At 63.6% G+C, this 55,853-nt stretch carries 54 protein-coding genes (2 of these 54 cut by a window edge); 20 read left to right on the top strand and 34 right to left on the bottom strand.

The features are described 5' to 3' along the window. The 7 genes from LDZ23_RS24785 to LDZ23_RS24755 all read right to left on the bottom strand — a co-directional run. On the bottom strand, positions 1-132 hold the 5' end (the start) of the coding sequence (locus tag LDZ23_RS24785; protein ID WP_144403594.1) for a hypothetical protein. 303 nt of this gene lie to the left of the window's left edge; only the first 132 of its 435 coding nucleotides appear in the window; it begins with the start codon at positions 130-132; its stop codon lies beyond the left edge, outside the window. A 391-nt stretch (positions 133-523) separates the two neighbouring features. Further along, entirely contained in the window at positions 524-1,516 is a 993-nt protein-coding gene (locus LDZ23_RS24780) for a glycosyltransferase family protein (RefSeq protein ID WP_244808249.1), read from the bottom strand. Positions 1,517-1,786: 270 nt separating this feature from the next. Next, a complete protein-coding gene (locus LDZ23_RS24775; RefSeq protein ID WP_244807831.1) occupies positions 1,787-2,818 on the bottom strand; it encodes an IS110 family RNA-guided transposase in 1,032 nt (343 codons plus the stop codon). Between the two features lie 107 nt (positions 2,819-2,925). Next, positions 2,926-3,504, bottom strand: a complete 579-nt coding sequence (locus LDZ23_RS24770; RefSeq protein WP_244808248.1) for a methyltransferase domain-containing protein — start codon at positions 3,502-3,504, stop codon at positions 2,926-2,928. Then, positions 3,455-4,675, bottom strand: coding sequence for a two-partner secretion domain-containing protein (locus tag LDZ23_RS24765; RefSeq protein ID WP_081987191.1), 1,221 nt, complete (start codon positions 4,673-4,675; stop codon positions 3,455-3,457). The genes LDZ23_RS24770 and LDZ23_RS24765 overlap by 50 nt, the downstream gene beginning before the upstream one ends. Before the next feature lie 457 nt (positions 4,676-5,132). Continuing rightward, positions 5,133-5,822 (bottom strand): response regulator, encoded by a 690-nt coding sequence (locus LDZ23_RS24760; RefSeq protein WP_008347377.1) that lies wholly within the window; start codon positions 5,820-5,822, stop codon positions 5,133-5,135. Between the two features lie 5 nt (positions 5,823-5,827). Beyond that, positions 5,828-6,514, bottom strand: a complete 687-nt coding sequence (locus LDZ23_RS24755; protein ID WP_008347376.1) for a response regulator transcription factor — start codon at positions 6,512-6,514, stop codon at positions 5,828-5,830. Positions 6,515-6,949: 435 nt separating this feature from the next. On the opposite strand from LDZ23_RS24755, the gene LDZ23_RS24750 reads away from it, so the two are divergent. Beyond that, positions 6,950-7,138: a hypothetical protein gene (locus LDZ23_RS24750; protein WP_008347374.1), complete on the top strand. Its 189-nt coding sequence runs from the start codon at positions 6,950-6,952 to the stop codon at positions 7,136-7,138. Here LDZ23_RS24750 and LDZ23_RS24745 read toward each other — a convergent pair. Genes LDZ23_RS24745 through LDZ23_RS24735 form a run of 3 tightly spaced genes read right to left on the bottom strand, consistent with a single transcriptional unit; the run spans position 7,135 to position 9,703 of the window. Continuing rightward, the gene (locus tag LDZ23_RS24745) at positions 7,135-7,788 is read right to left on the bottom strand and encodes a response regulator transcription factor (RefSeq protein WP_008347372.1); all 654 of its coding nucleotides are present in this window, start codon (positions 7,786-7,788) and stop codon (positions 7,135-7,137) included. The genes LDZ23_RS24750 and LDZ23_RS24745 overlap by 4 nt on opposite strands. Beyond that, a complete protein-coding gene (locus LDZ23_RS24740) occupies positions 7,778-9,286 on the bottom strand; it encodes a sensor histidine kinase (RefSeq protein WP_008347370.1) in 1,509 nt (502 codons plus the stop codon). Before LDZ23_RS24740 ends, LDZ23_RS24745 begins: the two co-directional genes overlap by 11 nt. 60 nt (positions 9,287-9,346) lie before the next feature. Then, on the bottom strand, positions 9,347-9,703 hold the full coding sequence (locus tag LDZ23_RS24735) for a response regulator transcription factor (RefSeq protein WP_008347369.1): 357 nt from the start codon (positions 9,701-9,703) through the stop codon (positions 9,347-9,349). Positions 9,704-9,929: 226 nt separating this feature from the next. Here LDZ23_RS24735 and LDZ23_RS24730 point away from each other — a divergent pair, with 226 nt between their 5' ends. Further along, positions 9,930-11,147 (top strand): MFS transporter, encoded by a 1,218-nt coding sequence (locus LDZ23_RS24730; RefSeq protein ID WP_034472203.1) that lies wholly within the window; start codon positions 9,930-9,932, stop codon positions 11,145-11,147. Positions 11,148-11,150: 3 nt separating this feature from the next. On the opposite strand, the gene pssA is transcribed toward LDZ23_RS24730, so the two are convergent. After that, positions 11,151-11,765: a CDP-diacylglycerol--serine O-phosphatidyltransferase gene (gene pssA, locus LDZ23_RS24725; RefSeq protein ID WP_033535860.1), complete on the bottom strand. Its 615-nt coding sequence runs from the start codon at positions 11,763-11,765 to the stop codon at positions 11,151-11,153. Positions 11,766-11,926: 161 nt separating this feature from the next. Here pssA and LDZ23_RS24720 point away from each other — a divergent pair, with 161 nt between their 5' ends. Further along, on the top strand, positions 11,927-12,742 hold the full coding sequence (locus LDZ23_RS24720) for a cytochrome c (protein ID WP_008347363.1): 816 nt from the start codon (positions 11,927-11,929) through the stop codon (positions 12,740-12,742). Between the two features lie 9 nt (positions 12,743-12,751). Here LDZ23_RS24720 and LDZ23_RS24715 read toward each other — a convergent pair whose 3' ends face one another. Beyond that, positions 12,752-13,576, bottom strand: a complete 825-nt coding sequence (locus LDZ23_RS24715; protein WP_008347361.1) for an isocitrate lyase/PEP mutase family protein — start codon at positions 13,574-13,576, stop codon at positions 12,752-12,754. 128 nt (positions 13,577-13,704) lie between these two features. On the opposite strand from LDZ23_RS24715, the gene LDZ23_RS24710 reads away from it, so the two are divergent. Beyond that, the gene (locus LDZ23_RS24710) at positions 13,705-14,460 is read left to right on the top strand and encodes a COG4705 family protein (protein ID WP_008347359.1); all 756 of its coding nucleotides are present in this window, start codon (positions 13,705-13,707) and stop codon (positions 14,458-14,460) included. Between the two features lie 72 nt (positions 14,461-14,532). Here the strand turns inward: LDZ23_RS24710 and katG are convergent, their stop codons facing one another. Further along, positions 14,533-16,797, bottom strand: coding sequence for a catalase/peroxidase HPI (gene katG / locus LDZ23_RS24705; protein WP_008347357.1), 2,265 nt, complete (start codon positions 16,795-16,797; stop codon positions 14,533-14,535). Between the two features lie 535 nt (positions 16,798-17,332). Here katG and LDZ23_RS24700 point away from each other — a divergent pair. Further along, on the top strand, positions 17,333-17,551 hold the full coding sequence (locus LDZ23_RS24700; protein ID WP_235366163.1) for a toxin-antitoxin system TumE family protein: 219 nt from the start codon (positions 17,333-17,335) through the stop codon (positions 17,549-17,551). Then, the gene (locus tag LDZ23_RS24695; RefSeq protein WP_342346279.1) at positions 17,551-18,027 is read left to right on the top strand and encodes an HVO_A0114 family putative DNA-binding protein; all 477 of its coding nucleotides are present in this window, start codon (positions 17,551-17,553) and stop codon (positions 18,025-18,027) included. Before LDZ23_RS24700 ends, LDZ23_RS24695 begins: the two co-directional genes overlap by 1 nt. 10 nt (positions 18,028-18,037) lie before the next feature. On the opposite strand, the gene fae is transcribed toward LDZ23_RS24695, so the two are convergent. Next, positions 18,038-18,571: a formaldehyde-activating enzyme gene (fae, locus tag LDZ23_RS24690; RefSeq protein ID WP_008347352.1), complete on the bottom strand. Its 534-nt coding sequence runs from the start codon at positions 18,569-18,571 to the stop codon at positions 18,038-18,040. Between the two features lie 316 nt (positions 18,572-18,887). On the opposite strand from fae, the gene LDZ23_RS24685 reads away from it, so the two are divergent. Next, positions 18,888-20,180, top strand: a complete 1,293-nt coding sequence (locus LDZ23_RS24685) for an MFS transporter (protein ID WP_008347351.1) — start codon at positions 18,888-18,890, stop codon at positions 20,178-20,180. Between the two features lie 6 nt (positions 20,181-20,186). Here LDZ23_RS24685 and LDZ23_RS24680 read toward each other — a convergent pair whose 3' ends face one another. Further along, positions 20,187-20,897 (bottom strand): GntR family transcriptional regulator, encoded by a 711-nt coding sequence (locus tag LDZ23_RS24680; protein ID WP_008347350.1) that lies wholly within the window; start codon positions 20,895-20,897, stop codon positions 20,187-20,189. Positions 20,898-21,068: 171 nt separating this feature from the next. Between LDZ23_RS24680 and LDZ23_RS24675 the strand changes: the two genes are divergently transcribed. Both LDZ23_RS24675 and LDZ23_RS24670 read left to right on the top strand, forming a co-directional pair. Then, a complete protein-coding gene (locus tag LDZ23_RS24675) occupies positions 21,069-21,977 on the top strand; it encodes a TauD/TfdA dioxygenase family protein (RefSeq protein WP_051079008.1) in 909 nt (302 codons plus the stop codon). A gap of 26 nt (positions 21,978-22,003) precedes the next feature. Continuing rightward, positions 22,004-23,431, top strand: a complete 1,428-nt coding sequence (locus LDZ23_RS24670; protein ID WP_008347346.1) for an aldehyde dehydrogenase family protein — start codon at positions 22,004-22,006, stop codon at positions 23,429-23,431. 60 nt (positions 23,432-23,491) lie between these two features. On the opposite strand, the gene LDZ23_RS24665 is transcribed toward LDZ23_RS24670, so the two are convergent. Continuing rightward, on the bottom strand, positions 23,492-23,860 hold the full coding sequence (locus tag LDZ23_RS24665; RefSeq protein WP_063828775.1) for a BON domain-containing protein: 369 nt from the start codon (positions 23,858-23,860) through the stop codon (positions 23,492-23,494). A gap of 106 nt (positions 23,861-23,966) precedes the next feature. Continuing rightward, positions 23,967-25,079, bottom strand: a complete 1,113-nt coding sequence (locus tag LDZ23_RS24660) for a porin (RefSeq protein ID WP_008347342.1) — start codon at positions 25,077-25,079, stop codon at positions 23,967-23,969. Between the two features lie 296 nt (positions 25,080-25,375). Here LDZ23_RS24660 and LDZ23_RS24655 point away from each other — a divergent pair, with 296 nt between their 5' ends. Continuing rightward, a complete protein-coding gene (locus LDZ23_RS24655) occupies positions 25,376-28,183 on the top strand; it encodes a winged helix-turn-helix domain-containing protein (protein ID WP_008347339.1) in 2,808 nt (935 codons plus the stop codon). A gap of 17 nt (positions 28,184-28,200) precedes the next feature. Here LDZ23_RS24655 and LDZ23_RS24650 read toward each other — a convergent pair whose 3' ends face one another. From LDZ23_RS24650 to LDZ23_RS24625, 6 genes are read right to left on the bottom strand one after another with little or no spacing between them, the layout of a single operon-like run. Continuing rightward, a complete protein-coding gene (locus LDZ23_RS24650; protein ID WP_008347336.1) occupies positions 28,201-29,340 on the bottom strand; it encodes an acyl-CoA dehydrogenase family protein in 1,140 nt (379 codons plus the stop codon). An 8-nt stretch (positions 29,341-29,348) separates the two neighbouring features. Beyond that, complete coding sequence (locus LDZ23_RS24645; RefSeq protein ID WP_034472208.1) at positions 29,349-30,542, bottom strand: acyl-CoA dehydrogenase family protein; 1,194 nt, start codon at positions 30,540-30,542, stop codon at positions 29,349-29,351. Between the two features lie 59 nt (positions 30,543-30,601). Continuing rightward, positions 30,602-31,390, bottom strand: a complete 789-nt coding sequence (locus LDZ23_RS24640; protein ID WP_008347332.1) for a citryl-CoA lyase — start codon at positions 31,388-31,390, stop codon at positions 30,602-30,604. Positions 31,391-31,399: 9 nt separating this feature from the next. Next, positions 31,400-31,903, bottom strand: a complete 504-nt coding sequence (locus tag LDZ23_RS24635; protein WP_008347330.1) for a MaoC family dehydratase — start codon at positions 31,901-31,903, stop codon at positions 31,400-31,402. 7 nt (positions 31,904-31,910) lie between these two features. Beyond that, positions 31,911-33,059, bottom strand: a complete 1,149-nt coding sequence (locus LDZ23_RS24630) for an acyl-CoA dehydrogenase family protein (protein WP_008347329.1) — start codon at positions 33,057-33,059, stop codon at positions 31,911-31,913. A 42-nt stretch (positions 33,060-33,101) separates the two neighbouring features. Then, entirely contained in the window at positions 33,102-33,854 is a 753-nt protein-coding gene (locus tag LDZ23_RS24625; protein ID WP_033535894.1) for an SDR family NAD(P)-dependent oxidoreductase, read from the bottom strand. Positions 33,855-34,081: 227 nt separating this feature from the next. Here LDZ23_RS24625 and LDZ23_RS24620 point away from each other — a divergent pair, with 227 nt between their 5' ends. The 7 genes from LDZ23_RS24620 to LDZ23_RS24590 all read left to right on the top strand — a co-directional run bounded on the left by LDZ23_RS24620 (position 34,082) and on the right by LDZ23_RS24590 (position 41,378). Then, the gene (locus LDZ23_RS24620; RefSeq protein WP_008347323.1) at positions 34,082-35,965 is read left to right on the top strand and encodes a feruloyl-CoA synthase; all 1,884 of its coding nucleotides are present in this window, start codon (positions 34,082-34,084) and stop codon (positions 35,963-35,965) included. Positions 35,966-35,985: 20 nt separating this feature from the next. Next, positions 35,986-37,125: an acyl-CoA dehydrogenase family protein gene (locus LDZ23_RS24615; protein ID WP_008347322.1), complete on the top strand. Its 1,140-nt coding sequence runs from the start codon at positions 35,986-35,988 to the stop codon at positions 37,123-37,125. A 35-nt stretch (positions 37,126-37,160) separates the two neighbouring features. After that, entirely contained in the window at positions 37,161-38,348 is a 1,188-nt protein-coding gene (locus tag LDZ23_RS24610; protein WP_008347320.1) for a lipid-transfer protein, read from the top strand. Beyond that, positions 38,348-38,785 carry a MaoC family dehydratase N-terminal domain-containing protein gene (locus tag LDZ23_RS24605; RefSeq protein WP_008347319.1) on the top strand — a complete coding sequence of 146 codons (438 nt, stop codon included), beginning with the start codon at positions 38,348-38,350 and terminating at the stop codon, positions 38,783-38,785. The genes LDZ23_RS24610 and LDZ23_RS24605 overlap by 1 nt, the downstream gene beginning before the upstream one ends. 14 nt (positions 38,786-38,799) lie before the next feature. After that, on the top strand, positions 38,800-39,216 hold the full coding sequence (locus LDZ23_RS24600) for a MaoC family dehydratase (RefSeq protein ID WP_008347317.1): 417 nt from the start codon (positions 38,800-38,802) through the stop codon (positions 39,214-39,216). Between the two features lie 22 nt (positions 39,217-39,238). Beyond that, entirely contained in the window at positions 39,239-40,060 is an 822-nt protein-coding gene (locus tag LDZ23_RS24595; protein WP_008347316.1) for an SDR family NAD(P)-dependent oxidoreductase, read from the top strand. A 334-nt stretch (positions 40,061-40,394) separates the two neighbouring features. Further along, on the top strand, positions 40,395-41,378 hold the full coding sequence (locus LDZ23_RS24590; RefSeq protein ID WP_033535861.1) for a glycosyltransferase family 2 protein: 984 nt from the start codon (positions 40,395-40,397) through the stop codon (positions 41,376-41,378). Between the two features lie 45 nt (positions 41,379-41,423). Here LDZ23_RS24590 and LDZ23_RS24585 read toward each other — a convergent pair whose 3' ends face one another. Continuing rightward, positions 41,424-42,584, bottom strand: coding sequence for a CaiB/BaiF CoA transferase family protein (locus tag LDZ23_RS24585; RefSeq protein WP_008347314.1), 1,161 nt, complete (start codon positions 42,582-42,584; stop codon positions 41,424-41,426). A 124-nt stretch (positions 42,585-42,708) separates the two neighbouring features. Here LDZ23_RS24585 and LDZ23_RS24580 point away from each other — a divergent pair, with 124 nt between their 5' ends. Next, on the top strand, positions 42,709-43,962 hold the full coding sequence (locus LDZ23_RS24580; RefSeq protein WP_008347313.1) for an aconitase X: 1,254 nt from the start codon (positions 42,709-42,711) through the stop codon (positions 43,960-43,962). Further along, the gene (locus LDZ23_RS24575; protein ID WP_008347312.1) at positions 43,949-44,389 is read left to right on the top strand and encodes an aconitase X swivel domain-containing protein; all 441 of its coding nucleotides are present in this window, start codon (positions 43,949-43,951) and stop codon (positions 44,387-44,389) included. The genes LDZ23_RS24580 and LDZ23_RS24575 overlap by 14 nt, the downstream gene beginning before the upstream one ends. Here LDZ23_RS24575 and LDZ23_RS24570 read toward each other — a convergent pair. From LDZ23_RS24570 to LDZ23_RS24525, 10 genes are all read right to left on the bottom strand, one after another. Continuing rightward, a complete protein-coding gene (locus LDZ23_RS24570) occupies positions 44,370-45,071 on the bottom strand; it encodes a GntR family transcriptional regulator (RefSeq protein ID WP_051078979.1) in 702 nt (233 codons plus the stop codon). The genes LDZ23_RS24575 and LDZ23_RS24570 overlap by 20 nt on opposite strands. Before the next feature lie 46 nt (positions 45,072-45,117). Next, on the bottom strand, positions 45,118-46,353 hold the full coding sequence (locus tag LDZ23_RS24565) for a metal-dependent hydrolase family protein (protein ID WP_008347310.1): 1,236 nt from the start codon (positions 46,351-46,353) through the stop codon (positions 45,118-45,120). A gap of 12 nt (positions 46,354-46,365) precedes the next feature. After that, entirely contained in the window at positions 46,366-47,364 is a 999-nt protein-coding gene (locus LDZ23_RS24560; protein WP_008347309.1) for a 4-hydroxyproline epimerase, read from the bottom strand. Beyond that, positions 47,361-48,263: a dihydrodipicolinate synthase family protein gene (locus LDZ23_RS24555; RefSeq protein WP_008347307.1), complete on the bottom strand. Its 903-nt coding sequence runs from the start codon at positions 48,261-48,263 to the stop codon at positions 47,361-47,363. The genes LDZ23_RS24560 and LDZ23_RS24555 overlap by 4 nt, the downstream gene beginning before the upstream one ends. A gap of 15 nt (positions 48,264-48,278) precedes the next feature. Then, entirely contained in the window at positions 48,279-49,505 is a 1,227-nt protein-coding gene (locus LDZ23_RS24550; RefSeq protein WP_244808247.1) for an NAD(P)/FAD-dependent oxidoreductase, read from the bottom strand. Between the two features lie 4 nt (positions 49,506-49,509). Beyond that, positions 49,510-50,589, bottom strand: coding sequence for a proline racemase family protein (locus LDZ23_RS24545; protein WP_008347303.1), 1,080 nt, complete (start codon positions 50,587-50,589; stop codon positions 49,510-49,512). 2 nt (positions 50,590-50,591) lie between these two features. Continuing rightward, positions 50,592-51,902 carry an MFS transporter gene (locus LDZ23_RS24540; RefSeq protein WP_008347300.1) on the bottom strand — a complete coding sequence of 437 codons (1,311 nt, stop codon included), beginning with the start codon at positions 51,900-51,902 and terminating at the stop codon, positions 50,592-50,594. Between the two features lie 129 nt (positions 51,903-52,031). After that, positions 52,032-52,667 (bottom strand): M12 family metallopeptidase, encoded by a 636-nt coding sequence (locus tag LDZ23_RS24535; protein ID WP_235366164.1) that lies wholly within the window; start codon positions 52,665-52,667, stop codon positions 52,032-52,034. A 201-nt stretch (positions 52,668-52,868) separates the two neighbouring features. Next, positions 52,869-54,245, bottom strand: coding sequence for a sensor histidine kinase (locus tag LDZ23_RS24530; RefSeq protein ID WP_008347296.1), 1,377 nt, complete (start codon positions 54,243-54,245; stop codon positions 52,869-52,871). After that, positions 54,235-54,912, bottom strand: coding sequence for a response regulator transcription factor (locus tag LDZ23_RS24525; RefSeq protein WP_008347294.1), 678 nt, complete (start codon positions 54,910-54,912; stop codon positions 54,235-54,237). Before LDZ23_RS24525 ends, LDZ23_RS24530 begins: the two co-directional genes overlap by 11 nt. Before the next feature lie 168 nt (positions 54,913-55,080). Between LDZ23_RS24525 and LDZ23_RS24520 the strand changes: the two genes are divergently transcribed. Next, positions 55,081-55,853: the 5' portion of an ABC transporter substrate-binding protein gene (locus LDZ23_RS24520; protein WP_008347292.1), read on the top strand. Its footprint extends 244 nt past the window's final position; the window shows 773 of its 1,017 coding nt (coding positions 1-773); its start codon is at positions 55,081-55,083; its stop codon lies off the right edge, out of view.

The following is a 55,853-nucleotide window of genomic DNA, read 5'->3' as shown; positions in this document are numbered from 1 at the left end:
ACTCGATACCCCTAGCGCTGCTAGAAGCAGAAACGACAAGCCGAAATAAACCGACGTGAGAATCGACGACGCGCGCCCGGCCATTGCGCAGTAATGCCGAAATTTTCGGCTCAGAAATTCGAGAATTGACATGGCGATATTCAGTGCAAAGGGCACGACGGTCGACCCCGGCTCATACAGGATCCGAAGGAAGACAGTGCTTACTCAGGCCAGCACGCAGGCAGAGCGAGTGCCCATCGCTCGTGACTTGCGCCCTGCCACAACGATGGTCGAATTTAGCCGACGGGCTCTCCGCTCGATATAGAAAAATATCGAAAGCCCGATATGGTCAAAATATCCGCACGATTCATGCGGGAATGGTCTTGCTTCGATCTGCGAACTTATGTAGGGAGATCGTTCTTTTCGTCATCTCCGAAGACGAAAACACGAAGCGCGAGAGGGTCTATCGCGGAGTCTTCGGTGATTGGGCACAGGATGCAAGACATCCCGCAGACTCGCGTCTTGAGGATGTCTTATGAATTTCTCAGACGCACGTGGTATCGGCCCTTAGCATCTTCAGATGCCCGGCGATGCGTGCGACCACTTCCGACCAGTCGCAACCGTGACGCTTGCGGAAGAGACGCATCGTCGGATACCAGGGACTGTCCTCGCGGGTGTAGTGCCAGCGCCAGTCGCCGTAGAACGGCAGCATCATCCACACGCGCTTGCCCATCGCACCGGCGACGTGCGCCACCGACGTATCCACCGTGAGCACGACGTCGAGTGACTCGATGGCTTTCGCCGTCTCCGCCATCGTCGTGATTTGCGCGCCTACATCGTGGAAGTTCGCGTGCTTCTGCGCGTAGTCGGCGGCTTCGTCGGCTCCGGCGCCCTTCTGCAGGCTGAAGAACTCGATGTCCGGAATCCTGAGCAGATCGTCGAGCACGGCAAGCGAGGGCAAGGAGCGCGCGCGATCGTTCTCATGCGTGGGATTGCCCTTGAACACCAATCCCACTTTCAGCTTGTTCGGCGCGACGATCGGCAGCTTCGAAGGCACAGCGGACGGCGCACGAAGATACGGCACTGCTTTTGGCAACGCTTCGAGATCGAGCGTCAAATGAGCCGGAATCGCGTGCGGATACACCCAGTAATCGATGTCCGGAAGATTCGCGGCCGATTCGGTGCTCACGACTTCGTCCGCCTCGCCCGACGCCTCGTAAAGCTCGACGAGCGGCGGCTGACACATGACGATGACGCGTTTTGCCCCGCACTGCTCGCGGAAGAATCTCGCGAAACGCAGGAAGAAGATTTCGTCACCGAGGCCGAACTCGCTCCAGATCGCAATCGCTTTCCCCTCAAGCGACTGGCCGCTCCACTCCGTTACATGACGCGGCGGCTCGACGGTCGTGCGGCGCTTCCAGCCGAAGCGTGCCATCAATTCCTCGCGCATGCGAAAGCCCTTCTGCAGCCGTCCGCGTGCGATCTCGTGCAGCACGTGATAAAGGCGCGGGTGATGTTCCCCAGGCAGGCGCTTCACGCATTCCTCTATATGAGCGCCTCCCTTTGCACAAGCATCGATATGCTCACTCCGTGACAGGATGGGTTGCTGCTCTATATCCGGGCTTGTGGCAGCGATTCAACCTGCTGCGGCCCCCTATGAAATCCGCTGACTCGCACCTCACTCCCACATCGAGCTCGAAGCTCCATGGAATTTTCAGGTTTAGCGAATCCCGGTCCGACCTGTCATGTCATCACATACGCTGCCCGCGCAACCTTTGTTCTAAACCATTCCTTCTTCGTTCCTGCGCTATACGACCTTCACGATCGGCTTCTCGCTCACATATCCCTTCTCATACGGATGGCCGTGTGCGAGAACCGCCCAGATAGTTCTGGCCAACTTGTTTGCCAGTGCAACGACAACGACATTCGTTGGCCGCCGCTTTTTCAGTTGTTCGACCCAAAGACCGGGGTCTTTTGCGTTGTTCAGTACACTACGTGCACCATGCACGAGCAGCATTCGGAGATATCCGTTTCCGCGTTTACTGATACCGTGAAGTTGCACCCTCCCGCCTGAACCCGTTTGTTTCGGGACAAGCCCGATCCAAGCAGCAAACTCGCGGCCGGACTTAAATGCCTTGACATCACCCATCATCGCGACCGCCGCCGTTCCTGTGAGCAGGCCAACGCCCGGAATCTCGCATATCGCTTTGACCGCAGGATCATCCTTCCGCCAGTCCCGCATGCGTCGTTCGATTCGGGCGATTTGCTCATCGAGTTCGGCAATCCGGCTCCATTGTTCGCGTAAGGTATCGATCAGAACTGCTGGCAATCGCGCTGCAACGCGGGCGAGAACTTGCGGTATAGCTTCAATCAGAGCAGCACGGCCTTTGTTCATCACTTCGCCGTATTCGGTCAACATCCCACGAAGACCGTTTATCTGCATCGTGCGGAAAGCTACCAGTTGTTCTCGCGCACGATGAAGCGCAAGCATCGCCTGTTGACTTTCAGTCTTGACTGCAACTGGTTTGCTCGGCTGCTGTACCGCAAGCCAAATTGCGCGCGCATCCGCACTGTCGTTTTTGTTCCTGATGTTGAAAGCCTTCACGAACTCCGCCGGCATCAGTTTGACCTGGTGTCCCATCTTGGTGAGTTGCCGGGCCCAATGATGCGCGCCACCGCACGCTTCCATTCCGATTAAACACGGCGCACGGTTTGCGAAGTGTTCTAAGAACTTCGCGCGCTTCACGGACCGATTTACGATCTCACCTGTATTCGCATCAACGTAATGCACTTGCATAATGTTCTTTGCAATGTCGATTCCGACGGGCGTGAGCTTCATGGGTGTTCTCCGAACCGGTTTGGGAAGACCCATGATCCTCCCAAACGAAATCGAGAATCCGCCGCTGTTGTAGTTATAGCGTCGGCGCAGGGCGGGAGGCGCTCATTTCATTCCCACATCGAGTCGACTTCTTCCAATGCGTCCCAGCGCAGCAGTTCCAGCAACACGTATCGATAAAGATCGAAGTGATACGGATACGTACGCAGCGCTTCCCTGCATGCAGCGACACCTTCCTGCACGCTGCGCGCACGCGACGCGGCTTGCGCCAGTTCACGCGGCGACGCCACAGCGCGCTTGCGCAACACGATCTCGATCGCGCATTCCGCAAGACCCTTCGCGGTCTGGTCCTCATTCGCGTCGCGCTCGTCGTAGCCGTTGCGCACGAGCGTGACTCGCTCACAGTGCGCGACCGGCGACATCGTCTGAATCAGTTCCAGCACGTTGACGGAACGCGGCAAGCGCTTGTCTGATTTGTGGACCGTGAAGCTCCACTTATGGCGGCGATTGAAGCGGCTCGGCCATGTGCCCTTACCGTAGAGATCCTCGTCCGGCACGGTCACGACCGCATGGCCGCCCGGCTTCAGCAGCTCGAGCCAGCGCGACAACGCCTTATGAGGATTATCGAGCTCGGCGAGACTATGGCTGGAATGTAGGAAGTCCAGTGTCGACTCTTTCACGCCCTCCATCTTCGTGAGATCGCCCTGCGACGAAGGATAAGACGCGGCGTTGCGCATCTTCGGGAACATGGCGACGTGAGCGGAAACCGTTGTTCGCATGCCCGTCGATGTTCGCGTGGCCATTGTCCGACACGTCCACATCGCCGTTCACGACAACGCCATTGCCGTTCTTCGACGAATTCCCGTCGATGTTCAGCGAACCGTTCTCGATCACGCTCGTGTTGCCGTCGATGGCTTCGCCGTTGATGTCCGTCGAGCTGTGGCCGTCGGTATTCACATCGCCGTTGATGACCACGCCGTCACCATTCGTCGACGAATTGCCGTCGATGTTCAGCGAGCCGTTGTTTGTCGTGTTCGTGTCACCATTGATGACCACGCCGTCGCCGTTCGCAGCATTGCCCGAAATGTCGGTCGAGCCGCTGTCCGTGTTCACATCACCGTTGATTACGACAACCGTCGCGCTGTCGCCCGCGGCGAGCGCGACCTGACCGTTCTTGCCCGCATCGATGGAACCGGTGTTGCGCACCTGATCGCCCATCAGCGTGACATAGCCTTGCGCGTTGATCGTGCCGTCGTTGACCACGCTCGCGTTCTTGCCCGTGCCCGACAGCTTCAGCGGACCGCCCGACATGAACTGGTTCGCGTCGATCGACTTGGTCGTCGCCAGCAGCGAACCGACGTTCACCACCGCGCCCTTGCCGAACAGCACGCCGTTGGCGTTCTGGATCAGCACCTGACCGTTGGCCAAGAGCGAACCTTGAATGTTGGAAGCGCCCGCGCCCGTCACGCGGTTCAGCGCCTGCGCTTGTGCGTTCGGCTGATTGAACTGGACCGTGTTGCCCTGGCCGACGTTGAACGAGTTCCAGTCGATCACGGCACGTTGCGTGCCCTGATTGATGGTCATCGTGTTGGAATTCTGCGAGATCGAAGCCTGACCTGCGGTGACTTGACCGCCGGTCGGCAGTGCCTGCGCGAAGCTCGTCGCAGGGGTCGATGCGAACATCGCGAGCGCAAAGGCCGTCATCGTTGCAATGACGCCCATTTTCGCGCTTTGAGGAGAAGAGGAGGAGGAAGCGTTGCCTTCGCCGGGCGCCTTGCCCTGGCTTGTTACGTCTTCCGCAACGGCGACCAGCATGCCATGACGCTTACTGAAAACACGACGAAACCGATTCTTGTTCATCCGAAAATAAACCTAGTAAATGAGATTTAGCCGTCCCGGATATCGAGTACGGCGCAACGTGTGACAGGAATTCGCTCAGCTCGACGCACGCGCGGTCGCGCACCTTTTACACACTCAGGAACCGGTGCCAGAAAGCAGACCAACTCCACGGATCGAATGCTATTGATCGACGCCGCGTCGCCATATAGAAGAAATTCGAATGCCCTCACGGCTGCCCGAGCGGGTACCGTGGATCAAAGGCCCGGCGGGCCAAGCGTCGATGGAATTCAGAATGTTCCCCAATCGACAAAGCGTGAACTTCGAGACAGCCGGCAGTTAGCGGCGCGCGCACCTCGATGCGCGCCATCCAGCCCGGTACACCGATAAGGGATCGTGGGAGAAACGCGCCGTTTCTGTACGCGACGCCGAAACGCGTGCGCCCGGTCTGGATAGACCGGGCATCGGCACGCCGCCCGAATCAGGCTGCGTGAGAAAGGTCGCCCGGACCGAACCGGTCCAGCTTCAATCCAAGGTTCGATGCGAAGCGATGCAGCTCAGAAAGCCGGTCGAAGCCCAGCAAGCTGCGTACTTTGATACTCTGCGAGCTGATCGCGCTCTTGCGACGTTGCATCAAACTCGCTATCTCGCGGCCTGAAATGCCGCACAGCATGAGCCCGGCGATCTCCATCTGGCGCGCCGTCAGCATCCCGAAGCGCTGTAGCTCCGGATTACTCCGGTACTGATACAAAGCCGCGCGCGCGGTCGCCGACAGATATGACGCGCCGCGCTCGAGCTCCCGCACCGCAGTCAACACCTCGGACATCTCGTCGGATTTGCTCACGATCCCTGCCACACCGCGTTGCTCGAGCGATCCAACGAGAAACGGCTCATGAAATTCGGTATAGACAAGAATCCGCAGATCGGGAAATTCGCGCGAAACAATGGAAAGGAATCGCCATCCGTCTGGCGATCCTCTGCCCGGCATCGAATAGTCGGCGATCAAAATATCGCATTCGCGGTGTGCCAGTAAATCCATCAGATCGGAGACGTCGTGCGTCGTGCCGACCACATCGCAGCCGGCCTCATCCAATGCCTTGTGGAGACCAAATGCGACGAGTGGATGATCATCCGCGATAACGACCTTCAGCTTCTCGCGTTTGCCAGTCATGACATTTACCCCCGGATCGCGTCGAATTCGACGCCGATTTGCGAACGCTCCAACGACAATCCGTGACTCGCCGCGAAGCGATACATCTCGGATTCCCGGGAAAACCCCAGTCGCTTGCAAGCCGCCGCACGCTGAGAGCTGATCGTATTCATTCGGCGATCGAGCAGGCGCGCCGTTTCGCATACAGAAAGACCACATAGCATCAAGCCCGCGATCTCCATCTGCCGACGCGTGAGCGCGGTGAAGCGGCTCAGCTCGGGCGACACATTGAAGCGCTCTACTGCCGATTGCGCGACGGGAGACAAATAGCGCCCGCCAGCGAAGAGCGTATGGATCGCGACAAGCATTTCAGACATGTTTTCGCGCTTGCTGACCACGCCAGCGACGCCGCGTTGCGCGAGACTTCCCACGAGAAATGGATCGTCGAATTCGCTGAAAACGACGACGGGCAACTTCGGGTATTTGCTCGACAAGGCGGTCAGAAATTGCCAGCCGTCCAACGAGGAAGCATCCGGCATCGAATAATCGGCCACGACCACATCGCACGCTTCATTTTCAAGGACGTTCATCAAACCGTCGGCGCTGCTTTCCACGCCACGTACGTTGAATCCCGCTTCAAGTAATGCTTTATTGAGGCCGCACAGGACGATCGGATGATCGTCGACTATTGCGACTCGAATGTCTTTCGCCATCGTTTCATCTCCCCGAAATCTGCTTAGCTCAACCGTACTGAATATGGATAACGATCCGGATGAACAATATCGACCGGGATTTCGGCTCGATATAGAACGACTTTGAAACGAACCGGGAAGGACGAAACGTTCGACTTGCGTCATGAAAGCCGATGGTTTGCCGAGCAAGGCGCATCGCCGTATTGCGGATAGCGGACGTACACACGAAAAAAAGCCGCCGGGCTAACGCAACGGCGGCTGAACGGGGGCAGACTTAAAACTACGACGGGAGATTACGCGCGATCCGGGCGCCGATATATCGATCGATTTCGAAATGGCGAAGACCTGCCTTGCTTGCATCAAACGTTCGTATAAGCACGCCGAGCCGTTCGTAGAATGGCGCGCGCGCATGCGCTTCTCTAAGCTGACGTCATGGTCACGCATCGGGAGCGCATCATGGGCGATACATCGACACGCAGGCTGTTATCCGCTTGCGCCGCCGTTCTGGCGTTCGGAACGTGGTATTCGCTGAGCGCGCCGCACGACTGGAGCGCGCTCGATCGCGCCGGTTACGACACGCAGTTGCCGCTCGAACGCATCGCGTTGAGCGAAGAAACCGCGCCCTCGATGATGCAAGACCGCTAGGCGCGCGGCGGCGTCGATGCGCCTTGCGGCATCTTCACGCCGAGCGCTTCGGCCTTCAGCACAAGATCGGCCAGCGAACGCGCGGCCATTTTCTTCATCGCCTGGCCGCGATGAATCTTCACCGTGATCTCGCTCAGATTCATCTCCGCTGCGATCTGCTTGTTCATCAGACCCGACACGACGAACGCCATCACCTCGCGCTCACGCGGCGTCAGCGACTCATACGCGCGCCGCAAGTCCGCGACCGAGCGGCTCGCGGCGCGCCGTTCTTCATCGGCTTCGAGCGCCTGCGCGACGGCATCGAGCATGTCCTGATCGCGGAACGGCTTCGCGAGAAAATCCTTCGCACCCGCTTTCATTGCTTTCACCGTCATCGCTATGTCGCCGTGCGCCGTCATGAAGACGATCGGCAAGCCGAGCTGGCTCGCGGCCATCTGCTCCTGCACGGCGAGACCGCTCTGCCCTTTCAGCCGCACGTCGAGGATCAAACAGCTCGGCACTTCGGGCATGTCGTGCGCAAGGAACTCGTGCGCGGACGCGAACGTCGTCACGTTCAGTCCGACCGAACGCAGCAGCATGCGCAGCGCATCGCGCATCGATTCGTCGTCGTCGACCACGTAGACCATCGCGGCGTGCTTGTCATTGCTCATCGTCTCTTCTCTCGTTTTCGGGCAGCACGAAAAGCAGACGCGCGCCGCCTTCATCGGGCGATTCCGCCCATATCCTGCCGCCGTGCGCCTCGATGATCGAACGGCAGATCGACAAGCCCATGCCCATGCCTTCGGCCTTCGTCGTGAAGAACGCATCGAATAGACGCCGCGCGTTCTCGTCGCTGATGCCCGTGCCCGAATCCTGCACGACGATCTGAGCGTAACCGGGATCGCTGTCGCTCTCGCGCGTCGCCACACGCAACACACGCGGCCCGTTCACGGCGGACATCGCCTGCGCCGCGTTCATCATCAGATTGATGAGCACCTGCTGCAACTGCACGCGGTCGCAACGCACCGTCGGCGACGGCGTCGCGAGATCGGCGCGCACATCCACGCGATGACGCGCGAGTTCGCGCCGCACGAGCTCGATCGTCTCGCCGACGATCTCGGTGACTTCGAGCGTCGCGGGCTGGCTGTCGCGCTTTCTCGCCATCGCGCGAATGCGTGCGATGACTTCGCTCGCGCGCTTGGCGTCGCGGACCATCTGCGCGATCGATTGCTGCGCCTCCGCGATATCCGGTTGCGCGCGATTGAGCCAGCGCAAGGCGGCGCCGCCGCTCGTGACGATCGCGGCCATCGGCTGCGTGACTTCGTGCGCGATCGACGCGGCCAGCTCGCCCAGCATCGTCACGCGCGTCACATGCGCGAGTTCGGCGGTCGAGCGCGCGAGCGCTTCCTGCGCGAGCTTGGTTTCGGTGACGTCCATCAGCGCGCCGACGTATTCGCCGCCGTCGTTTTCGCTCGATGCACGATGCGCCACGTAATGAACGTGCTTCACGGTTCCATCCGGCAGCAGCAGCCGATGCTCGACATCGATATCGCGCACGCTGGACAGCGCCGCTTCATGCGCGCCGCGCACGATCGCGATGTCGTCGGGATGCGAGCGCGCGAGAATTGCATCGATGGAAGGCGTCATGTCGCGCGGATAATCGAAGATGCGATACGCCTCGTCGGACCACCACATCGTGCCGGCGGGCAGACGCGTCGCGATGCTGCCGGTAAGCGAAAGCCGCTGCGCATCGAGCAGGAACGCTTCGCTGCGCTTCAATGCATCGCGCTGACGCTGCAACTCGGCTTCCATGCGCTTGCGCTGCATCGTCGTGGCCTGAATGCGCAGCGAGAGAACGGCGGTCGTGCCGATTGCGAGCAGGCTCACCGCGCAGCGTGCGAGCGCGCCGCCCGAGACGTTCTCGTCGTGCGAAAGAATGAAGCCGACGAGCGTGAGGATGACGCAGCCCCACGCGGTCGCGACCGTCGCGGTGCGATTGCCCGTCGATGCGATCAGCAGCACGACGACGACATACAGCACCGCGATGGCGATATCGAGCGGCGTGAGCGCGTCGATCAGAAACACGGCGAGCGCGATGGCCGCCGCGAGCATCGACACGATGCGCGTATCGTGACGCACCGCGCGCGGCGCGCTCTGGAATGTCTCCATCAATCAATCATCGGCGTTCGTTGGAAAGGTCCGGGCCCGCGCCAGATTACGCGAAGCATTCTAATCCTTCAAAAATCCTTGCCGAATGCGTTCGAGGCAATCGGCGACGGCGGTTCCATCGACGGGCTTGCTGAGAAAGCACACCGCGCCGCCGTCGAGCGCCTGACGGCGCGCGGCATCGGATGCGAACGCGGTGATGAACATGACCGGCACGTTCAGATTCAGCTCGTGCAGACGTTGCTGAAGTTGCAGGCCGGACATGCCGGGCATGTTGAGATCGGTGATGATGCACGCGAGGCCGTCGAGCGGATCTGCGTCGAGAAACGTCTCCGCCGACGCGTACAGGCTGACCTCCCAGCCGAGCGAGCGCAGCAGACTGGAAGAGGCGACGCGGACGGATTCGTCATCGTCGATCACGGAAACTCTGGAAGGCGATTGCAAGGGCGTTGTCCTGTTTCGGCGCGCAATGAACTGATCCACGCCTGATTGGAAGCCATCTTACGCACGCGCCTCGTGCCGCGAAATAACATGAAGGTATAGGTCCGAAGCGCCCGCTTTCATCTGATGAAACGGCGTGAGCCCTTTCTGCGGGAAATGCGCCGACAACGTATAGTCCCGTTCTGCTACCTCAGGGTCTGTTTACATGCCGGCTTCAGCTTCGACCACACGCGACGGCGGCAAGCACGTCGAACTCACGCGCGGCCTCATTGCGCTCTTCGCCTTCTGCTGCGGCGCGATCGTCGCGAATCTGTATTACGCGCAGCCGATCATCGAACTCATCGCGCCCGATCTGCACATGGCGGGCGGCACGGCGAGCCTGATCGTGTCGCTCACGCAGATCGGCTATGCGCTCGGGCTGTTCTTCATCGTGCCGCTCGGCGATCTGCTCGAAAACCGCAAGCTCATGATCGCGACCGCGCTCGTTTCGATCGCGAGTCTCACGGCCGCCACGTTCACGCACACGCCCGGCTGGTTTCTCCTGATCTCGCTCGTGATCGGCTTTTCGTCGGTGGCGGTGCAGATTCTGATTCCGCTCGCCGCGCATCTCGCGCCGGACGAATCGCGCGGCAAAGTGGTCGGCACGATCATGAGCGGGTTGTTGCTCGGCATTCTGCTGTCGCGGCCGATATCGAGTCTCGTCGCGGGCCACTTCGGCTGGCGCGCGATGTTCGGCGCGGCCGCCGTGCTGATGATCGGCATCACGAGCGTGCTCGCGTTCACGATTCCGAGCCGCAAGCCAGATCATCAGGCGACGTATTTTCAGCTCATCGGCTCGCTCGGGCATCTCGTGCGAACGATGCCGGTGCTGCGTCATCGCTCGCTTTATCAAGGGCTGATGTTCGCATCGTTCAGTCTCTTCTGGACCGGCATTCCGATCGAACTGACGCGTCATTACGGGCTTTCGCAGACGGCCATCGGCATCTTCGCGCTGATCGGCGCGACCGGGGCGACATCCGCGCCGATCGCCGGGCGTCTCGCCGATGCGGGCCACACCGTGCGCGCGACCTTCATCGCGCTGATTCTCGCGGCGATCGCGTATCTTCCCGTGGTGATTCATCCCGCGTGGGGCGTGGGCGCGCTCGTCGTGACGGGCATCGTGCTCGATTTCGCCGTGCAGATGAACATGGTGCTCGGCCAGCGTGAAATCTACGCGCTACACGCCGCGAGCCGCAACCGGCTGAACGCCGTTTACATGACGAGCATTTTCATAGGCGGCGCATTCGGCTCGGCGTTCGCGAGCCAGCTTTACGAGCACGGCGGCTGGACGCTCGTCGCGAGCGTCGCGACGTGCTTTCCGCTCATCGCGCTCGCGCACTTTCTGCTGATCGGGCGGCATCACGCGGCTTCGGCCAGCGCCTGATCCTCACGGCTTGGGAATGCGGATGCGGCTGATCATCAGCGAGCCGGAGATCGCGTAGATCAGCACGAGCGGATGCAGCGTGAAGCCGCCGAGACGCACCGTGCCGAGCCACATGCTTTCGCCGATCGCGCCGGACCACGCGCCGATGGTCAGCAGCAGCACGATGAGAAACGATGTGGGAATGGGCGTGCCTTCGAAGTGCGTGACCTTGCCGCTTGCGCCCGACATCTCTTCGGTCGTGACGTTGTAGCGCGCGAGCCGCGACACGCCGCACGCGACGAAATAGGCCAGGATCACGCGGTCGTAGAGGCCGCGCATGCCGAACCCATAGCCGATGATCGCCGGCGCGACGCCGAACGAGATCACATCGGCCAGCGAGTCCAGCTCCTTGCCCAAGAGCGACGCCTTCTGACGCCAGCGCGCGATGCGGCCGTCGAGCACGTCGAACACGAGCGCCGCGAACACGAGCGCGCAAGCGAGATAGATATGCAGCACATCGGAGTCGTCGAGATAGGACATCGACGAGAAAAGCGCGCCCGTGCCGCACACCGCGTTGCCCAGCGTGAACCAGTCGGCCAGATGGAAATCGCGGATCATCGAGAATCGTTTGGCTTTCATTCGTTTCTGTTTTCGTGACGTTCGGGCAGCGCCGATGGCCAGCGCCGCGAGACTTTCAAGTCTATCATCGCGCCCTCTTTCCCTTAGCACTCCGCATGCCACGCATCGTGGCAAACGGCGTGAGGCAGTATCATCACCGCACGCAAAGGAGGACCGCGACGATGATGTTCAAACGCGCCCTGGCGCTCGCGAGCCTGATGCTCGCCTGCGCGTCATCGATGGCCGCATCGCTCACGATCAACGTCGGCGGCGAGCGCTCGCTCACGGCCGATCAATTGCTCGCGCGCCCGGATGCCGCGATCATCCGCGTGCCGAACGACGTCACGTTTCATCGCAGCATGACGTATCGCGCCGTGCCCTTGCGCGCGCTGCTCGGCATCACGGAACTGCCCGCGGGCAAGGAGCTTCAGGTCACGGCCACCGACGGTTTCGTCACGCACTTTTCCGCGAAGCTGCTGTTCGGCGATGCGAAGAAGCGCGCCGAACCGTGGCTCGCGATCGAGCCGGCGGACGACCCTTGGCCACAGGTGCCGGGCAGCGGCGATGTCGGTCCGTTCTATGTCGTGTGGATCGATCCCGCCGCGTCGGGCGTCACGAGCGAGCAGTGGCCGTTCAAGGTCGACGCGATTCGCATTGCGCCGACGCTCGCCGCGCGCTTCCCGCAGATCGCCGTCGACAAGAGCGTGCCCGCGAATTCGCCGATACGTCGCGGCATGACCGTCTTCACGACGCAATGCATGGTCTGCCACAAGCTGAACGGCGCGGGCGATGCGTCGGTCGGCCCGGACCTGAATCGTCCGCATAATCCGACCGAATATTTTCAGCCGTGGGCGCTGAAGGGATACATCCGGGATCCGAAGTCGATTCGCGCGTGGGCCGACATGAAGATGCCCGGCTTCGACAAGAACGCGATCAGCGATAGCGATCTCGATGCGGTCATCGCGTATCTCGGCTACATGGCGAAGCGCAAGAAGTAGCCGGGTACGTTACGCGCGCGCGTCGAAAATCGCGTTGAGATCGTTGCCCGCCGCGGCGTCCTTGAACCCGTCGAAGCGGCCATCGACAAGTCCTTGCGCCGCGCGCATGAACCCGCCCCACGCAACGCGCGCAAGCCCTCCGCCGACGCTCACGCGCCGCACGCCGAGCGCGGCGACGTCGCTCAGCGTGAACTCGGACACGCCGCCGATCAGCATATTCACCGGCTTCGGCGCGACCGCCTTCACGACGGCTTCGATCTGCTCGCGCGTCTTGATGCCGGGCGCGTAGAGGCAATCGGCGCCGGCATCGGAATACGCCTTGAGACGCGCGATGGCATCGTCGATATCGGGCTTGCCCGCGAAGAAGTTTTCCGCGCGGCCGACGAGCAAGGTGTCGCCGCCGCTTGCGTCGATCGCGCGCCGCGCCGCCTTCATGCGCGCCACGGCGACATCGAGCGCAAAGAGCGGCGCGGATGCGTCGCCGGTCGAATCCTCGATCGACAAGCCCGCGACGCCCGCCTCCACCGCGAGCATCACGCTTTGAGCCACTTCGTCCGGCGTCGCGCCGAAGCCGCTTTCGAAGTCGGCGTTCACGGGCAAATCCGTCGCCTCGACGATTTCGCGCAGATGAGCGAGCACGGCGTCGCGCTGCATGTGATTGTCCGCGTGACCTTTGGACCATGCGAAGCCCGAGCTCGTCGTCGCGAGCGCCTTGAAGCCGAGCGTCGCGAGATAGCGGGCGGAACCGACGTCCCAGGGATTCGGCAACATGAAGCAGCCGGATTCGTGCAGCGCGCGAAAAGCGGCGCGTTTCTCGGCGACGGTGCGGGGCATGGCGTGGCTCCTTGTGGATGAACGGGTCGGAAGGTCGACGATACGCGAAGGGGCGAAATGGTGCTCGTACTAAGCCGCTCCTAAGCCCCTACCCCTACGCTCGAGTCTTTCCTCGCATGAGAGACGACATGGAGCGAACAGAAAAAGCACTCGCCAAGGTCCCAGAACTGACCCTGGCGTTCTGGATCATCAAGATAGCGGCGACGACGCTCGGCGAAACCGGCGGCGACGCACTCTCGATGTCGATGAACCTCGGCTATCTGGTGAGCACGTTCATCTTCGCGGCCGTGTTCGTCGTCGCGGTGATTGCGCAAGTCAAAGCGGAGCGATTCCAGCCCGCGCTCTACTGGATCACGATCATCGCGACGACGACCGTCGGCACCACGCTCGCCGACTTCGCGGACCGCTCGGTCGGCATCGGCTATGCAGGCGGAAGCGCGATCTTGCTTGCGTTGCTGATCGCATCGCTCGCGGTGTGGCATCGTGCGATGGGATCGGTCTCGGTATCGACGATCGCATCGCCGAAAGCGGAAGCCTTCTACTGGGTCACGATCATGTTCTCGCAGACCCTCGGCACCGCGCTCGGCGACTGGACCGCCGACACCGCGGGCTTCGGCTACACGGGCGCCGCGACGATCTTCGGCGGCGCGCTGTTGCTAATCGTGCTCGCGTATCGCTTCACGAACGTTTCGCGCACCCTGCTGTTCTGGAGCGCGTTCATCCTGACGCGGCCGCTCGGCGCCGTAGTCGGCGATTTTCTCGACAAGCCGGTCGCGAACGGCGGTCTCGCGATGAGCCGCTACGGCGCGTCGATCGCGCTCGCGATGTTCATCGTCGTGTGCGGATTTCTCTTCAAGCAGCGGCCCGCGCGCGTCGCGCATTGAAGCGCGTTGCAAGAAGAAACGGCGGCCCCGAAGGACCGCCGCGTTGCCTGCAGATTCTACCAGCCTGGCCGCTTACTTCTTCAGATCGAAGCGGTCGAGGTTCATCACCTTCGTCCATGCCGCGACGAAGTCGCTGACGAACTTCTCCTTCGCATCGCTGCTCGCATAGACTTCGGCGAGCGCGCGCAGCACCGAATGCGAGCCGAAGATCAGATCGACGCGGCTGGCGGTCCACTTGCGCTGCCCCGACTTGCGATCGCGCCCTTCGAACACATCGCGGCGCGACGACATCGGCAACCACTCCGTATTCATGTCGAGCAGGTTGACGAAGAAGTCGTTCGTCAACGTTTCGGGCTTGTCGGTGAAGACGCCGTGCGCGTTGTCTGCGGCGGTCACGTTGAGCGCGCGCAAACCGCCGATGAGCGCTGTCATCTCCGGCGCGGTCAGCGTCAGCAATTGCGCCTTGTCGATCAAGAGCGTCTCGACGGGCACGCGCACGTTCGACTTGACGAAGTTGCGAAAGCCATCGGCGACCGGTTCGAGAGCAGAGACCGAGAGCACGTCTGTCTTGTCCTGCGACGCGTCCATGCGGCCCGGCGTGAACGGCACCGTGACCGTGTGGCCCGCCTTCTCCGCCGCCTTCTCGATCGCCGCGTTGCCCGCCAGCACGATCAGATCGGCCATCGAGATCTTCTTGCCGCCCACTTGCGCGCCGTTGAATTCTTTCTGGATGCCTTCGAGCGTCGACAAGACCTTGCCGAGCTGTTCAGGCCTGTTCGCCTCCCAGTCCTTCTGCGGAGCGAGACGAATGCGCGCACCGTTCGCGCCGCCGCGCTTGTCGGAGCCCCGGAACGTCGATGCCGATGCCCACGCCGCCGACACCAGATCGGTAATCGACAACCCCGACGCCAGCACCTTCTGCTTGAGCCCCGCGACATCCTGATCACCGACGAGCGGATGATCCACCGCCGGAATCGGGTCTTGCCACAGCAGTTCTTCCTCCGGCACTTCCGGCCCGAGATAGCGAGCCTTCGGACCCATGTCGCGATGCGTCAGCTTGAACCACGCGCGGGCGAAGGCGTCGGCGAACTGGTCTGGATTCTCCCAGAAACGCTTCGCAATCTTCGCGTATTCCGGATCGAAGCGCAGCGACAGGTCCGTCGTCAGCATCGTCGGCCTGATCTTCTTCGACGGGTCGTGCGCGTGCGGGATGGTTTCCGTCGAATCCTTCGCGATCCACTGATTCGCGCCCGCGGGACTCTTCGTCAGTTCCCACTCGTAACCGAAAAGGTTCTCCCAGAATCCCTGGCCCCACTTCGTCGGCGTCGTGGTCCAGGTGACTTCGAGGCCGCTCGTGATCGTGTCCGCGCCCTTCCCGCTGCCGTAGCTGTTCTTCCAGCCGAGGCCCATGTTTTCCAGATCCGCCGATTCCGGCTCCGGACCGACGTTATCGGAAGGCCCCGCGCCGTGCGTCTTGCCGAACGTATGGCCGCCGGCGATCAGCGCGACGGTTTCTTCGTCGTTCATCGCCATGCGGGCGAAAGTCTCGCGGATGTCATGCGCCGCCGCGAGCGGATCGGGATTGCCGTCCGGGCCTTCCGGATTGACATAGATCAGGCCCATCTGCACCGCGCCCAGCGGATTCTCCAGATTGCGGCCGCCGTCGGTGCGGCTGACTTCCTCGCCGTGCTTCTGTTCGTCGGCGGTGATGACGCCCTGATCTTCATCGTTGCCGGCCGCGCCCTTGCCGTAGCGGACATCGCCGCCGAGCCAGGTCTTTTCATTGCCCCAGTAGACGTCCTGATCCGGCTCCCATGTGTCTTCGCGTCCGCCCGCGAAGCCGAACGTCTTGAAGCCCATCGTTTCCAGCGCGACGTTGCCGGCGAGGATGATCAGATCGGCCCATGAAAGATTCTGTCCGTATTTCTGCTTGACGGGCCAGAGCAGGCGGCGCGCCTTGTCGAGGCTGACGTTGTCCGGCCAGCTATTGAGCGGCGCGAAACGTTGCTGGCCGCGTCCGCCGCCTCCCCTGCCATCGCCGATGCGATACGTGCCCGCGCTATGCCACGCCATCCGGATGAACAGCGGACCGTAGTGGCCGAAGTCGGCAGGCCACCATTCCTGCGAATCGGTCATGACCTCCGCGAGATCTTTCTTGACCGCGGCGAGGTCGAGGCTCTTGAATGCTTCGGCATAGTCGAAACCCGAGCCGAGCGGATTCGACTTGTCGGAATGCTGACTCAGCAGATCTACCCGCAGTTGCCGCGGCCACCAGTCACGGATGGTCGTTCCGGTGCCGGCGGCATGCGTAAACGGGCACTTCGATTCGTTTGACATGCGTTATCTCCTTGCGAGGACGTACCCACTAGTACTAGTTCTTGTGCTACTGACTACCATGGCGTCAGATCCATGCGAGGCGCTGCACGAACCTGGTCCGATAAGGGATTTCGCGGCGTGCATCCGGCGATGCGTGGTTCATCCCGACAGCCTTGTGCAACTTAAAAAATACGTGAGAGCGGCGCTCAATAGAATGCGATTTTTGCAATGCCGCCGATAGGTGACGGCTATAAGGTGGTGGCGCGTTCTTGTCGCGCGGGCATGTTGCAGTGCGGAATCGCGGGCGGCGCGTCTGACTTCTTTTCGTCATGAAAGCGCGCAGCTCGACGCGCGTGTCAGTCTAGCAGCGTCTCGCGAGCTTGGCAGCGAAGGTGTGTCAAGTCGTCCGTTCGGGGAATGGCGGGCGGCGGCCGGGTGTTGGAGTATTTGACAACACACTATGGCGTTGTCAGAACGTCCAACAGAAAAGCTCCGCTCGTCCTGGGTGCGCGAGAGGAGATGCCTTCCGGTGGTTTCGTCGAACTAACGATATGGCATGTCCCTGAGCCTGCTCCGGGATGCACATTCATATAAATACAGGCTTGCGTATGTCGTCGCTGGCGAGTGCGTGCTGCGTTACGACAACGAGCGAGGCAAAGGCGATCACCGTCACTTCGCGAACGTCGAGACACTTTATGAATTTACGTCGGTCGAGCAGTTATGCGCCGACTTCTTCACGAATGTGCAAGTCTGGAACAGATGGAGCTCAAGATGATGAAGACCGTCACGATCGGCATCGCGTCGCTGGAAGAGTTCAGCGAGCGCGTTCTTGCCACGGTCAAGAGCGGCAAGTTCCCAGGAAGGTTCTTCTCCTACGCCACGCCCGAACTCCTCTTCCGCACCTTCACCACGCCCCGCTGGCAAATCATCCGTGCGATGACCGGCGCCGGCCCGATGTCGATCCGCGAGCTGTCGCGCCGGCTCGAACGCGACGTGAAAGGCGTGCATCGCGACGTGCAAGCGCTTCTCGAAGCCGGCTTGCTGGAACACGACGAGCACGGCGCCATCGTGTTTCCGTACGACACCGTGCGCGTCAACTTCACCTTGAAAGCGGCCGATCTCGCGCCGCCCGCCGCGCAGCGCAAATCCGCCGGCACCGCCATCGGCGAAGATTGCGCACCGTCGCCGCACAGCCCGCGTCGGCGAGCGGCGCCACGAAAGCGCGAGCCGCGTCCGGCGGGAAACCGCTGAACAGCGGAATTCAGCTCCAGTCGTCCATGTCGTGCTTGATCGTGTGGCGATTCGCGATGAGTTCCTCCACGCTCGGCTCGTTGCTCATGGCGCGCTGAATGGCGAGCTTGGTCGCTTCGTAATTCGTGCGGTACATGTCCTTCTTGTCGATGTTCGCGTCCGTCGCGCAACGCGGATCGATCCACACCAGACTGATGATGCACAAATCGTTCGCCTGATCCTTCGGCAGGATGCCTTCTATCAGGCAATCGACGACCGCATCGGCGGTTGCCGACTGCACCACGCCGCCGAACAGATCGATGTTCGCCATGTCCTTCAGCGTCACTTTCGGCACGATCATCGTCGCCGGGCGCACCATCTGATTGCACGCGCGTATCGCGAACATCGCGGTGTGTCCTTTCGATTGCGCCATCATGTTGGCGAACGCGTGGCCGACCGGCCCGTCGACGCGGCCGATGAGAATTTCGGGCATCGCGTCGGTCGCTTGTCCCGGCGCCGCCAGCACGGTTGCTTCGCCTGCGCGGAAGGTCAGATCCAGACTCATGAGCACTCTCCTTTCAGGGCTGAACGATGGTTCGATAGTCCGAAGGAAGAACCGTTTGCAAGGACGATGCCATCCGCGTGATGCACGGCGCGCCGGCAATCCAGGCAACGAGGCGGCGAACAGTCTGCGCCCGCCGCGTGACACACTGTGCGGGACGGCGTTTTCCCTGTCCTCCCTGTTTCGGGTGGGGGTGCGGTTCGTCACGCGCACTTAACGTGGCGACGTGCAGCTTGCACTCCGCGCGAGCGCGCGCGGCGAAACCTACAACGCACCCCGCGGCCCGAACGGGCGCCGCATTTTTGAGCCGATCCGACCCATGAACTCACTCGACGGTTACAGGCCACGCGCGGCGTGGTTGACGACGCTGATGCTGACGGCGCTTGCCCTCATCAATTTCCTCGACAAGATCGTGCTCGGCATGGTGGCCGTGCCGCTGATGCGCGATCTGAACCTGTCGCCGGCGCAATTCGGCGTCGTCGCGGGAAGCTTCTTCTGGCTGTTCGCCGTATCGACGGTGCTGGTCGGCTTTCTGTCGAACCGCATCCAGACCCGCTGGCTGCTGCTCGCGATGGGCGTCATGTGGGCCGTGCTGCAGATTCCGCAGGCGCTCTTCAGCAGCATGGCCGCGTTTCTCCTGAGCCGCATGGTGCTCGGCGCGGCGGAAGGCCCGTTCTATCCCGTTTCCGTACACGCGCTCTACAAATGGTTTCCCGACGAAAAGCGCAACATGCCGGTCGCCTTGCTCAATCAGGGCGCGATGGTCGGCCTGCTGCTCGCGGGCCTGCTCATTCCGGTGATCACGCATCACTGGGGCTGGCGCATGAACTTCATCCTGCTCGGCATCGTCGGCGCGTTGTGGAGCGTCGTGTGGCTGTTCGTCGGACGCGAGGGCAATCTTGCGCGGCGTCCGCGCGGCAACGCCAGTGCCGACGCCGCGCCTCAGAAAGTGCCGTATCGCAAGCTCCTGAGCAATCCGACCGTCCTCAGCGTGTTCATGCTCGGTTTCGCCGCTTACTGGATGCTCGGCGCCAACACGACCTGGCTGATGAGTTACCTCGAAAAAGCGCTCGGCTTCTCCGGCATCGCGTCCGGACGCTGCTTCGCGCTCGTGATCGCCACCGCGGCGCCGTTCAGCCTCGGGCTCAGTTGGCTGTCGCAGCGCATGCTCGCTCGCGGGGCGTCGTCTCGCAGCGCACGCGTGCGTTTGCTGTGCGCCGCGTTCGCGATATCCGCGTGCCTTTTCTTCGCGCTGATGCTGCCGGGCCTCAGCTCCGCGCAGAAGGTCGCCGTGTTCGCGGTGGCCGGCGCGCTGCCGGCCGTGTGTTTCGCGCTCGCGCCCGCCGTGCTGTCGGAAGTCGTGCCGGATGCGCAGCGCGGCGCGCTCATCGGCATCCACACCGCGCTCGCGAGCACGGGCGCGGCGATCGCGCCGATGGTCATCGGCCGCATCGTGCAGGCGCACGGCAGCACGAGTGCCCACGCCTACGAACTGGGCTTCGCGACGACCGCCGCCATGCTGATCGTCGCCACGCTCATCGCGCTGCGCTGGATGCATCCGGATCGCGCGCCGCGCGCTTCGACCGAGCCGGTCGCGACGAGCGCCGCCTGAGCGCGGCTAGCGCGACACCTTCGCCTTGTACGCGAAGCGGTCGCCGCGAAACAGCAGTTCGGCGCAGCACAGCGCCTTGCCCTGAATGTCGAAAGGCGTGCACCGGACGCGCAGAAGCGGCGCGCCCGGATCCACCTTCAGCCGCCGCGCGTGCTCTTTCGTGGCGGCGATCGCGGCGCTCTCGGTTTCCAAATGCTTCAGCCGATAACCGAGGCGTTCTTCGAGAATGCTCGTGACGTCGTTCGTTTCGAGGTCTTCGGCGACGAGTGCGTCCATGAGCGCCGGGTCGGCCATCACCATGAACATGGCGACGGGCGCGGCGTCCCACAGACGCAAGGTCGTCGCGCAGACGAGCGTGTCGCCTTCGCTTAAGCCGAGCGCTTCCATCGCGAACGGCGGCGGCGTGATCGTCCGCACCGACAGCAGTTCGCCGTTGGCCGTCTGGCCGCGCTTGCGCGCCGCTTCGTAGAAACCGGTCAGTTGTCCGAGATCCGAGCGCTCCGACGGACGCGTGACGAAACTTCCCTTCCCGTTGATCTTCTCGATCAACCCGCTCGCATGCAGCCCGGCGAGCGCCTGCCGGATCGTGATGCGGCTCGCGCCATATTGTTCGACGAGTTCCGCTTCCGACGGCAGCTTGACGCCCGGCGCGAGATCGTTGGCGATGATCTGCTGCCGCAACGCTTCTTCGATCTGCCTGAAACGAGTTTGTGTCATGGCGCCCTTTTATCTTGTCCGGTGGATCGAAACACTGACGGCGATTGTAGCTGTCATGACAGGCTACGGGTTTTAACCGGTACACCTGTTATGACAGGTTGTGCGACCATGCTCGCGAGCATCGCGGCTCGGGCGCCTTTTTTGGCGACGCCGCATCAACGGGAGATCGACATGCAGCAAGCCGGTTCGACCATCGAAGCACGCACTTCCGATTCGGCTCCAGGCGAAATCTGGCCGTTCACCGTCACGCTGGCCACGCCCGCGATCGGCGCTTACGTGAGCGACATCGACCTGCGCCAGCCGCTCGACGAGCCGACGTATCTCGCGCTGCGCCGCGCGCTGATCCGCTACAAGGTGCTGTTCTTCCGCGATCAGGACATTACGCCCGCGCAGCACGTCGCGCTCGGGCAGCGGTTCGGCAAGCTGGAAGTGCATCCCGTCATCGCGCATCATCCCGATCATCCGGAGCTCGTCGTCTTCGACAAGTCCGACAAGAAGCGCGGCCGCGAAAACATCTATCACAGCGATGTTTCGTGGCGCGAAGTGCCGTCGATGGGCTCGATCCTGCGTTGCGCCGAATGTCCGCCAACCGGCGGCGACACCATCTGGGTGAACATGGCGCTCGCCTACGAGAACCTGCCCGCCGAAGTCAAAGCGCGTCTCGAGGGCCTCATCGCCGTGCACGATCTGATGCCGCTCTTCGGCTCGATGCTGCCGCCCGAACAGCGCATCACCGTGCGCGCGCAAAACCCGGCCGTCACGCATCCGGTGGTCCGCACGCATCCCGAATCCGGCGAGAAGCTGCTCTTCGTCAACGAGGCATTCACGACGCATTTCTCCAACTACGCGGAGATCGCGGGCTATCGCTTCGGCTTCGATCTCAAGCTGGCCGAAATGGACCTCCTTCAGTATCTGTTCCGGCAAGCGGCCGCGCCGGAATATCAAGTGCGCCTGAAATGGGAGCCGCACACGATCGCCTTCTGGGACAACCGCGCCACGCAGCACTATGCCGTTCAGGACTACTATCCCGCCGTGCGCCGCATGATGCGCGCGACGATCATCGGTGAGCGCCCGGTCTGAGCGCGTCATCACGCAATGGAGAAACCGTGAAAGAGTTGAACAAGTTCTATATCGGCGGACGTTGGGTCGAGCCGGCCGCCGGCGCGCATTTCGCCGACATCGTCAATCCCGCGACGGAAGACGTCATCGGCCGCGTGGCGATGGGCACGAGCGCCGACGTCGACGCCGCGGTCGCAGCGGCGCGCGCCGCGTTTCCCGCGTGGTCGCGCACGAGCGTCGCGACGCGCGCGGCGTTGCTGAGCCGCGTCATGACGCTGTACAAGGAACGCATGGGCGCGCTCGCCGACGCGATCACCACGGAAATGGGCGCGCCCGCATGGCTCGCGCGCGAGAAGCAGGCGCCCGCCGGACTCGGCCAGTTTCACGGCACGCTGACCGCGCTGCAGGACTTCCCGTTCGTCGCCACGCGCGGACGCACGCAGATCGTGCGCGAGGCGATCGGCGTGGCGGCGCTCATCACGCCGTGGAACTGGCCGCTCAATCAGATCGCGGCGAAAGTCGCGCCCGCGCTTGCGGCGGGCTGCACCATCGTGTTGAAGCCATCGGAAATCACGCCGCTCGACGCCGAGCTTTTCGCGCAGATTCTCCACGACGCGGGCGTGCCAGCCGGCGTGTTCAACATGATTTACGGCGATGGCGCCGACATCGGCGGGGCGCTCGCGAGCCATCGCGGTGTCGATATGGTGTCGATCACCGGATCGACGCGCGCGGGTGTCGATGTCGCGATGAAAGCGGCGCCGACCGTGAAGCGCGTCACGCAGGAGCTGGGCGGCAAGTCGCCGAACCTGATCCTCGACGACGCCGATCTGAAGAGCGCCGTATCGAACGGCGTGATCTTCTGCATGCTCAACTCCGGCCAGACGTGCATCGCGCCGACGCGCATGCTGATGCCGAAGCGTCTGCACGACCACGCCGTTGCAATCGCTGCCGCGACCGCGAACGCGCTGACGGTCGGCGATCCGGCGCATCCCGATACCAAACTCGGCCCGATCTCGAATCGGCGTCAGTACGAGCGCGTACAGCAGATGATCCAGCGCGGCATCGACGAAGGCGCGACGCTCGCAGCCGGCGGCCCCGGCCGGCCCGATACGCTCACGCGCGGCTTCTACGCGCGCCCGACCGTGTTCGCCAACGTGCGCAACGACATGAGCATTGCGCGCGAGGAAATTTTCGGTCCGGTCGTCGTGATGATTCCGTATTCGAGCGAAGACGAAGCCATCGACATCGCCAACGATACCGACTTCGGTCTCGCCGCCTACGTGTCGTCATCCGACGCGGCGCGCGCGCGTCGCGTCGCGGATCATCTGCGCGCGGGGGCGGTGATGCTCAACGGCGCGACGCTCGACCTGAACGCGCCTTTCGGCGGCTACAAGACGTCCGGCAACGGTCGCGAGTTCGGCGAGCACGGTTTGTCCGAGTTCCTCGAAACGAAGTCGATCGCCGGCTGCGCGTAATGCAAACGCCCCGCGTCGGCGCAAACCGGCGCGGGGCGACGAAGGAACGTTCAAGCGCTATCAGAACGTCGAGAGCGTCAGCGTGTTGCGCACCGTTTTCACGCCCGGCACGCCCTGCGCCACGCGCGTCGCCTGCTCGATCTGCGCGACTTCGGGAACCCAGCCTTCGAGCAGCACGTCGCCGTCGGTAGCGCGCACAGTGATGCCGGCCGCGCGCATTCCCTTTGCGTCGGCGAGCGCGGTGAGGATCTTCCGGCGCAGCGCGCGATCCGCCGCTTTCGACGAAGTCTTGCCGCCATTCGCCGCCGATGCCATCGCCGGCACGGACGCGCTCACGGGCGCCGACGCGCCGCTCTGCGCGTTGCCATAAAACGATGCGCTGACGGCGGCGACGCCGATCATCAGCTTTGCAGTTCGAAGTAATTTCATAGTGTGATTTGCCGCCATGTTTGTTGTAACGATGCTCGATGCGATGAATGCCGAACGGCGCACTCCGCCGCGCCCGCAGGTTCGGACGAAGCGCGCCCGCTGTCAATCAGAAGCGATGCGACATGCCGACGCCGACGAGCGTCTGATTCTCGCCCGCGGTCGTCGTGTAGCCGGGCCAGGCGGTCGTCGCGAGGCCGTTGTTCTTCATGAAGCCCGCGCGCGCATAAAGGGTCGTGCGCTTCGAGAGGCTATGATCCGCGCCGACCTGCACGCCCCAGGTGTTGTCATGCACGCCGCGCGCGAGGCGCTGAAAGCCGGCGATTTCGATGGCGTCGGCGGGCGTCGCCTGAATCGTCGCGCCGATTTCCGCGACGCTGAACGGATGCGCCGCGTTCAGCCGCGCCGCGACGGAACCCGCGGCCGGATTCTCCGGCTTGTGATACGTGTAGTTGGCCTGCAGATTCACGATGCCGATGCGATACGCGAGCGCCGCCGTGTAATGCTCGACGGACACCGTGTTCACCGCAGCCGGCAATCCCGGCAAGGTCTTCGATCCGGGATGCTGGAACTGATACGACACGCCTGCGTACAGCCCGTAACCGGAGTACGTGGCGGCCACATCGAGCATGTTGCCCGTGCTCTGCGGATACGGCTGCGTCACGGACGCCGCGAGCGCATACATGCCCCAAAGCTGGAATCCGCTGAGATTCGGCGACTTGTAGACGATCGCATTGCTCGAACGGCCGCCGCCCGTCTGCGTGGCGATCGTGTTTCGGTCGATGGAATTCGCCGATGCCGCGAGCGGCGAGAGCACTTCGTTCGCGCGAAACGGATCGGTCGGATAGAGCGACCAGAACGTCGGCTGATACTGCCGGCCGAACGTCAGCGAGCCGTACTTTTCGTGCGACAGGCCGACCCACGCCTGACGATAGAACATCACCGAGGAATCGGCGAAAGCGGTGCCGTTGTTGATGTTGAAGCCGCTCTCCAGCGTGAACACGGCCTTCAGGCCGCTGCCGAGATCTTCGCTGCCCTTCAGACCGACCATCGAACCGCTGTTGCCGCCGCTTCGCATCGACCAGGAATGCTGGCCGCCGTTGTCGTACCACTGAAAGAATGCGTCCGCGACGCCGTAAAGCGTGACGCTGGACTGGGCCGCCACGCCGCTCGCCACGACCGCAAGGGCCGCACCGGCAACGCTCTTCCTGACGATACACATAGCTGTCTCCTCGTTATGGGTTTTTGGTCTCCCCGGCGCCTTTGTCCGATGCACGCGACGCACGCCGACGCCCCTCCGATCCCGTCCGATTCAGTGTTGCAGGGCGTCTTCCCGTCACCACTACCCGAATCGAGTAGGCGCGGGAATACCCCAGTTCGTTCGTCGAGCGAACCATTGCCGTACTCCGATAGTTCCCGCGCCGGACTACGCGTGTTCCCTAGCGGGCACGGCGCGTCGTGAACGCTAGAATCGCCGGCATCGGAGTTTTGTCCCACCTTGAAAGACGCAGGTGCTTGATGACTGAAACGATCCTCCTTCGCTATCCGAATCATTCCGATGACGACACCGCGCGGGCATCCGCGTCCGATCCGGCCTGCGCATCGCCGCGCATATCGACGCGCATCGTGGGCCGCGAGCGGCTCGTCGCTCAGCTCGTCGAAGCCCGGCGCAAGCGCTGCATCGTGATGCAAGGCCCGGCGGGCTACGGCAAGACGACCGCGCTCATCGCGTGGCGCGAGGCGCTTTATCCGCTCGCGTTTCAGGTCGCGTGGCTCACGCTATCCGATGAAACCGACGACCTCGCCCGGTTCCTCGACGCACTGGCCGCGAGCCTCGCGCAAGTCGATCCGTCGATCGCCGGCGACGCCGCCCTGCTCGGCGGCCGCGGCCTCGACGACGAAGCGGTCGAACGCACGATCATCGCGCTGGTGCGCGGCATCGCGGGCCGTCAGGGCGATCTCGTGCTCGTGCTCGACGATCTGCATCGGCTGACGGATCGGCGCTGTCATCAATCGCTGCAATGGCTGCTCGATTACGCGCCGCCGAATTTGCATGTCGCGATCGCGTCGCGCGGCGCGATTCCGCTGTCCGTCGGCCGCATTCGCGACGAAGGTCTGCTGCTCGAACTCGACATGCGCGATCTGCGCTTTTCGATGGCGGAATCGTTCGCGTTTCTCAAATCGCAGCTTCGCGACATCGCCCCGCGCGACGCGCGCCGCATGCACGAAATGACCGATGGCTGGATCGCCGGGCTGCAGCTGATGGTGGTCGGCGCGAAGCGCGGGAACGTCGCGCCGAAGCAGCTCGCGCTCGATGAAGCGTTCGCGGACGCTCCGCTGCTCGACATCCACACGTTCGCGGAGTATTTCGGACGCGAAGTGCTGTCGCGGCTCGCCGCGAGCGAATGCGAGCTGCTCATGCGGATGGCCGTGTGCGAGCGGCTCTGCGCGCCCTTGTGCGTCGCGCTGATCGGCGGCGCGGATCATCCCGACAGCGTGCTCAAGCTGCTCGCCCGTCTGGAAAGCGACAATCTCTTTCTCGCGCCCGCCGGTCAGGATGCACGCAATGTGTGGTATCGCCTGAATCCGCTTTTTCGCGAGACCTTGCTGGAGCGTTTTCGCGCACGCAGCGAGGCGCAGCAGCGGCAAGTGCATCACACGGCATGGCAGTGGTTCCGCGAGCACGATTACGCCGATGAAGCCGTGCGTCACGCCGTGCTCGCCGGCGAACCCGCCGCCGCCGCCGATCTCGTCGCGCAGATCGCGCGCGCCCTGCAGCCGCGCGGCGAACTGCGCCGGATCGTCGCGCTGATGCGTCTCTTGCCGCAAGCCGAGATTCAGGCGCGCGTCGGGCTGCGGCTCTGGATGATCCATCTGCATCTCTACAATCGCGAGTTCGACGCTTGCGCGAGCGAGATCGAACGGCTGCGCGCCGATCTCGCGCACGACGACACGCACTCGCGCTATCGCGTCACGCTGCTGGAAGCCGCGCTCGCGGTCCAGCGCGACGATCTCGACGCCGCCTGCACACTGCTGCCGCAGCTGCGCACGCTGCCGGACGACGCGCAAGGCATCACCATCGGCGCGCACAACAATCTGCTGACCTGGGCGCATACGCTGCGCGGCGAATTCGACGAAGCGCGCCGCGCGCAGACCGACCGCGCGCCCGTGCTCGCGGACGGCACGCCGCTCATGAGCACGTCGGCGGGCGTGCTGAGCGGGCGCGCGCTCGTGGGTTTCGGTCATCTGCTGGAAGGCGATCTGCTGCGCACCGAGCGCGTGTGCCGCGACGTGCTCCACGAGGCCGAACCGCGTGGCAGCGCCGCGGCGGAGGCGTCCGCGCTCGCCGCGGCGCTGCTCGGCGAAGTGCTCTACGAATCCGGCGATGCCGATCAGGCGTGCAAGCTGCTCGAAGAACGTCTCGACGTCATCGAGCGCGTGTCGTTTCCGGATGCGGTGACGAGCGTGCTCACGGTGCTGTCGTCATCGCGCTGGCTCGCGGGTCATCGGCTCGATGCGATCGCGTGTCTCGATCGGCTCGAGGATTACGCCGCGAAGCACGATCTGCGGCGCGCGCTCGCACATTGCGTCGCGCAGCGCGTCCGGCGCGACTTGCAGGGCGGCCAGTTCGACGCCGCGCACGCGGGCCTCGCGCGGCTCGACGAACTGACCGCGCGCGCCGGCTCGCTCGCGCACGCGGCCGATTTCCGCTTCGTCGCGCAGCAGGCGCATATCGACTGGCGCATGGCGCACGAGGATCACGACGCGGCGGCGCATGCGCTCGCGCCGCTCATCGAACTGTGCCGGGCGCGCGGCTGGCAGCGACGCACCGTGTCTCTGGAAGTGCGCAGGGCTGTCACGGCGCACGTTCGCGGCGACGCGGATTCGGCGCGCCAGGTCATGCTGGACGCCGTGCGCCACGGACATCGCCTGGGCCTCGTGCGCACGCTGCTCGATGCGCATCCCGCCGCGCTGGATCTGATCGGCGCCGCCGTCCGGACCGAACCGCAGGGCGCGGTGTTGCAGTTCTACGCCGATCGTCTGCGCAGCGCGCAAGCGCGCGCGACGGCGAAGCGGCCGGGCGCGCCAGGATCAGGCGTGCGCGCCGGCGAGGCGAAGGCGCCGGAAATCCTGAGCGTGCGGGAAACGAAGGTGTTGAGCCTGCTCGCGCAGGCGTTGCCGAACAAGAAGATCGCCCGGACGATGGGCATATCGCCCGAGACGGTCAAATGGCATCTGAAGAACATCTACAGCAAGCTCGGCGTGTCGAGCCGCGACGAAGCCGTCGCGCGCTCGCGGGACCTCGCGCTGAACGACGGCGCGTGATCCCGGACGCGCGCGTCTCACGCGGCGCGCGCGCGTGCCTCCGGCTCGATCGGCAGATTCGCCAGCACGTCGGCGTGAAATTCGGCATCGCCCAGACGTAGCGACGCCACCATCAGCGACTTGAAGTAATCGCCGACAGCCAGTTCCGCCGTAACGCCCATGCCGCCGTGCAACTGCACGGCCTGCTCGCCGACGAAACGCGCCGCGCGGCTCACGATCAGCTTCGCCGACGAAATCATGCGACGCCGCTCGATGACGCTCGGATGATCGATGGCCGATGCCGCCAGATGCGCCATCGACAACGCCAGTTCCTTTTGCACGGCCATGTCCGCGACGCGATGGCGCAACGCCTGAAAGCGCGCGAGCGGCTGGCCGAACTGCTTGCGGGTGCTCAGATATTCGGCCGTCATCTCGACGAGGCGTTCCAGCGCGCCCGCGCTTGCCGCGCATTGCGCCGCGATGCCGAGTTCGAGTGCGCTTTCGAGCATCGCTTCGCCGCGCGCGGCATCGCCGATGAGCGCGCTTTTCGGCACGCGCACCGCCTTCAGCGTGACTTGCGCATCGTGCGTGCCGTCGAGCGTCGGATAGGCGCGAATCGTCACGCCGGCAGCCGACGACGGCACGACGAACAGCGACATCGCCTGCGCCGACGCGTTCCACGCCGATACGATCAGCGATTGCGCGACGGCGCCATGCCATACGTGAACTTTCTCGCCGTCGAGCAGGAAGCCGTCGTCACGCGCTTCGGCTACCGTCGACGGACGCGCGAAGTCGTAGCGGGCACACGGCTCCTGATACGCGAGCGTCACGATCTCGCGGCCTTCGGCGATCGGCGGCAGCCACGCTTCGCGTTGCGCTTCGGTGGCGTATCGCTGAATCAGCCCGGCCGCCATGACCGCGCACGGAATGAGCGGCTCTGGCAAGCACGCGCGGCCCGCTTCGAACTGAATGGCGAATGTGTCCGTGGCTTGGCCATCGAAACCGCCGTGCTCGGAGCCGATCACGAGCCCCAGCACGCCGAATTCCGCGTAGGTTCGCCACGCGTCGCGGCTGAAACCGTTCGCCTTGCGGCGCGCCTCCAGCGGATAGCGCTCTTCCGTGAAGCGCCTCAGGCTGTCCGCGAGCTGGCGCTGTTCTTCGCTGTATGAAAAGTCCATGTCCGATCTCATCCCTCGATGACCGCTTTCGCAATGATTTCCTTCTGCACCTCGTTCGTGCCGCCGTAGATGGTCGGCTTGCGCATCTCCAGATAGAAGCTGCCGATGCTCGCGCCATGACCGGGATCGGGCGTCCATCCGTCGAAGCCGTCGGCGAGCCAGTCGGGCGAGAACGGCACCGCATTCGGCCCGGCGATATCGAGTTGCAGCGCCGACAACGACTGCTGCAGTTCGGACCCGCGAATCTTGAGGATCGACGATTCCACGCCCGCGCCGCGCTGACTCGCCTGCGACGCGACGCGCATCAGCAGCATTTCGAGCGCCAGCACTTCGGCCTCGATGCACGCGATCTTCTCGCGCACGCGCAAGTCGTCCGCGAGCGGCTTGCCGTGGCGGCGCTCGCGCTGCGCCAGCGCCTTCACGTAATTCAGCTCGCGTCTGCAATTGCCGATGCCCGCGATACCCGTGCGCTCGTGGCCGAGCAGGTATTTCGCGTAGGTCCAGCCGCAGTTCTCCTCGCCGACGAGGTTTTCGACGGGCACCTTTACTTCGTCGATGAAGACTTCGTTGACATCGGTCAGGCCTTCGAGCGTGCGGATCGGACGCACGGTGATGCCGGGGCTTTTCATGTCGATCAGCAGCAGCGAGATGCCGCTTTGCGGCTTCGCTCCGGGATCGGTTCGCACGAGACAGAACATCCAGTCGGCGTGCTGCGCGTAGGTCGTCCAGGTCTTTTGCCCGTTGACGATGTAATGGTCTCCGTCGCGCACCGCCCGTGTTTTCAGCGAGGCGAGATCCGAACCCGCGCCCGGTTCGGAATAGCCTTGACACCACCAGTCCTCGGCGGTCGGAATGCGCGGCAGGAAGCGCGCCTGCTGCGCCTTGCTCGCGAACTTCATCAGCACCGGGCCGATCATGTTGAGGCCGAATGGAAGCTGACGCGGCGCACCCGCGATGCCGCATTCGATGTCGAACAGCAGCCGCTGCAGCGCACTCCAGCCCGTGCCGCCGAACTCAGCCGGCCAGCCGGGCGCGCCCCAGCCATGCTGATACAGAATGCGCTGCCAGCGCACGAAGTCGTCGGCATCGAGGTGACGATGATTGAGCACTTTCTCTCGCAGATCCACGGGCAGGTTCTCTGCGAGAAAGCGGCGTACCTGGTCGCGGAACGCGAGATCCGCGCTTGAATAGCTGAGGTTCATGGCACTTCCTTCTGGAGGCGCCCCTTCGCGGAGCGCCTGAGTTAGCGTCGGCTGGCGGCTCAGCGCGTGCGTGAGCGCGCCGGAATTTCGTTGCGCTCGTCCTGCGTCAACACAAGATCCCAGATTTGCTGCGCGACCGGGTTCTGACGCTCCTCGTACAGATGCGCGATGAGCCCCGCCGCGCGCCCGACGAGCATGAAGCCGCGCGCGAGCAGCGGATCGAGCGACATGTCCGCGACGATCGCACCGATCGCGCCCACGGCGTTGAGCGGCAGGTTCTTGCCGTGCTCGTCGCGCAGCACGCGCTCGATCGCGAACACGAGCCGCCAGTGCTTGCCGAAATAGCCGTTGTCGCGCGATGCCTGCGCGAGCGTCGCGACGCGCGGATCGCCGTGGATGTGGATCGGATGCCCGACGCCGTAGATCGGCTGCTTCGCTTCCTTCGCGCGCCGCACGGTCTCGCGCGCGCACGCGGTGATGTCGTCCTCGCTCGCGTCGTCGCGCAATTCGCGACCGGCCTTGATGAGCATCTCCGCCGCGTTCTGCGTCGTGCCGAGAAAGACGCTGCCCGCGCCGAGGAGCCCAGCCGCGACCGCCGCCTGCATCGCCTCGGGCGCGCCGAGATACGTGAGACGCGCGCTCATCGCGGAAGGCGTCAGGCCGTGATCGCACGCCGTCACGAGAATGAGATTGACCATGCGCTTTTCGCGCTCGTCGGGCACGCGGTTCAGGATCGTCAACATCATCGTTTCGACGAAGTCGAGTTTGCCCAGAATGTCCTTCGACAGATCCTTGCCGCGCACGGTGATCCTGTCGATCGTCGTGTAGCCGATTTCGGTGCTGACCATGCTGTCTCCTTATGAATCGTTCTGCGCGCGGCGCAGGACCATCATGCGTACGTCGCATTCGCAGACGGTCTCGCCGCGCTGATTGACCGCCACACGCCTGAAATCGACGATGCCGCGCGCCGGGTTCGACGTCTCGCGCCTGTCGCTGATTTCGATGCGCGCCTTGATCGTGTCGCCGATGAGCGTCGGCTTCGGAAAGCGGATGCGCGTCTCCAGCATGCCGATCAGCGACGGCTCGAGCAGTTGATTGACCACCGTGCGGGTGTTCAGTCCCGACACGATCGACGCGACGAGCATGCCGTGCGCGATGCGCGCGCCCCACGGCGTGCTCGCGGCGTACTCGGCATCGACGTGCACGCGGTTGTAATCGGCGGAAAGCGCGGCGAAGCTCACGACGTCCGCTTCGGTCACGGTGCGGCTCGCCGTTTCGAACGAGAAGCCCGGCTCCAGGTCTTCCCAGTAGTAGCGCGCGGTGTGGAGGTCGCGCGGCGCGAGCATGTTTTCCTGGTTCATGCGCGCCTCACACGATGGCCGACATGCCGAGCACTTCGCGCCCGACGATCAGCGTCTGCACTTCGGCGGTGCCTTCGGGAATGGTGCCGCCGCTCGTGTCGCGGAATATGCGCTCCAGCGGATACTCCGTCGAATAGCCGATGCCGCCGTGCACGCCGATCGCGATCTTCGCCACTTCATGCGCCGCTTCGGCAGCATAGAGCTTCGCGATCGAGCATTCGATGCGCGCGGGCAAACCCTTCTGCAACGCGACGGCCGCCTTGTAGCCGAGCGCGCGCGCAGCTTCGGTGCGCACCATCATGTCGACGATATGCTTCTGCACGAGCTGGAACTGGCCGATCGGCTTGCCGAACTGCTTGCGCGTCTTCGCGTATTCGACGGACAGATCGAGCGCCGCCTGCGCCGCGCCGACCGCGCCCATCGCAATATTCATGCGGCCGTAGTTCAGTCCGATCGCCATCACCTTGAGGGCGCCGCCTTCCGCGCCGAGCAGGTTTTCCTTCGGAATGCGCAGATCGTTGAGAAAAAGCTCGGACGTGCCCGACGCCTTCAGCACCATCTTGTCGACGAGCCGCGCCTCGACGGGCGTCTGCGACTTGTCGACCAGAAAGAGCGAGTGGCCGCCGTCGCACGTCTTGCTGTGCGTGCGCGCGAGCACGATGACGTAATCGGCCGCGACGCCGTTCGTGATCCACAGCTTCGTGCCGTTGAGCACGTAGTGATCGCCGCGATCTTCGGCGCGCGTTTCGATGCCCGCCGGATTCGAGCCGTGATTCGGCTCGCTGAACGCGACGCACGCGCCCTTTTGCGACGCAAGCACGGGCGCGAGAAAACGCGCCTTCTGCTCGTCGTTGCCCTGATGCGAAACGAGGCGGCAGAACACGTTCGTGATATTGACGATGGTGCGCAGCGAGCCCCAGAAATAACCGCATTCTTCGAGCATCATCGCCCAGGTGACGAAATCGAGGCCCATGCCGCCGTCTTCTTCCGGCAGCAGGCCGCCGATATAGCCGAACTGGCTCACGCCCGCGAGCAGGTCGAGCGGAATGCGCCGCGCCTTCTCGCATTCGTCGATGCGCGCCACGACTTCATTGCGCATATAACGGCGGATGCTGTCGCGCAGCGCGACCTGATCCGCGTCGAAATCAAAATCCATGTGCCACCTGCGTCTTCGAATGATGGGTAAATGAATGCGCGTTCAGGACGAGAAGCGCCCGCCCGTGACGTACAACGTGACGCCGGAGATGTAACGCGCGCGCTCCGACGCGATGAACGCAACCGCCGACGCGATGTCGCCGGGCATGCCGAGAAAGCCGACGGGCGTTTTGGCGATCGCCGAGTCGCGCAGCGTTTCGTACGTGGGATTGGCGCGCATCAGTTCGGTCTCGACGAAGCCCGGCGCGACCGCGTTCACGGTGATGCCGAACTTCGCCTGTTCGAGCGCGAGCGCGCGCGTGAAACCGATCAGGCCAAGTTTGGCGGCGCTGTAGTTGGTTTGCCCCGGATTGCCGAACACGGAGCGCGAAGAGATGTTCACGATGCGCCCCCACTTGCGCGCCATCATGCCGGGCAACACCGCGCGGCTGCTGTGAAACGCGCCTTTCAGGATCACGTCGACGACGGAATCCCATTCGGGCTCGGTCATCTTCGTCAGATAGCGGTCCTTGTTGAAGCCCGCGTTGTTCACGAGGATGTCGACGCCGCCGAAGGCTTCGTCCGCCGCGTTCGCGACGTGCCGCACTTCGTCCTCGCTGCATACGTCGCAGCGCACCGCGATCGCCTGCGCGCCGCTCTTTTGCAGACCGCTTGCGACTTCGTCTGCGGCGGCGGCGTCGATATCGGACACGACGATGCGCGCGCCTTCCGCCGCCAGCATGCGCGCGACTTCCGCTCCAATGCCGCGTCCGCTGCCCGTGACGAGCGCGACCTTCCCGGCGATACCCAGATCCATGACGTCTCCCTTTGATTCGATGGCTTCACCGATGCGCGTTTTCAGCGACTTCGCGTTGTGCCGCATCGTGGAATGAAGATACGCTGCGGCGCCACAGGAGCCGCCACCCACCTCGGGTGGTCGCCGCCTTGCGCGCAAGCCGTATGCTTCTGAAAAGTGCAGAGCGCTCGAATCAGGCACCCAAGCCCGATCGGAAAGAAGCCAAACATGCTCAGGAGACAGGCGTAATGAGTACGTTAGAAGCAAGCGACGCGACGAAGCCGCGATATCGTCCCGTGCGGTTTCCGCAACGCCGCACGCTCGTGGAGCGCCGCGCCGACGGCACGCTGATTCTTCGCTGCGACCGTCCGTTGCCGGACATCGCGCAGCGTTCCTTCGCCGATTTCATTCCGCTCTGGGCCGCCGAACGCGGCGCCACGCCCGCCTTCTGCGAGCGCGGCGAAGACGGCGCGTGGCGCGCGTTGAGCTGGAGCGAACTGTGGCGGCAAGTCCGCACGGTCGGCGCCGCGCTGCTCGAAATGGGCCTCGGCGCGGAACGTCCGCTGATGCTGCTGTCCGGCAACTCGATCGAACAGGCTGTCGTGCTGCTCGCCGCCGAATACGCGGGCATTCCGAGCGCGCCCATTTCGCCCACTTATGCGCTGCTCAGCAAGGACTTCGCGCGACTCAAGGCGATTTGCGAACGCGTGCCGCCCGGCGCGGTGTTCGTGCAGGAAACCGGTCCGTTCGCGCGGGCGCTCGCGGCGCTGCCGCTGAACGGCGCGCCTGTCATCGCAGTGAAACAGGCGCTGGCAGGACACATCGCATGGGACGCGTTGACCGCTCTTCCGCTATCGGACGCGCGGCTGCAAACGGTCGAGCAAGCGCATGCGGCCATCCAAAACGACGACACCGCGCGCGTGCTCTTCACCTCCGGCTCGACCGGCGCACCGAAGGGCGTGCGCCTCACCTACCGCAATCTCGGCGCGGTGGCGGCCTACTATTCGGACAATCTCGCGTGGCTGCGCGAATCGCAGCCCGTGTTCCTCGACTGGCTGCCGTGGCATCACGGCCTGGGCGGCGTGCTGCATCTCGGGCGCGCAATCCAGTTCGGCGCGACGCATTACATCGACGATGGCCGGCCGCTTCCCGGCATGATCGAGCGCACGCTGCGCAATCTTCGCGACGTCGCGCCGACCATCTATACGAGCGTGCCGTCCGCCTGGGCCGCGCTGTCGAACGAACTCGAACGCGATCCGCTGCTCGCACAGAATCTCTTCGGCAAAGCCAGCTTCTTCGGATATGGCGGCGCGAGCATGCCGGTCGAAGTGTGGAACCGCATTCAGGCCGTCGCGGAGAAGACCATCGGCGAGCGCATGACGTTCTGCTCGGGACTCGCGGCCACGGAAACGTCGGGAATGGGCACGTACTGCGGCTGGGCGACCGACACACCGGGCAATATCGGCACGCCGTCGCTCGGCACCGAAGTCAAGCTGCTGCCGCTTCCGGGCGGCGACGGACGCTATGAAATCCGCATGCGCGGCCCGAACGTGTTCGGCGGCTACATCGGCCAGCCGGATTTGACTGCCGCCGCTTTCGACGAAGAAGGCTTCTTCCGTTTCGGCGATGCCGTGCGCCTCGCCGATCCCGCCGATCCGGCGAGGGGCATGGAGTTCGCGGGCCGCACCGTCGAAGACTTCAAGCTCGCGAACGGCAGCTGGGTGCGCGTCGGCGCGTTGCGGCTCGCGCTGGTCGACTGCTGCGCGCCGCTCGTTTCCGACGCCGTGATCTGCGGTCACGACCGCGACTATCTCGCGGCGCTCGCCTGGCCGAACGTCGCGGCATGCCAGCGCCTCGCGCCCGAGCTCGCGTCGCTGGATGCGAAGTCGCTCATCGCGCATCCGCTCGTCATCGAAGCTTTGCGCGAACGGCTCGTGCGGCAAAAGCCCGCCGGCGCGACGCTCGTCATCGAACGGCTCATGCTGATGGCCGAACCGCCATCGCTCGATGCCAACGAAATCGCCGACAAAGGTTACGTCAATCAGGCGACCACGCGCGCGCGCCGGGCGCATCTGATCGACGAGCTGTACGGGACCGAACCGGGCCAGCACATCGTCCGCGCGCGCCGATAACAAAACAAGAGGAGCTTGCAATGCACATCAATCGAACCGTCTTCAGAGACGATCATGAAATGCTTCGGACTACTGCGCGCAGATTCTTCGAGCGCGAATGCGTTCCGCGCCAGGCGCAATGGGACAAGGCCGGTTGCGTGGATCGTGAAACATGGCTCAAGGCCGGCAAGCAAGGGCTGCTGTGCACGTCGATTCCGTCGGAGTACGGCGGCGGCGGCGGCGACTTCGGGCACGTCGCCGTGCTCGTCGAAGAGATGGCGCACACGGGCGTGAGCGGACCGGGCTTTGGCGTGCACTCGGACATCGTCGCACCGTATATCGCGCGCATCGGCAATGAAGAGCAGAAGCAGAAATGGCTTCCCGCGATTTGCGCAGGCGAGCAGATTCTCGCGATCGCGATGACCGAGCCCGGCGTCGGCAGCGATCTCAAAGCCGTGCGAACCACCGCGCGGCGCGAAGGCAACGAGTACGTCATCAACGGCAGCAAGACCTTCATCACGAACGGTCTGAACTGCGATCTGATCGTGGTCGTCTGCACGACCGATCCGGCCGCGGGCGCGAAGGGCGTGAGCCTGATCGTCGTCGAAGCGACGCGCGAAGGCTTTCGCCGCGGCCGCAAGCTCGACAAGGTCGGATTGCACGCGCAGGACACCGCCGAACTCTTCTTCGACGACGTGCGCGTGCCCGTCGCGAACCGGCTCGGCGACGAAGGCAAGGGCTTCGCCTATCTGATGGCGGAATTGCCGCAGGAACGGCTCTCGATCGCGGTGAGCGCGGCGGCGCGTCTCGAAACCTGCCTGCAGCACACGATCGATTACGTGAAGGACCGTCGCGCGTTCGGACAGACCGTGTGGGACTTTCAGAACACCAAGTTCAAGCTCGCGGACGTCAAGGCGCAGGCGATCGCGGTGCGTCTGATGATCGATCACTACATCGGCGAGCACACGCGCCGCCGGCTGACGCTCGAGGAATCCGCGATCGCCAAGCTCTATTCGACCGAAGCGCTCGGCAAGGCGCTCGACGAGATGGTGCAACTGCACGGCGGCTACGGCTACATGCTGGAGTATCCGGTGGCGCGCGCATTCGTCGACGCCCGTGTCTCGCGCATTTTCGGCGGCACCAGTGAAGTCATGCGAGACCTCATCTCGCGCAAGCTCTGAATCCATCGAATCCTCAATCACTGAAGGAGAAGCACATGAGTCGCAAGGTGTATGTCGCGGGCGTGGGAATGATTCCGTTCAAGAAGCCGGGTGCAAGCGAGACGTACGACGTGATGGGCGAAATCGCGATCCGCGATGCGCTCGCCGACGCCGGCCTCGACTTCAAGGCCATCCAGCAGGCTTACGCGGGCTATGTGTACGGCGATTCGACGTGCGGCCAGAAAGCGCTTTATCGCGTCGGCATGACGGGCATTCCGGTCATCAACGTCAACAACAACTGCGCGACGGGTTCGTCGGCGCTTTGGCTTGCGCGCCAGGCCGTGGAAAGCGGCGCGGTCGATTGCGCGCTCGCCTTCGGCTTCGAATTCATGCAGCCGGGACCGCTGCTGCCGAAATGGCCGGATCGCGCGGCCGCGCTCGAGCGTGCGATCAGCCTGACGAACGAACTCGTCGACAACACGGAAGTGCCCACGGCGATTCGCCAGTTCGCGGGCGCGGGCCAGGCGCACATGCGCAAGTACGGCACGAAGCTCGAAACGTTCGCCCGCATTCGCGCGAAGGCGAGCGAGCACGCGGCACGCAATCCGCTCGCGGTGTTCCGCAACGTCGTGACGACCGAAGACGTGATGAACGCGCCGATGCTCTGGGAAGGCGTGCTCACGCGCCTGATGGCCTGCCCGCCGACATGCGGCGGCGCGGCGGCGATCGTCGTGTCCGAGGCCTTCGCGCGCAAGCACGGCCTGCGCACCGACGTGCTGATCGCCGGCCAGTCGCTCGCCACCGATCTGCCGAGCACGTACGAAGCGCGCGACATGATCCGCGTCGTCGGCTTCGACATCACGCGCAACGCGGCGCAGCAGGCATACGAGCAGGCGGGCGTCGGTCCCGAAGACATCGACGTGATCGAACTGCACGACTGCTTCGCGCAGAACGAACTGCTGACCTACGAAGGACTCGGCCTGTGCAAGGAAGGCGAAGGCGAGCGCCTCGTCATGGATGGCGACAACACCTACGGCGGCAAATGGGTGACGAATCCGTCGGGCGGCCTGCTTTCCAAGGGGCATCCGCTCGGCGCGACGGGTCTCGCGCAATGCTACGAGCTGACGCATCAGTTGCGCGGCACGGCCGGCGACCGTCAGGTCAAGGACGCGAAGATCGCATTGCAGCACAACCTCGGGCTGGGCGGCGCGGGCGTCGTCACCATCTACAAGAAGACTGCGTAATGGCGATCGACAAACAACACATCGGCATGAAGTTGCCGGTCTATTCCGCGACGGCGGACGCGTGGCGTCTGCGCTTCTTCGCGAAGGCGATCGGCGAAACCAATCCGGTCTACTTCGACGAAGCCGCCGCTCACGACGCCGGTTATCCGGCGCTGCCGCTGCCGCCGACGTTCCTGTTCTCGCTCGAATTCGAGCAGCCGTCGACGGCGTGGCGCGAGGCGATCGGCATCGTCTCGTCGCGCATTCTCCACGGCGAGCAGTCGTTCACGTATCACCGCATGGCGTATGCGGGCGACGTGCTGCGCTTCGAGAGCCGCATCGCCGATATCTACGACAAGAAGAACGGCGCGCTGTGGTTCATCGTGCGCGAAACGCGTGTCACGAACCAGCGCGGCGAGCACGTTGCCGATCTGCGCAGCGTCGTCGTTCAGCGATAAGCGGGGAAATGCGAATGAGCACCATCAATTTCGATTCGATCCAGATCGGCGACAGCTTGCCGCCGCTCACCCTTCCGCCCGTCGACCGCACGATGCTCGCGCTGTTCGCGGGCGCATCGGGCGATCACAACGCCATTCACATCGACACCGACTATGCGCGGCGCGCCCGCGTGCCGGACGTGTTCGCGCACGGCATGTTGTCGATGGCCTGGCTCGGCCGGCTGTTGACGTCGTGGGTGGAGCAACGGCAGCTTCGTGCGTTCGGCGTGCGCTTTGTCGGCATCACGCAGCTCGGGCATGTCGTGACGTGCACGGGCAAGGTCACCGAAAAATTCGAAGCCGACGGCGAACGCCGCGTGCGGCTCGAGATCCAGACCGTCAATCAATATGGCGAACCGCGCGTGCTCGGCGACGCGGTGATCGCGCTCTGACTTCAATCATCAGGAAGACATCATGGGAAAGCTCGAAGGCAAAGTGGCATTGGTAACCGGCTCGGGACGCGGCATCGGTCAGGCGATCGCGATGAAGCTCGCGAGCGAAGGCGCGCGCCTCGTCATCAACGATCTCGATGCCGAACCCGCGCAGGAAACCGTGGAACTGCTGCGCAAGCAAGGCACGGAAGCGGTGGCGTGTGTCGGTAACGTATCCGCGCCGGATTTTGCGGACCGGTTCATCGGCACGGCGATGAATTCGTTCAAGGGCATCGACATCATCGTGAATAACGCTGGTTTCACCTGGGACGACGTCGTGCAGAAGATGACCGACGAGCAATGGTACGCGGTGCTCGATTGCCATCTGACCGCGCCGTTTCGCATCCTGCGCGCCGCGTATCCGCACATCAAGGCGCTGCACGCCGCCGACAAGGAAGCCGGACGCGACAATTACCGCAAGATCGTGAACATTTCGTCGACGTCCGCGCTGAACGGTAACGCCGGTCAGATGAATTACTCGTCGGCGAAAGCGGGCGTGATCGGGATGACGCGCGCGCTGGCGCGCGAATGGGGCCGCTTCAACGTGAACGTCAACGCCGTGGCTTTCGGGCTCATCCATACGCGCATGACCGTGAGCACGGAGCAGGCGCAGACCGTGAAGATCGACGGGCGCGACATCCGTGTCGGCCTCAACGCCGACATGCTGAAGACGCACGCACAGCGCAATCCGCTCGGTCGTGGCGGCACGCCGGAAGAAGCCGCGGGCGGCGTTTATCTGTTCTGCTCGCCCGAGTCGAATTACATTACCGGCCAGACGGTGGCGGTTGCGGGCAACTTGCAGTAGAGCGATCGATTTTCCTTGGAGTGGCTGCTTCTCTTTGGCACGTTCGGATAGAGCCGAACGTGCCTTTTTGCTTTTTATCGCCATGGGAACGCGATAAGTTTTCGAAGTCCATAATTGACCGCCTTCGCGTCAGCCCGGTCATTAATTCGTGAATAGCAGGAGAACTGAAGTATTAAGTTCTTGTTGAAACAAGATATAACAGGGAAAATCTGCTGAATTGAACCATGCACCGGTTTGGCAATAGTCAATGACCCTGATGCGTGCATGCGATGCACCAAGTAGAATCCCTAAGCCGTTCTACTAAAAAAGGTCTCGAAGCTGGGACTGACAATACATGCAAGCACCGCCAAAAATCAGTGTCCTGCTGCCCGTGTACAAAGTCGAGCCGTACATTGAAGAATGCCTCGACTCGCTATTGTCACAAACCTCCACCGACTTTGAGATTATTGCCGTCGACGACAGCAGTCCTGATCGATCCGGCGAAATGACTTCACGCATTCTGGAAAAGCAAAGCAGAATATCGTGGAAACTCATCAAGAATCTCAAGAACAAAGGACTGGCCGAAACCCGCAAAATCGCCGCAATGGCGGCGCGTGGCGAATACGTTTTGTGCGTCGACAGTGACGATCACATTCATCACGACACCATTCGCCGTGTCATCCAGGAAGCCGACAAGCACAATGCAGACGTCGTGGTCTTCGCCGCCGAGAATCTGACGCCGGATGGCAAGGTCAATTACCGCATCGAGACGGGCGACGCCGTTATCAGCGGCATGCAGGCGGTCGAGAAAATCCTCGATTTGTCCTTGCAGGCGTATTGCTGCAACAAACTCGTGCGCCGTTCGATTTTTCTCGCCGTGGAACATCCGACCGGACTGATTTACGAGGATATCGTCGTCTCGGTCCAGACGCTCGGGAAGTCGAAAATCGTGCGGCTGATGCCCGATACCTTGTACGCGTATATGTATCGGGAAGCGGGAATTTCGACGCGCTTCAATCCGAAGATCGTGGATCTCTTTGCGATTGTCGATCGCGTGGAGAGACTCACGGCGTCGATGCCTATACCGAATTACCGGCGTCTGCTGTTCCGGTTGAAGTACATCTATGCGTATCGCACGATTGCGTTTCAGGCGGCGATGAAGGCGCCGACTTACGGTTCGGCGAAGCCGATTCTACGCAGCGTGTCGGAAAAGTTGCGCATGGCGCATTTGCTCGGCATGTATTCGGACAGTCGGCCGAAACTGTCGATCGTCATGGCGATGCTGAAGATTCATCCGTGGATTTTCTATTGCTTCGTCCGGCGATTCGGACAAAGGTAATCCTGCCACAGCGGCCGCGCTCCACGCGGCCGCTCGTCCCGCCGATCAATCTTCCGCGTTGAATCCCAATCCGCTCGCGCGCAAACGCGTCAGTTCCGCGTCGTTCAACCCCCAATCCCGAAGTGCATCGCGCCCGCCTTCGCCGCGTTGCGGCGCGGGGCGCGAGATCGCGGATGGCGTCGCGGAAAAGCGCGGCGCGGGCGCGGGCTGTACGACGCCATCGAACTCGACGAAGCTTCCGCGCGCCCGATGATGCGCGTGCGCCGGCGCTTCCGAGAAGCCGAGCACGGGCGCGACGCACGCATCGCTGCCATCGAACACGCGGCACCATTCGTCGCGCGTGCGCTCGGCAAAAGCCGCCGTGAACCGCGCCTTCAGCACGGGCCATCCGGCGCGATCGTGCTGCGCGGGCAAACCCGCATCGGCGAGCCCGAGCTTCTGCAGCAGTTCCGCATAGAAGCGCGCCTCCACTGCACCGACCGACATGTAATACCCGTCGCGGGTGCGATAGCTGTCGTACCACGGCGTGCCGCCATCGAGCAGATTGCTTTCGCGCGTCTCGCGCCAGTTGCCCGATGCGATCAAGCCCCAGACGGTCGTGCCGAGTTGCGCGGCGCCTTCTATCATCGCGGCATCGACGACCTGACCCGCGCCGCCGCGCTGCACGTTGAGAAGCGCCGCCACGACGCCGAGCGCGAGCAGCATGCCGCCGCCGCCATAATCGCCGACGAGGTTGAGCGGCGGCACCGGCGCTTCGCCCGCGCGGCCGATTCCCGACAGCACGCCCGACAACGCGACGTAGTTCAGATCGTGCCCGGCGCTTTGCGCGAGCGGCCCCGTCTGTCCCCAACCGGTCATGCGTCCGTAGACGAGCTTCGAATTGCGCGCGAGCGCGGCGTCTGGGCCGAGGCCGAGACGCTCCATCGTGCCCGGACGGAATCCTTCGATGACGACATCCGCCTTCGACATCAGTTCGAGCGCGGCATCGGCCGATTCGCGCTTTTTCAGATCGAGCGTGACCGAGCGCCGGCCGCGCCCTGTCAGATTCTTGTGCTTGCCGCTGACCTTCGGACCGAGATCGCCGGGCGCGACAGCCCGATCGATACGCAGCACGTCCGCGCCCATATCGGCGAGCAACATGCAGCCGAACGGCGCAGGACCGATCGCCTCGAATTCCAGAACCTTTATCCCGCTCAATACGCCCATGACTGCCCGCCTCCGCATTTAGAAGTTTTGCAATGTTGCCAGTAGGCCAGACGCGCGAACGCGCCGCGCCACCCGCTTCGGGTAGACTGCGCTGACATCCCTCCGCGCTGCGTCAGCGAATCCGATGCTCACACTTTCCCCACGCGACACCGCCATGCTCAACGGCGATTTCGGCGATGGCCTCGCGCTCGCGATGCGTATCGTCGCGGCGACGGCGCGCGTCATGGATGCCGATGCGCTCATCGATATCTCGGGCGCGCATATCGACGGCTGTCTGTATCACGGCGCGGCGAGTCTCGATTTCGTCGAGCGCTTCGTCGCGAGCGGCGCGAAGGTCGCCGTGCCGACCACGCTCAATGTCGGCTCGCTCGATCTCATTCACCCGGAACTCTTTCGCGGCGACGCCGGTATCGCGAGCGCTGGCAAGCGGCTCATGCAGGCGCATCTAGAACTCGGATGCGAAGCCAGCTTCACCTGCGCGCCGTATCAATTGAAGCATCGTCCGAAGCTGGGCGATCAGATCGCGTGGGCCGAATCGAATGCGATCGTTTTCGCGAACTCCGTGCTCGGCGCGCGCACGAGCCGTTACGGCGATTTCCTCGATCTCGCCGCCGCCATCACCGCGCGCGTGCCGGATGCGGGCCTGCATGTGACGGCGAATCGCGCGGCGCGCATCGTGATCGCCGCGCCCGATCTGCGCGCGTCGCCGCATCGCGATGCCGATTTCGCCGCGCTCGGCTTTTTGCTCGGCGGCATTGCCGGCGCGACGGTCGCCGCGATCACCGGCCTGCCCGGCGACACCACCGAAGACGAACTCAAAGCGCTAGGCGCGGCGGCGGCATCGAGCGGATCGGTGGCGCTGTTCCATGCGGTCGGCATCACGCCGGAAGCCGCCACGCTCGATGCCGCGCTTCAGGGCCGCGCGCCCGAACGCACGATTGCCGTCAGCGCAGCCGATCTTCACGACGTGCGCGCGCGTTGGTCGCACGCGAAACCCGGCGATGCGCTCGCCGCGGTGAGCCTCGGCACGCCGCACTTTTCCGTCGATGAATTTCGCACGCTTGCCGCGCTCATGGGGCGTCACGACGGCGCGCCGCGCTGCGATATCTACGTGAACACGAGCCGCTTCGTGCTGTGGCAACTCGAGGAAGAAGGCATTGCGCAGAAGCTCGCGGCACGCGGCGTGCAGATCGTCGTCGATACCTGCACGTACATCACGCCGGTGATGAAGCAGGTGAGCGGCCTCGTGATGACCAACTCGGGCAAATGGGCGCATTACGCGCCGGCGAATATCGGCGTGACGGTCGCGTTCGGCAGCATGAGCGAATGCGTGCGATCGGCGTTCGAAGGAAAGGTGTGCATCGATGAACACGTTTGAGGCCGTCACGCTCGTTCCGGGCCACGCGCGCGCGCCGGGAATCGCGTTGCCGCCGCTCAGCTTCTGGGGCGGTTACGACGCTGAGCGCGGCCTGATCGTCGATGCGACGCATCCCGGTCACGGCCAAAGTCTCGCGTCGCGCATTCTCGTGATGCCGCGTGCGCGCGGATCGAGTTCGAGCAGCAGCGTGCTCGCCGAAGCGTTGCGCAACGGCACCGGGCCCGCGGGCATCGTGCTCGCGGAGCGCGATCTGATTCTGTCGATCGGCGCGATCGTCGCGAACGAACTCTATGCGTCGAACGTGCCCGTCGTGATGGTCGATGAAACCGCGTTCGCGCACATCGCCGCCGCCGGCGATGCTCACATCGAAATCGATGCGCGCGATGCGGCGAGCGTGCGGCTCGTCCTCAACCCTGACGCGACATGATCGTCTCCACGACCGAGATGATCTGCTGCGCCGCCGTCTTGACGTGCTGTTCCAGCAGCTTCGCGCCGAGCTTCGCATCGCGCTTCTTGCATGCGTCTATCAGGTTCATGTGCTCTTCGTGCGACTGCTCGCGGATCGGCACCTGCACCACCTGAAAGCGGAAATAGCGGTCGCTGCGATCGTGCAGCACGCGCAGCATCTGCAATGTGATGTCGCGCCGCGCCGGCAGATAAAGCGTCTCGTGCAGACGCCAGTTCAACTGGCCCCAGACGCCCGAATCGGCGGTATCCATTTCGGCGACGAGCGTCTCGGCTTTCGCGATCTCGGCATCGGTGATATGCGGGATCGCCTGCGAAAAGAGCCACGGCTCCAGCCGAATGCGGATTTCGAACGTCTCCTGCACTTCTTCGATCGACAGCTCCGCGACATACGCGCCCTTGTGCGGCACCTTCGTCAGCAACCCTTCTCCGGTAAGCCGCGTGATCGCTTCGCGGATCGGCACGCGGCTCACGCCGAGTTCATCGGCGAGCGCTTCCTGGCGCAGCACTTCGCCCGGCGCGAGATCGCCCGACAGAATGCGTTGCCGGATCGCGGTCGTGACGAGTTCGACCGTCGTGGTGCGCACGATCCTGTGCGTGGAGTCGCTCTCTTTTCGAAGGGATTTGGCGGCGACCGGAGACATGTTTTATCGGCTTAGGCGTGAAGGTGCGGCATCGTAACACGCGTGTTCACAGCAACTTCTCGCGTACCCACGCACCGTTTTTCATCACGCCCGCGATGCGCTCGCCCTGCCCTGTCAGCACGCGAATATCCTTCAGCGGATCGCCATCGACGACGAGCAAATCCGCGTACGCGCCCGCCGCGACGACGCCGAGCTTGCCCTTCATGTTGACGATCTCCGCGCCGATGGCCGTCGCCTGACGAATCGCCTCGAACGCGCCGACGATATTCGCGCGTATCGACAACTCATCGCTCTGATACTGATGCATGTCGCCGAGCAGATCGCTCCCGAGGCCGATCTTCACGCCGCGTTCGTGCAGCATCGCGAGCGCTTCGAGACCGCGCTTGCGCACCGATTCATTCTTGTCGAGCGTGTCTTGCGCGAGGCCCATTTGCGCGCCGACCTTTGACATCGCGTCATAGGTGACGAGCGTCGGCACCGCGTAGGCGCCGTGTTCGGCCATCACGCGCGCGGCATCTTCATCGATCAGATTGCCGTGCTCGATCGTGCGCACGCCGAGCTTCACGACACGCGCAATCGCCTTCGCGGTGTACGCATGCGCCATCACATACGTCTGATGCGATTCCGCTTCTTCGACGGCGGCCTTCACTTCGTCGACGGAGAATTGCAGATTGCCGATGGGATCGGTCGGCGAAGCCACGCCGCCCGACGCCATGATCTTGATGTGATTCGCACCCGCGCGCATCTCCTCGCGCACGGCCTTGCGCATTTCGTCGACGCCGTCGACCACGCGCCCGATCGCGCCCATGTTGCGATTGCAGCCGCACGGGTCCGGATCGGCGTTGTCGAAGCGCTCGCGAAAATCGCCGTGGCCGCCCGTCTGCGAAAGCGCCTTGCCCGCGACGAACAAGCGCGGCCCCGCGATCACGCCGTCTTCGATCGCGCGCGACAGCGCATAGTCCGCGCCGCCCGCATCGCGCACGGTCGTGAAGCCGCGATCGAGCATGCCCGCGAGGATCGGCACGGCGCGCAGCACGGCGAACGTGTTCGGCAGACGGCTGTTGTTGCCGAGATGCGCGACCGATGCAATGACATGCACATGGCAATCGATCATGCCGGGCATCACCGTCTTGCCGCCGACATCGATCACTTGCGCGCCGCTCGCCTCGACCGGTTCGCGCGTGACTTCGCGGATCGTATCGCCGTCGATGACGATGGAATAGCGGCCGTCGTCGCGTTCGTGGTCGGCGTCGAGCACGCGGGCGTTCTTCAGAATCAGCATGCGTTTTCTCCGTTATTTCAGCAGGAATCCGTGCGCGAGCGGATCGCGGTCATCGACGAAAATCGTGTTGTGGCCCGTCACGCGCGCCCATCCTTCGATGGCCGGCACGATCGCATCGTATTCGCCGACGCGCGCCGCTTCCATCGGCACGCCTTCGAACAAGGTGCCGATGATGCTTTCATGCACGAAGCGCTCGCCGATCTTCAACTGCCCTTTCGCGACACGCTGCGCCATGCGCGCCGACGTGCCCGTGCCGCACGGCGAGCGGTCGATGGCTTTGTCGCCGTAGAACACCGCGTTGCGCGCGCTCGCGCCTTCCACCGTCGGCTCGCCCGTCCACATGACGTGACTGAGGCCGCGTATCGCATCGTTTTCCGGATGCACGAACGCGTACTTTTCGTTCGCCTTCTGACGCAGGATCGGACTCAGACGCTGAATGTCCGATGGCTTCAGCGCGTGCAGCCCTTCGTAGTCGCGCTGCGGCTCGACGATCGCGTAGAAGTTGCCGCCATACGCGACATCGAAACGAATCTCGCCCAGGCCCTCGACGTCGACGGACAAGTCTTGCGAATGCAGAAACGAAGGCACGTTGACGAGCTGCACCGAATCGACATGCTCGCCGTTCATCCTGTAACGCGCGATCACGAGACCGGCGGGCGTGTCGAGCCGCAGCACGCCCGGCTCGCGCGGCCGCACGAGTCCGTTTTCGATGGCCGTCGTCACCGTGCCGATGGTGCCGTGCCCGCACATCGGCAGGCATCCGCTCACTTCGATGAAGAGAATCGCGAGATCGCAGTCGGCGCGCGTCGGCGGATAGAGAATGCTGCCGGACATCACTTCGTGGCCGCGCGGCTCGAACATGAGCGCGGTGCGTATCCAGTCGAACTCGCGCAGGAAGTGCGCGCGCCGTTCGATCATGTTCGCGCCTTCGAGCGGCGGCGCGCCGCCCGCGACGACGCGCACCGGATTGCCGCATGTGTGTCCGTCGATGCAGAAGAACGTCGATTTCATTGCGCGAGCGCCCGCACGTTGGCGATCGCCTTCTCGACGATCTCGATGGTCCGCTGCCGTTCCGCGCCTTCGAGCAAGAGGCGCGGCGCTTTCACGTACTCCGGATAACCCGCCGTGATGTTCTCCGCGAGCTTGATGTACTGCACGAGCTTGACGTGCGTGTCGAGATGGAACAAGTCGATCAACGCGCGATAGAGCGCGCGCGCCTTGTCGTATTCGCCGTTGACCGCGTAATTCAGCAGATCGACGGATTCCTTCGGCATCGCGTTGGCCATGCCGGAAACCCAGCCCTTCACGCCGAGCGCGACGGATTCCACGATCAGATCGTCGACGCCGCAGAACACGACGAAGCGGTCGCCGAAGCGCGCGTAGAGATCGGTGACGCGCGTCGTGTCGTAGGTCTCTTCCTTGATCGCGACGACGTTGGGTTCATCCGCGAGTTGCGCGAGCAAGTCCGGCCGCATATCGACGCCATAGCCGCGCGGATTGTTGTAGATCATGAGCCCGAGCTTCGTCGAGCGCGCAATCGACCGATAGTATTCGACGGTCTCGCGATCGTCCGATCGATACGTGAGGCCCGGAAACACCATCAGCCCTTGCACGCCGATGGCTTCCGCGTCTTTCGCGAACTGCATCGCGTTGGCCGTGTTCAGTTCCGCCAGTCCCGAGATCACAGGCACGCGCCCGTTCACGGTTTCGACCGCGATCTTCAGCACCGTGCGCTTTTCCTCGGGCGTGAGCTGCGCGTTCTCGCCGACCATGCCCATCATCACGACGCCGCCGACACCGTTGTCGATCAGACGGTTCAGGCCGTTCACGATAGCGTCACGATCGAGCGAGCCGTCCTGCTTGAGCTTCGTCGTCACGGCGGGGAATACGCCTTTCCAGTTCACTTGCATGTTTGCTCCTCCAATTTAGAAACGTGCGATCGAGTAAGGCGTGAGCGGCACGCGCGGCGTGCGTCCCGCGAGTACATCGGCGACGAGCGCGGCGGTCGTCGCCGATTGCGTGAGGCCGAGATGACCGTGCCCGAATGCATGGACGACCGACGGCATGCGCGGCGATGCGCCGATCACCGGCAGCGAGTCGGGCGTCGCGGGGCGATGGCCCATCCATTTCACGGCATCCGTATCGTCGATGCCTTGGATGAAGCGCTTGCCCAGTTCGAGCAACGCGTCGCTGCGACGATAGTTCGGCGGCGCGTCGATGCCCGCGAACTCCGCCGCGCCGCCGATGCGCAAGCCAATATCGAGCGGCGTCGCCACGAACTTGCGCTCCGCGAAGATCACTTCGCGCGTCAGTGCGACGCCGTGCTTTGGCAGCGTCGCGTTGTAGCCGCGTTCGCTTTCGAGCAACACGCTATCGCCGATCGACCTCGCGAGCGCCGCCGACCATGCGCCCGCCGCGATCACGATGCGTCGTCCGTTGACGCGCGTGCCGTCGTCTAGCACGACGGATTCCGGCGCGTCGATGGCGCGCGCGATGCCCGTCACGAAGCGCGCGCCGAGCGCACGCACGCGCTCGCGCAATAGCGTGACGATGCGGCGCGGATCGCCGATATGCGACCAGTCGTCGAGGAACACGCCATGCCTGAAGACCGGCGCGAGCGACGGCTCGCATTCGCGCACTTGCTGCGCGCTCAACGCGTGCCAGCGCGCGCCGAGTTCGCGCTTGAAGGACCATTCGGGCTGATCGGCGGCGAAGGCTGCATCGGTTTCATAGACCGTGAGCGCGCCCCGCCGATACAGCATCGCGCTTGCGCCGATATCGTCGAACATCGGCAGGATGTCGTCGTAGACGCGGTTGTTGAGCAGCGAAAGCGCATGCGAGATCGCCCGAAAGCGCGCCGGCTCGCTCGCGCGGCGAAACGCCATGAACCACGGCAGCGCCTTCGGCACATGCTTCCAGTCGAGCGCGAGCGGCCCGAGCGGGTCCATCAGCCATTTCGCGGCCTTCGTGAACATGCCGTGCACGGCGATCGGCGTGCTCTCCGTCACCGCGATGCCGCCCGCATTGCCGTGCGATGCGCGATCGGCTTCGAAATCGCGATCGACGAGCGTCACGCGCGCGCCCTCGCGCAACGCGGCCCACGCGCACGCGAGTCCTACGATGCCCGCGCCGATCACGATGACGTCCGTCATGTCTTCACTCGCCACGTTGCGAACTCACGCGCGATTTGATGAGCTTGTCGTCGACGGCTTCGCACCATGTGTCGGCGAGCGTGAAGCCGGTCTGGAAGCGATCGGTCGGATCGACGCCGACCTGCGAGATCGCCGTGATCCACGCCTGTCCCGCGACGACGGGCACGACGGCGGGAACATCGCCTAGACGCGTCGTGGACTCGATGCGGCTTTCGAACACCGATCCGATGATCGACTCGTGCAGAAACGTCTCGCCGACATCGATCAGCCCTTTCGCGTGCATGACCGCGAGCCGCGCGGACGTGCCCGTGCCGCACGGCGAACGATCGCAGCGTCCCGGCGACACGATCACCGTGTTGCGCGATTTCAGCACGCCGTTCTCGCGCGAAATCGGGCCGACGAACTCGGTCATCGTGATGCCCTTGATGAGCGGATTGAGCGGATGCGGCGAAGGCAACTGCGCCCCCGCCGCGGCCTTGATGACTTGCCCCAGCTCGCACAGTTCGCGCGCTTCATCGGGCGTGATGCGAAAGCCGAGTTTCTCCGCATCGACGATCACATACGTCATGCCGCCATAGCCGACATCGACGGTCAAACTGCCGATGCCTTCGACCTCGATCGTCTTGTCGAGATGATTCGCGAACGCGGGCTGGTTCGTGAACTCGACCTTCGTGACCTTGCCGTTCGCGCACGAGCAGCGCAGATGGATGAGGCCCGCGGGCGCTTCGAGCACGAGTTCGGTGACGGGCTCGGTCATCGCCAAGATGCCGGTTTCGAGCAGCACGGTCGCGACGCACATCGTGTTCGAGCCGGACATCGCCGGATATTCGGTCGATTCCGCGATCACGTAGCCCATCTGCGCGCGCGGATCGGTCGCGGGCAAGATGAAGTTGACGGTCTGATTCGCCGAGCCGCGCGGCTCGAATATGCAGATGCGCCGCAAGTCGTCGCGCACTTCTTCGAGGTGCATCATCTTGTCGAACATCGTGGCGCCGGGCACGTCGAAGACGCCGCCGGTCACGACATTGCCGACTTCGCCTTCGGCGTGGCAGTTCACTACGGTAAGCGTGCGATTCCAGCGCATGTTTATTGCAGCGGCGCGTGCGCCGTCTCCTTGATGGTGGCGACCGTGATCGTCGAAAGCAACGCCGCGAGCATCACGAAATACGCGGGCGAAAGCGGCGAGCCGGTTGCCTTGATGAGCGCGATGGAGATCATCGGCGCGAAACCGCCGAACACCGCGTTGGCGATGCCGTAGCCGATCGACATCCACGTCGTGCGGATTTTCGTCGGGAAAAGTTCGGAGAGCACGGCCGGCCCCACACCCGAAAATATGCCGATGACGACGCCGCCCAGCACCTGCACCGCGCCGACGATCGCCGCCGACTTGTACGTGAGCATCAAGTGAAAGATCGGATACGGCAGCACGAGAAACGCGATGCAGCCGATCGCATAGATCGGCTTGCGGCCGAAGCGATCCGACGCCGCGCCCCAGAACGGAATCGACGCGGTCATCGCGATGAGGCCCGCCGTGTTGAGCCAAAGCGCCGTCGACGGATGCATGCCGACGTATTTCGTCGTGAACGACGGCAGATAGTTGAGCAGCACGTAGAGCGAGACCGTCCACACGATCACGAGCCCGCACGCCTGCAGACCGAGCAGCGCGGGCGCGCGGCCTTTGGTCTTCGGCGCTTCGTCGCTTGCGCTTTGATACGCGGGCGTCTCCTCGCTGCGCTTTCTGATGATCCAGCCGATCGGCCCGATCACGATCGCACCGATGATGAACGGCACGCGCCAGCCCCAATCGAGCATCGCTTGAGGCGAGAGCAGCGTCGTCATGAGCGCGGCCGCGCCCGAGCCGAGCAGCATGCCGCCGAGGGTGCTGCATTGCTGGAAGCTGCCGTAGAAGCCGCGCTTGTTCGGCGGCGCCCATTCGACGAGAAACGCGACCGCGTTGCCCAGCTCGCCGCCGACGGAAATGCCTTGCAGCATGCGCGCCGCGACGAGCAGGATCGGCGCCCATATGCCGATGGCCGCATACGACGGCAGCAGCGCCATGAAGAGCGTCGCGGCGGCCATGAGCGGCATGACGAAGGTGAGCGTCCACTTGCGACCTTTCTTGTCGCCGAGCCAGCCGAAGATGATCGCGCCGAGCGGACGCGCCGCGAAGCCCAGGCCGAATGCGCCGAATGTGCCGAGCATGGCGGCGAAGTCGTCGCCGGTGGGGAACATCACTTTGGCGATGACGGTCGCGAGGAACGCGTACGTGCCGAAATCGAACCATTCGAGGATATTGCCGACGACGGCGGCGGTGACTGCACGGCTGGTTTTCGATGAGACCCGCGGGCTGTCGCTCGCGGCATAGGGGTTCGCAACGGCATTGGCTCGGTCGGTCATGGGGGCTCCGTCGGCAGCGTTGGGTGCGGCGTGGGGGTGATTGTGCGCCCATGTCAAAATTGAATCAAGGATTTTGGATCCAAAATCGAAGCCCGCAAACCGCCGGATTTTCTGGCGACCCGTCGGCTTTCAGCGCGCCGTCTGCGCCGCGACGGTCTGCGTGACGGCCGGTGCCCCATAAAACATCTGCGCCATGGCGATATCCGTCGCGCTCAACTGTCCGTTACCGTTCCATTGCGGATTGCAGTAATTCATGATCGACGCCAGATCCCACGCGCCGATCATCGTGTCGCCGTAAGTGCCTTGCGCGGGCTCCTTGCATGTCGTCGATGGCGTGTCCGGCCGATTCTGCTCATGCGCGAATCCCAGCGCATGACCGAACTCGTGCGCGGCGATGGCGCGAACACAATACTCCTCGCGTCCGATGCAACTCGTACTCCAGTTTCTGAACGTGAAGTTGAAGACCATGCCGCCGACGACATTGTTGATCTGCGTCCCCAGACCTTGCGTATGCGGTCCCGTCTTGGCGCTATCCTCGACCGATATCCGAATGCCGTAATAGTTCGGCGCGTTGGTGCATTGCTGCCATCCCGCGAATACGACGCCCGAATGCGCCTCCCAGCTTTGCTGAACCGCGAGCTGACTCCAACTGCGTTGATTGGCGTACATGGCGAAATCGGCGTTGCTCAGATCCCAGCACACGTTGATCGGAAACTGCTTCCAGATGACCGTCGATAATGCGAAACCCTTGTTCGTCCCATTCATCTGGGCATCTTTCGCGGATGCATTCACGGCATCCGATGCGCCGTCGCCTCCGCCGCATGCGCCAAGCAGCATTGCTAACAATAATGCGAATAGGCACGCGCCGATTCGTCTCATCTTCTTCTCCTGCTGCGATAGTTTCGCTGCAAACGAGAAGTATATTTTCAAAGCAGCGGTGAAATTCGTTTGGTCATTCCATAGCATTTACGAAAGATGCGTGAAGCGCACCGTCACGACCACCCCACGATCCGGATGCTCGCGCTGCGCCAGCACGATCTGCCCGCGATGCGCCTGCACGATCTCCTTCGCAATCGCGAGTCCGAGGCCGGTTCCTTCCGTATCCGCCGATGCGCGATAAAACGGCTCGAACACGCGACTGCGCGCTTCGGCGGGAATACCGGGGCCATCGTCGATGACGGTGAGCGTCACGCGTTGCGCATCGCGCATGACGGCAACGGTCACGTGCCCGCCCGGCTGCGTATAGCGAATCGCATTCTCGACGACGTTGTACACGAGCGCCGACAACAATCCTTCATGGCCGATGATCCACGCCGATTCAACCAGCTCCGCGCCGAGATCGATCTCGCGCTTCTGCGCGAACATCGCCAGATCCTCGATCACGTCCTGCGCGATGGCGGCAAGATCCACCTTCTGCCGCGCGAGTTGCGCGTAGTCCGCGGCTTCGGCCTGCGCGAGCAGCAACAGCTTGTTGGTGAGACCGACCATCGAACGATTGCTTCGCTGCATCGCCGCGAGCGTTTCATTCAGCGACGGCTCCATCGCGCGATGCTGCCGCGCGAACTGCAATTGCGTCTCCAGCAGCGTGAGCGGCGTGCGCAACTGATGCGCCGCATCCGCGATGAAACGCCGCTGCGCCGCGACCTGAAGCCCGAGCCGCGCGATGCACTGATTGATCGCATCGACGATCGGCCGCAACTCCGTATGCAAGCGCTCCACGCGCAGCGGCTCGAGCTGCATCGGATCGCGGTCCATCACTTCTTTCTTCACCTTCAGAAGCGGCCGCAGCTCGAACGTCAGTCCGATGCAGGCGAGCGCCACGGCCAGCAACACCATCTCGATCTGCCGCACGAGCTGCGGACGCCATAGCTCTCGCACCATCGCATCGCGCGAAGCCTGCGTCTTGCCGACCGACACCAGCACGCGGCGAATCGCGCCGTTGTCGTACATCTGGCGCACGAAGCCGACGGCGCGTATCGGCTTGCCGTGGAGATCGGCGTCGTAGTAATCGGGCGCGTCGTGGCCGGCGGCGTCGCGCGTCGGGAAATCGGGCACGCCGGCGAGCAGACGGCCATCGTCGACGCTCACGTTGTAGAACACCTGATCGCCCTGCGGCGACGCGAACACTTCGAGCGCGGCCGGCGGAATATCGACGAGCAAGCGTCCGTCCGACCATTCGACCTCGCCCGCGATCATCCGCGCCGATGCAAGCAGCGTGTTCTCCTGCACGAGATCGGCGGTGTGGCGCGCGTTGTCGTAGGCGGCTTTGCCTGTCACGAACACGTAGATCGCGAGCGGCACGAGCAGCCACCATAGAAGACGGACGCGCAGGCTATTGGTCATCGTCCTTTTTGCGCAGCAGATAGCCGAGACCACGCAGCGTGACGATCGCCGCCGAACTGCCATCGAGCTTCTTGCGCAGCCGCGAGACGTAGATTTCGAGCGCGTCTTCGCTCGGGCTGTCTTCGTGCGTGAAGATCGTATCGAGCAGCGACGCCTTCGACACCGTCTTGCCGAGACGCAGGATCAGCGCTTCGAGCACGCTGCGTTCGCGCGGCGTCACGTTGAGCGGCGCGCCTTTGAGCGTGAACTGGCGCGTGTCGATATCGAACACGAGATCGCCGCACGACACCTCGTTCGCCGTCGATGAACTGCGCCGCCGGATCATCACCTTCACGCGCGCGACGAGCTCTCGCACTTCGAAAGGCTTCACCAGGTAATCGTCCGCGCCCGCGCCGAGCAACTCCACCTTCTCGTCGATGGAACCGCTCGCCGTGAGGATCATCACCGGCGTTGCGTCGCCGCGTTGACGCATGCGGCGCAGCACGTTCTTGCCGGAAAGACGCGGAAGGTTCAGGTCGAGCAGCACGACGTCGTACAGATTTGCGCGCAGGAGCTGATCGGCGGATTCGCCATCCTGCACGGTTTCGAGCGTGAACGACTCCTGTTCCAGCATCTTCGCGAGCCAGAGCGAAAGCGTCGGATTGTCTTCGATCAACAGCAGTTTCATGGTGGCGCGATTGTATTGGCTTCGACGAACGGATGAAGCATCGGGTTAACACCCATGATTTCGCATCGTCGCAGAAAGCTGGCAGAAGGTTTCGCGTTCCTATAATCGCCGCACAACTGAAAAAGCGGGCCATTCCCAACTTCACGGCCCACATTAAGGAGACTCCTGATGCGTACTCTGCGCCAGATCGCTGCTGTGTCCGGTATCGCTTTCGCCCTCGCCGCCGCTTCCGTATCCGCTCACGCCGAAAAGATTTCGATCATGGTCGGCGGCGCAACCAAGATCATCTATCTGCCCGCGAAGCTCACCGAGCAACTCGGCTATTTCAAGGACGAAGGGCTCGACGTCGAGATCCTGTCGCAACCCGCGGGCGTCGATGCCGAGAACGAATTGCTGGCCGGCGCGGTGCAAGGCGTCGTCGGCTTCTACGATCACACCATCGATCTGCAAAGCAAGGGCAAGGAAGTCCAGGCGCTCGTGATCTTCGGTCAGGTGCCGGGCGAAGTCGAATTGGTCTCGACGAAGCAGGCCGACAAGATCAAGAGCATGGCCGACGTGAAAGGCAAGACGCTCGGCGTGACCGGCCTCGGCTCGTCGACGAGCTTTCTGACGCAGTATCTCGCGCAGCGCGCGGGCGTCACGTCGAAGGAATACACGCTGCTGCCGGTGGGCGCGGACGCGAGCTTCATCGCAGCGATCAAGCAGGAGCGCATCGATGCGGGCATGACGACCGAGCCGACCGTCTCGCAGTTGCTCAAGACCGGCGAGGCGAAGGTGCTCGTCGACATGCGCACGCTCGAAGGCACGCGCGCCGCGCTCGGCGGCACGTATCCGGCGTCGAGCTTCTACGTGCAGCGCGCGTGGGCCGAAGCGCACAAGCCCGAAGCCGCGAAGCTCGCGCGCGCGTTTGCGAAGACGCTGAATTTCATCGCGACGCATAG

Origin of the sequence: Caballeronia zhejiangensis, assembly GCF_022879815.1 — a bacterium.
GTDB classification, from domain to species: domain Bacteria; phylum Pseudomonadota; class Gammaproteobacteria; order Burkholderiales; family Burkholderiaceae; genus Caballeronia; species Caballeronia zhejiangensis.
This window is presented reverse-complemented; position numbering and strand designations above follow the sequence as displayed.

Excerpts from the sequence above, each read along its gene's own strand:
- LDZ23_RS24775 (WP_244807831.1), bottom strand. The coding sequence starts at position 2,818 with ATGAAGCTCACGCCCGTCGGAATCGACATTGCAAAGAACATTATGCAA.
- LDZ23_RS24770 (WP_244808248.1), bottom strand. The coding sequence starts at position 3,504 with ATGGAGGGCGTGAAAGAGTCGACACTGGACTTCCTACATTCCAGCCAT.
- LDZ23_RS24765 (WP_081987191.1), bottom strand. The coding sequence starts at position 4,675 with ATGAACAAGAATCGGTTTCGTCGTGTTTTCAGTAAGCGTCATGGCATG.
- LDZ23_RS24760 (WP_008347377.1), bottom strand. The coding sequence starts at position 5,822 with ATGACTGGCAAACGCGAGAAGCTGAAGGTCGTTATCGCGGATGATCAT.
- LDZ23_RS24755 (WP_008347376.1), bottom strand. The coding sequence starts at position 6,514 with ATGGCGAAAGACATTCGAGTCGCAATAGTCGACGATCATCCGATCGTC.
- LDZ23_RS24750 (WP_008347374.1), top strand. The coding sequence starts at position 6,950 with ATGGGCGATACATCGACACGCAGGCTGTTATCCGCTTGCGCCGCCGTT.
- LDZ23_RS24745 (WP_008347372.1), bottom strand. The coding sequence starts at position 7,788 with ATGAGCAATGACAAGCACGCCGCGATGGTCTACGTGGTCGACGACGAC.
- LDZ23_RS24740 (WP_008347370.1), bottom strand. The coding sequence starts at position 9,286 with ATGGAGACATTCCAGAGCGCGCCGCGCGCGGTGCGTCACGATACGCGC.
- LDZ23_RS24730 (WP_034472203.1), top strand. The coding sequence starts at position 9,930 with ATGCCGGCTTCAGCTTCGACCACACGCGACGGCGGCAAGCACGTCGAA.
- pssA (WP_033535860.1), bottom strand. The coding sequence starts at position 11,765 with ATGAAAGCCAAACGATTCTCGATGATCCGCGATTTCCATCTGGCCGAC.
- LDZ23_RS24720 (WP_008347363.1), top strand. The coding sequence starts at position 11,927 with ATGATGTTCAAACGCGCCCTGGCGCTCGCGAGCCTGATGCTCGCCTGC.
- LDZ23_RS24715 (WP_008347361.1), bottom strand. The coding sequence starts at position 13,576 with ATGCCCCGCACCGTCGCCGAGAAACGCGCCGCTTTTCGCGCGCTGCAC.
- LDZ23_RS24710 (WP_008347359.1), top strand. The coding sequence starts at position 13,705 with ATGGAGCGAACAGAAAAAGCACTCGCCAAGGTCCCAGAACTGACCCTG.
- katG (WP_008347357.1), bottom strand. The coding sequence starts at position 16,797 with ATGTCAAACGAATCGAAGTGCCCGTTTACGCATGCCGCCGGCACCGGA.
- LDZ23_RS24700 (WP_235366163.1), top strand. The coding sequence starts at position 17,333 with ATGTCCCTGAGCCTGCTCCGGGATGCACATTCATATAAATACAGGCTT.
- LDZ23_RS24695 (WP_342346279.1), top strand. The coding sequence starts at position 17,551 with ATGAAGACCGTCACGATCGGCATCGCGTCGCTGGAAGAGTTCAGCGAG.
- fae (WP_008347352.1), bottom strand. The coding sequence starts at position 18,571 with ATGAGTCTGGATCTGACCTTCCGCGCAGGCGAAGCAACCGTGCTGGCG.
- LDZ23_RS24685 (WP_008347351.1), top strand. The coding sequence starts at position 18,888 with ATGAACTCACTCGACGGTTACAGGCCACGCGCGGCGTGGTTGACGACG.
- LDZ23_RS24680 (WP_008347350.1), bottom strand. The coding sequence starts at position 20,897 with ATGACACAAACTCGTTTCAGGCAGATCGAAGAAGCGTTGCGGCAGCAG.
- LDZ23_RS24675 (WP_051079008.1), top strand. The coding sequence starts at position 21,069 with ATGCAGCAAGCCGGTTCGACCATCGAAGCACGCACTTCCGATTCGGCT.
- LDZ23_RS24665 (WP_063828775.1), bottom strand. The coding sequence starts at position 23,860 with ATGAAATTACTTCGAACTGCAAAGCTGATGATCGGCGTCGCCGCCGTC.
- LDZ23_RS24660 (WP_008347342.1), bottom strand. The coding sequence starts at position 25,079 with ATGTGTATCGTCAGGAAGAGCGTTGCCGGTGCGGCCCTTGCGGTCGTG.
- LDZ23_RS24655 (WP_008347339.1), top strand. The coding sequence starts at position 25,376 with ATGACTGAAACGATCCTCCTTCGCTATCCGAATCATTCCGATGACGAC.
- LDZ23_RS24650 (WP_008347336.1), bottom strand. The coding sequence starts at position 29,340 with ATGGACTTTTCATACAGCGAAGAACAGCGCCAGCTCGCGGACAGCCTG.
- LDZ23_RS24645 (WP_034472208.1), bottom strand. The coding sequence starts at position 30,542 with ATGAACCTCAGCTATTCAAGCGCGGATCTCGCGTTCCGCGACCAGGTA.
- LDZ23_RS24640 (WP_008347332.1), bottom strand. The coding sequence starts at position 31,390 with ATGGTCAGCACCGAAATCGGCTACACGACGATCGACAGGATCACCGTG.
- LDZ23_RS24635 (WP_008347330.1), bottom strand. The coding sequence starts at position 31,903 with ATGAACCAGGAAAACATGCTCGCGCCGCGCGACCTCCACACCGCGCGC.
- LDZ23_RS24630 (WP_008347329.1), bottom strand. The coding sequence starts at position 33,059 with ATGGATTTTGATTTCGACGCGGATCAGGTCGCGCTGCGCGACAGCATC.
- LDZ23_RS24625 (WP_033535894.1), bottom strand. The coding sequence starts at position 33,854 with ATGGATCTGGGTATCGCCGGGAAGGTCGCGCTCGTCACGGGCAGCGGA.
- LDZ23_RS24620 (WP_008347323.1), top strand. The coding sequence starts at position 34,082 with ATGAGTACGTTAGAAGCAAGCGACGCGACGAAGCCGCGATATCGTCCC.
- LDZ23_RS24615 (WP_008347322.1), top strand. The coding sequence starts at position 35,986 with ATGCACATCAATCGAACCGTCTTCAGAGACGATCATGAAATGCTTCGG.
- LDZ23_RS24610 (WP_008347320.1), top strand. The coding sequence starts at position 37,161 with ATGAGTCGCAAGGTGTATGTCGCGGGCGTGGGAATGATTCCGTTCAAG.
- LDZ23_RS24605 (WP_008347319.1), top strand. The coding sequence starts at position 38,348 with ATGGCGATCGACAAACAACACATCGGCATGAAGTTGCCGGTCTATTCC.
- LDZ23_RS24600 (WP_008347317.1), top strand. The coding sequence starts at position 38,800 with ATGAGCACCATCAATTTCGATTCGATCCAGATCGGCGACAGCTTGCCG.
- LDZ23_RS24595 (WP_008347316.1), top strand. The coding sequence starts at position 39,239 with ATGGGAAAGCTCGAAGGCAAAGTGGCATTGGTAACCGGCTCGGGACGC.
- LDZ23_RS24590 (WP_033535861.1), top strand. The coding sequence starts at position 40,395 with ATGCAAGCACCGCCAAAAATCAGTGTCCTGCTGCCCGTGTACAAAGTC.
- LDZ23_RS24585 (WP_008347314.1), bottom strand. The coding sequence starts at position 42,584 with ATGGGCGTATTGAGCGGGATAAAGGTTCTGGAATTCGAGGCGATCGGT.
- LDZ23_RS24580 (WP_008347313.1), top strand. The coding sequence starts at position 42,709 with ATGCTCACACTTTCCCCACGCGACACCGCCATGCTCAACGGCGATTTC.
- LDZ23_RS24575 (WP_008347312.1), top strand. The coding sequence starts at position 43,949 with ATGAACACGTTTGAGGCCGTCACGCTCGTTCCGGGCCACGCGCGCGCG.
- LDZ23_RS24570 (WP_051078979.1), bottom strand. The coding sequence starts at position 45,071 with ATGTCTCCGGTCGCCGCCAAATCCCTTCGAAAAGAGAGCGACTCCACG.
- LDZ23_RS24565 (WP_008347310.1), bottom strand. The coding sequence starts at position 46,353 with ATGCTGATTCTGAAGAACGCCCGCGTGCTCGACGCCGACCACGAACGC.
- LDZ23_RS24560 (WP_008347309.1), bottom strand. The coding sequence starts at position 47,364 with ATGAAATCGACGTTCTTCTGCATCGACGGACACACATGCGGCAATCCG.
- LDZ23_RS24555 (WP_008347307.1), bottom strand. The coding sequence starts at position 48,263 with ATGCAAGTGAACTGGAAAGGCGTATTCCCCGCCGTGACGACGAAGCTC.
- LDZ23_RS24550 (WP_244808247.1), bottom strand. The coding sequence starts at position 49,505 with ATGACGGACGTCATCGTGATCGGCGCGGGCATCGTAGGACTCGCGTGC.
- LDZ23_RS24545 (WP_008347303.1), bottom strand. The coding sequence starts at position 50,589 with ATGCGCTGGAATCGCACGCTTACCGTAGTGAACTGCCACGCCGAAGGC.
- LDZ23_RS24540 (WP_008347300.1), bottom strand. The coding sequence starts at position 51,902 with ATGACCGACCGAGCCAATGCCGTTGCGAACCCCTATGCCGCGAGCGAC.
- LDZ23_RS24535 (WP_235366164.1), bottom strand. The coding sequence starts at position 52,667 with ATGAATGGGACGAACAAGGGTTTCGCATTATCGACGGTCATCTGGAAG.
- LDZ23_RS24530 (WP_008347296.1), bottom strand. The coding sequence starts at position 54,245 with ATGACCAATAGCCTGCGCGTCCGTCTTCTATGGTGGCTGCTCGTGCCG.
- LDZ23_RS24525 (WP_008347294.1), bottom strand. The coding sequence starts at position 54,912 with ATGAAACTGCTGTTGATCGAAGACAATCCGACGCTTTCGCTCTGGCTC.